The 57,671-nt window shown below is 70.8% G+C and carries 45 protein-coding genes (2 of these 45 running past the window's edge); 25 read left to right on the plus strand and 20 right to left on the minus strand.

Annotated features, from left to right (window positions below; all coding sequences use genetic code 11):
* The 7 genes from MTES_RS09880 to MTES_RS09910 all read left to right on the plus strand — a co-directional run.
* On the plus strand, window positions 1-1,835 hold the 3' portion of the coding sequence (locus tag MTES_RS09880) for an alpha-galactosidase (RefSeq protein WP_013585110.1). The gene continues 355 nt to the left of window position 1, outside the view; 1,835 of the gene's 2,190 nt are visible here — the last part of the coding sequence; its start codon lies beyond the left edge, outside the window; its stop codon occupies window positions 1,833-1,835.
* On the plus strand, window positions 1,832-2,776 hold the full coding sequence (locus MTES_RS09885; protein WP_013585111.1) for a carbohydrate ABC transporter permease: 945 nt from the start codon (window positions 1,832-1,834) through the stop codon (window positions 2,774-2,776). Before MTES_RS09880 ends, MTES_RS09885 begins: the two co-directional genes overlap by 4 nt.
* Window positions 2,777-2,785: 9 nt before the next feature.
* Complete coding sequence (locus tag MTES_RS09890) at window positions 2,786-3,748, plus strand: carbohydrate ABC transporter permease (protein WP_013585112.1); 963 nt, start codon at window positions 2,786-2,788, stop codon at window positions 3,746-3,748.
* A gap of 84 nt (window positions 3,749-3,832) precedes the next feature.
* The gene (locus tag MTES_RS09895) at window positions 3,833-5,194 is read left to right on the plus strand and encodes an ABC transporter substrate-binding protein (protein WP_013585113.1); all 1,362 of its coding nucleotides are present in this window, start codon (window positions 3,833-3,835) and stop codon (window positions 5,192-5,194) included.
* A 93-nt stretch (window positions 5,195-5,287) separates the two neighbouring features.
* Entirely contained in the window at window positions 5,288-8,176 is a 2,889-nt protein-coding gene (locus MTES_RS09900; RefSeq protein WP_013585114.1) for a hypothetical protein, read from the plus strand.
* Window positions 8,177-8,231: 55 nt separating this feature from the next.
* Window positions 8,232-8,858: a hypothetical protein gene (locus tag MTES_RS09905; RefSeq protein WP_013585115.1), complete on the plus strand. Its 627-nt coding sequence runs from the start codon at window positions 8,232-8,234 to the stop codon at window positions 8,856-8,858.
* Between the two features lie 57 nt (window positions 8,859-8,915).
* Window positions 8,916-10,217, plus strand: a complete 1,302-nt coding sequence (locus MTES_RS09910) for a hypothetical protein (protein WP_013585116.1) — start codon at window positions 8,916-8,918, stop codon at window positions 10,215-10,217.
* A 62-nt stretch (window positions 10,218-10,279) separates the two neighbouring features.
* Here MTES_RS09910 and MTES_RS09915 read toward each other — a convergent pair whose 3' ends face one another.
* The 12 genes from MTES_RS09915 to MTES_RS09970 form a co-directional block, all read right to left on the minus strand.
* Window positions 10,280-11,233, minus strand: a complete 954-nt coding sequence (locus MTES_RS09915) for a hypothetical protein (RefSeq protein ID WP_013585117.1) — start codon at window positions 11,231-11,233, stop codon at window positions 10,280-10,282.
* Window positions 11,234-11,282: 49 nt separating this feature from the next.
* On the minus strand, window positions 11,283-11,786 hold the full coding sequence (locus tag MTES_RS09920) for a GNAT family N-acetyltransferase (protein ID WP_013585118.1): 504 nt from the start codon (window positions 11,784-11,786) through the stop codon (window positions 11,283-11,285).
* Complete coding sequence (locus MTES_RS09925) at window positions 11,779-12,060, minus strand: DUF1778 domain-containing protein (RefSeq protein ID WP_043362610.1); 282 nt, start codon at window positions 12,058-12,060, stop codon at window positions 11,779-11,781. The genes MTES_RS09920 and MTES_RS09925 overlap by 8 nt, the downstream gene beginning before the upstream one ends.
* Before the next feature lie 87 nt (window positions 12,061-12,147).
* A complete protein-coding gene (locus MTES_RS09930) occupies window positions 12,148-13,932 on the minus strand; it encodes a DUF5605 domain-containing protein (protein WP_013585120.1) in 1,785 nt (594 codons plus the stop codon).
* Between the two features lie 84 nt (window positions 13,933-14,016).
* Window positions 14,017-16,860, minus strand: coding sequence for an alpha-L-rhamnosidase (locus MTES_RS09935; RefSeq protein ID WP_013585121.1), 2,844 nt, complete (start codon window positions 16,858-16,860; stop codon window positions 14,017-14,019).
* Window positions 16,857-18,380: a glycoside hydrolase family 43 protein gene (locus MTES_RS09940; RefSeq protein ID WP_013585122.1), complete on the minus strand. Its 1,524-nt coding sequence runs from the start codon at window positions 18,378-18,380 to the stop codon at window positions 16,857-16,859. The genes MTES_RS09935 and MTES_RS09940 overlap by 4 nt, the downstream gene beginning before the upstream one ends.
* An 82-nt stretch (window positions 18,381-18,462) precedes the next feature.
* On the minus strand, window positions 18,463-19,593 hold the full coding sequence (locus MTES_RS09945) for a serine hydrolase domain-containing protein (RefSeq protein WP_013585123.1): 1,131 nt from the start codon (window positions 19,591-19,593) through the stop codon (window positions 18,463-18,465).
* A complete protein-coding gene (locus tag MTES_RS09950; RefSeq protein ID WP_419865645.1) occupies window positions 19,590-21,872 on the minus strand; it encodes a glycoside hydrolase family 3 protein in 2,283 nt (760 codons plus the stop codon). Before MTES_RS09950 ends, MTES_RS09945 begins: the two co-directional genes overlap by 4 nt.
* 155 nt (window positions 21,873-22,027) lie before the next feature.
* Window positions 22,028-22,858, minus strand: coding sequence for an ATP-binding cassette domain-containing protein (locus tag MTES_RS09955; protein WP_013585125.1), 831 nt, complete (start codon window positions 22,856-22,858; stop codon window positions 22,028-22,030).
* On the minus strand, window positions 22,855-24,720 hold the full coding sequence (locus MTES_RS09960) for a dipeptide/oligopeptide/nickel ABC transporter permease/ATP-binding protein (RefSeq protein ID WP_013585126.1): 1,866 nt from the start codon (window positions 24,718-24,720) through the stop codon (window positions 22,855-22,857). The genes MTES_RS09955 and MTES_RS09960 overlap by 4 nt, the downstream gene beginning before the upstream one ends.
* Window positions 24,717-25,658, minus strand: a complete 942-nt coding sequence (locus MTES_RS09965) for an ABC transporter permease (RefSeq protein WP_013585127.1) — start codon at window positions 25,656-25,658, stop codon at window positions 24,717-24,719. Before MTES_RS09965 ends, MTES_RS09960 begins: the two co-directional genes overlap by 4 nt.
* A gap of 63 nt (window positions 25,659-25,721) precedes the next feature.
* Entirely contained in the window at window positions 25,722-27,245 is a 1,524-nt protein-coding gene (locus tag MTES_RS09970; protein WP_013585128.1) for an ABC transporter substrate-binding protein, read from the minus strand.
* A 188-nt stretch (window positions 27,246-27,433) separates the two neighbouring features.
* Here MTES_RS09970 and MTES_RS09975 point away from each other — a divergent pair, with 188 nt between their 5' ends.
* From MTES_RS09975 to MTES_RS09985, 3 genes are all read left to right on the plus strand, one after another.
* On the plus strand, window positions 27,434-28,099 hold the full coding sequence (locus MTES_RS09975) for a TetR/AcrR family transcriptional regulator (protein WP_013585129.1): 666 nt from the start codon (window positions 27,434-27,436) through the stop codon (window positions 28,097-28,099).
* The gene (locus tag MTES_RS09980; RefSeq protein ID WP_013585130.1) at window positions 28,096-30,525 is read left to right on the plus strand and encodes a glycoside hydrolase family 2 TIM barrel-domain containing protein; all 2,430 of its coding nucleotides are present in this window, start codon (window positions 28,096-28,098) and stop codon (window positions 30,523-30,525) included. Before MTES_RS09975 ends, MTES_RS09980 begins: the two co-directional genes overlap by 4 nt.
* Window positions 30,526-30,856: 331 nt before the next feature.
* On the plus strand, window positions 30,857-31,222 hold the full coding sequence (locus MTES_RS09985) for a hypothetical protein (RefSeq protein ID WP_013585131.1): 366 nt from the start codon (window positions 30,857-30,859) through the stop codon (window positions 31,220-31,222).
* Between the two features lie 30 nt (window positions 31,223-31,252).
* Here MTES_RS09985 and MTES_RS09990 read toward each other — a convergent pair whose 3' ends face one another.
* The 3 genes from MTES_RS09990 to MTES_RS10000 are packed head-to-tail and all read right to left on the minus strand — an operon-like array spanning window position 31,253 to window position 34,715.
* The gene (locus MTES_RS09990; RefSeq protein ID WP_013585132.1) at window positions 31,253-32,830 is read right to left on the minus strand and encodes a DHA2 family efflux MFS transporter permease subunit; all 1,578 of its coding nucleotides are present in this window, start codon (window positions 32,828-32,830) and stop codon (window positions 31,253-31,255) included.
* Window positions 32,831-32,883: 53 nt separating this feature from the next.
* Complete coding sequence (locus MTES_RS09995; protein WP_013585133.1) at window positions 32,884-34,260, minus strand: MFS transporter; 1,377 nt, start codon at window positions 34,258-34,260, stop codon at window positions 32,884-32,886.
* Window positions 34,257-34,715, minus strand: coding sequence for a MarR family winged helix-turn-helix transcriptional regulator (locus MTES_RS10000; RefSeq protein ID WP_013585134.1), 459 nt, complete (start codon window positions 34,713-34,715; stop codon window positions 34,257-34,259). The genes MTES_RS09995 and MTES_RS10000 overlap by 4 nt, the downstream gene beginning before the upstream one ends.
* Window positions 34,716-34,791: 76 nt before the next feature.
* Between MTES_RS10000 and MTES_RS10005 the strand changes: the two genes are divergently transcribed.
* The 6 genes from MTES_RS10005 to MTES_RS10030 all read left to right on the plus strand — a co-directional run bounded on the left by MTES_RS10005 (window position 34,792) and on the right by MTES_RS10030 (window position 42,590).
* Window positions 34,792-35,637, plus strand: a complete 846-nt coding sequence (locus MTES_RS10005; protein ID WP_013585135.1) for an alpha/beta fold hydrolase — start codon at window positions 34,792-34,794, stop codon at window positions 35,635-35,637.
* Window positions 35,638-36,121: 484 nt separating this feature from the next.
* A complete protein-coding gene (locus MTES_RS10010; RefSeq protein WP_013585136.1) occupies window positions 36,122-36,970 on the plus strand; it encodes a carbohydrate ABC transporter permease in 849 nt (282 codons plus the stop codon).
* Window positions 36,967-37,899, plus strand: a complete 933-nt coding sequence (locus MTES_RS10015; protein ID WP_013585137.1) for a carbohydrate ABC transporter permease — start codon at window positions 36,967-36,969, stop codon at window positions 37,897-37,899. Before MTES_RS10010 ends, MTES_RS10015 begins: the two co-directional genes overlap by 4 nt.
* 61 nt (window positions 37,900-37,960) lie before the next feature.
* Complete coding sequence (locus MTES_RS10020) at window positions 37,961-39,280, plus strand: sugar ABC transporter substrate-binding protein (RefSeq protein ID WP_013585138.1); 1,320 nt, start codon at window positions 37,961-37,963, stop codon at window positions 39,278-39,280.
* Between the two features lie 99 nt (window positions 39,281-39,379).
* A complete protein-coding gene (locus tag MTES_RS10025) occupies window positions 39,380-41,632 on the plus strand; it encodes an FAD-dependent oxidoreductase (protein ID WP_013585139.1) in 2,253 nt (750 codons plus the stop codon).
* A 64-nt stretch (window positions 41,633-41,696) separates the two neighbouring features.
* Window positions 41,697-42,590, plus strand: coding sequence for a LacI family DNA-binding transcriptional regulator (locus MTES_RS10030; RefSeq protein ID WP_013585140.1), 894 nt, complete (start codon window positions 41,697-41,699; stop codon window positions 42,588-42,590).
* A 44-nt stretch (window positions 42,591-42,634) separates the two neighbouring features.
* Here MTES_RS10030 and MTES_RS10035 read toward each other — a convergent pair whose 3' ends face one another.
* Window positions 42,635-43,435, minus strand: a complete 801-nt coding sequence (locus MTES_RS10035) for a DeoR/GlpR family DNA-binding transcription regulator (RefSeq protein ID WP_013585141.1) — start codon at window positions 43,433-43,435, stop codon at window positions 42,635-42,637.
* 47 nt (window positions 43,436-43,482) lie between these two features.
* On the opposite strand from MTES_RS10035, the gene MTES_RS10040 reads away from it, so the two are divergent.
* Together MTES_RS10040 and MTES_RS10045 are read left to right on the plus strand one after the other, a co-directional pair.
* The gene (locus MTES_RS10040) at window positions 43,483-44,454 is read left to right on the plus strand and encodes an acetylxylan esterase (RefSeq protein ID WP_013585142.1); all 972 of its coding nucleotides are present in this window, start codon (window positions 43,483-43,485) and stop codon (window positions 44,452-44,454) included.
* 8 nt (window positions 44,455-44,462) lie between these two features.
* On the plus strand, window positions 44,463-45,440 hold the full coding sequence (locus tag MTES_RS10045; protein ID WP_013585143.1) for an acetylxylan esterase: 978 nt from the start codon (window positions 44,463-44,465) through the stop codon (window positions 45,438-45,440).
* Window positions 45,441-45,534: 94 nt separating this feature from the next.
* On the opposite strand, the gene MTES_RS10050 is transcribed toward MTES_RS10045, so the two are convergent.
* The 3 genes from MTES_RS10050 to MTES_RS10060 all read right to left on the minus strand — a co-directional run bounded on the left by MTES_RS10050 (window position 45,535) and on the right by MTES_RS10060 (window position 48,852).
* The gene (locus MTES_RS10050; RefSeq protein WP_013585144.1) at window positions 45,535-46,539 is read right to left on the minus strand and encodes a sugar phosphate isomerase/epimerase family protein; all 1,005 of its coding nucleotides are present in this window, start codon (window positions 46,537-46,539) and stop codon (window positions 45,535-45,537) included.
* A complete protein-coding gene (locus MTES_RS10055) occupies window positions 46,536-47,717 on the minus strand; it encodes a Gfo/Idh/MocA family protein (protein WP_050901855.1) in 1,182 nt (393 codons plus the stop codon). The genes MTES_RS10050 and MTES_RS10055 overlap by 4 nt, the downstream gene beginning before the upstream one ends.
* Window positions 47,718-47,802: 85 nt before the next feature.
* Window positions 47,803-48,852 carry a substrate-binding domain-containing protein gene (locus MTES_RS10060; RefSeq protein WP_013585146.1) on the minus strand — a complete coding sequence of 350 codons (1,050 nt, stop codon included), beginning with the start codon at window positions 48,850-48,852 and terminating at the stop codon, window positions 47,803-47,805.
* Window positions 48,853-49,162: 310 nt separating this feature from the next.
* Here MTES_RS10060 and MTES_RS10065 point away from each other — a divergent pair, with 310 nt between their 5' ends.
* The 3 genes from MTES_RS10065 (at window position 49,163) to MTES_RS10075 (ending at window position 53,001) form a co-directional block, all read left to right on the plus strand.
* A complete protein-coding gene (locus tag MTES_RS10065; protein WP_013585147.1) occupies window positions 49,163-50,638 on the plus strand; it encodes a sugar ABC transporter ATP-binding protein in 1,476 nt (491 codons plus the stop codon).
* A 50-nt stretch (window positions 50,639-50,688) separates the two neighbouring features.
* Window positions 50,689-51,687, plus strand: a complete 999-nt coding sequence (locus MTES_RS10070; RefSeq protein WP_050901856.1) for an ABC transporter permease — start codon at window positions 50,689-50,691, stop codon at window positions 51,685-51,687.
* Between the two features lie 132 nt (window positions 51,688-51,819).
* On the plus strand, window positions 51,820-53,001 hold the full coding sequence (locus MTES_RS10075) for an ROK family transcriptional regulator (RefSeq protein WP_013585149.1): 1,182 nt from the start codon (window positions 51,820-51,822) through the stop codon (window positions 52,999-53,001).
* Between the two features lie 321 nt (window positions 53,002-53,322).
* On the opposite strand, the gene MTES_RS10080 is transcribed toward MTES_RS10075, so the two are convergent.
* The gene (locus MTES_RS10080; RefSeq protein ID WP_013585150.1) at window positions 53,323-54,231 is read right to left on the minus strand and encodes a LysR family transcriptional regulator; all 909 of its coding nucleotides are present in this window, start codon (window positions 54,229-54,231) and stop codon (window positions 53,323-53,325) included.
* 71 nt (window positions 54,232-54,302) lie between these two features.
* Between MTES_RS10080 and MTES_RS10085 the strand changes: the two genes are divergently transcribed.
* The 4 genes from MTES_RS10085 to MTES_RS10100 all read left to right on the plus strand — a co-directional run.
* Window positions 54,303-55,247, plus strand: coding sequence for a DMT family transporter (locus MTES_RS10085; protein WP_013585151.1), 945 nt, complete (start codon window positions 54,303-54,305; stop codon window positions 55,245-55,247).
* Window positions 55,248-55,256: 9 nt separating this feature from the next.
* Window positions 55,257-56,306 (plus strand): lipoate--protein ligase family protein, encoded by a 1,050-nt coding sequence (locus MTES_RS10090; RefSeq protein WP_013585152.1) that lies wholly within the window; start codon window positions 55,257-55,259, stop codon window positions 56,304-56,306.
* Complete coding sequence (locus MTES_RS10095; RefSeq protein ID WP_013585153.1) at window positions 56,303-57,277, plus strand: DNA-methyltransferase; 975 nt, start codon at window positions 56,303-56,305, stop codon at window positions 57,275-57,277. The genes MTES_RS10090 and MTES_RS10095 overlap by 4 nt, the downstream gene beginning before the upstream one ends.
* 100 nt (window positions 57,278-57,377) lie before the next feature.
* Window positions 57,378-57,671, plus strand: the 5' portion of a protein-coding gene (locus tag MTES_RS10100; RefSeq protein ID WP_013585154.1) for an LLM class F420-dependent oxidoreductase. It continues 804 nt past the right edge of the window; 294 of the gene's 1,098 nt are visible here — the first part of the coding sequence; the start codon lies at window positions 57,378-57,380; the stop codon falls past the right edge of the window.

Consider the following 57,671-nt stretch of genomic DNA (forward strand, 5'->3'; position numbering starts at 1 on the left):
ACGGGCAGGGCGGGTCCGTCGCGGTCCGCGCGATCGATGTCGACGCCGACCTCACCCTCGACCTGTCGATAGCCCTCCTTCCGAGCGGGCTCGCCCGCCTCTCCGCGGCGCTCACCAACACCGGCGAGAGCACCTACACGCTCGACGGACTGCAGCTGGCCCTGCCCGTGCCGACCCGGGCGGACGTCCTGTTCGACCTGGCCGGGCGCTGGGGCAAGGAGAAGGTCCCCCAGTGGCGCGAGTTCACGGTGGGCACGCACCTGCGCGAGGGGCGTCACGGACGCACCGGAGCGGATGCGGCGACGATCCTGACCGCGGGAACGGCCGATCTCGACTTCGGTCAGGGCGAGGCGTGGGGCCTGCACGTCGCCTTCAGCGGAAACCACCGCACGCTCGCCGAACGGGCGTTCTCCGGCGAGCGCCTTCTGCTCGGCGGAGAACTCCTCCTCCCCGGCGAGATCCAGCTCGGCCCCGGGGAGGGCTACGCGACGCCCGACGTCTTCGCCGCGTACGGCGCCGGCCTGGACGACGTGGCCGCGCGGTTCCACTCGTACCTCCGCGCCCGGCCCGGCCACCCCCGCACCGTGCGCCCCGTCGTGATGAACGTCTGGGAGGCCGTCTACTTCGACCACGACCTGACCCGGCTCCTCGAACTCGCGGATGCCGCGCAGCGCGTCGGTGTCGAGCGGTTCGTCCTGGACGACGGGTGGTTCGGATCCCGCCGCGACGACACCTCGGGCCTGGGGGACTGGATCATCGCCGAGGACGTCTGGGGAGGGGGGCGATTCCGTGCCCTCGTCGACGGCGTGAAGCAGCGGGGGATGCAGTTCGGCCTGTGGTTCGAGCCCGAGATGGTGAACGTGGCGTCGGAACTCGCGGCATCCCATCCCGAATGGCTGCTGCAGGTACCCGGTCGCCTGCCCATCGAGTTCCGCCACCAGCAGGTGCTCGACCTGTCGCACCCGGGCGCGTTCGCGCACGTCGAGCGGCAGATCGTCTCCCTTGTGCGGGAGTACGGCATCGACTACATCAAGTGGGACCACAACCGGGACCTGATGGATGCCGGCTCCACGCGCACCGGGCGGGCGGGCGTGCACGAGCAGACTCTCGCGACGTACCGACTCCTCGACGCGATCCGCGCGGCCTGTCCGGGGCTGGAGATCGAGTCCTGCTCCTCGGGCGGTGCCCGCGTCGACCTGGAGATCCTGAACCACACCGACCGCGTGTGGGCGTCCGACTGCATCGATGCGCGTGAGCGCCAGCAGATCCAGCGCTGGACGGCCCAGCTGCTGCCCCCGGAGCTCGTGGGAAGCCATGTCGGTGCCGAACGAGCGCACACCACCCGGCGCCAGTTCGACCTGGACTTCCGGGCGGCCACGGCGCTGTTCGGACACTTCGGAATCGAGTGGGATCTCACCGCCGCCTCTCCCGAGGATCTCGCCCGTCTCGCGGAGTGGGTCGACTACTACAAAGCCGTGCGGTCGCTGATCCACACCGGCACGATCATCCGGCGCACGCTGGAGAGCGGCGACCTGTGGCTGCACGGCAGCGTCAGCCCGGATCGGGGACGAGCCCTGTACGCCCTGACCCTCCGGGAACGGCACGTGACGTGGCCGGCCGGACGCGTGCAGTTGCCCGGTCTGAACCCCCTCGCGCAGTACCGGGTCACGGTCGCCGGCCCCGGTGCCGACGCCCCCTACGACCCCCGGGTCCATCCTTCCTGGTACCGCACCGGCACCGTCCTCGCGGGATCCGCGCTCAGCGAGGTGGGACTGCACATCCCCGCCCTCGACCCCGACACCACCGTTCTCCTCGACGTGGAGGCTCTCGCGTGAACACCCGCACCCGCTCCCTCGACACCCGCTCCCTCGACACCCGGGCGATCGTCGCCCCCCGGACCGCCCGCCGCCGCCGAGGGGATGCCAAGGTCGCGCTGTTCTTCATCGCGCCCGCCGCCCTCGGGTTCATCGCGTTCTACCTCGTGCCGTCGCTGCGCGGGATCTGGTTCAGCTTCACCGACCAGAACCTCATCGGAGCGGGCAAATTCATCGGTCTCGACAACTACACGCGCATGTTCGGCGATCCGCTGTTCTGGAACTCATTGTGGGTGACCCTCGAGTACGTCGTCATCAACATCGGCGTGCAGACGGTCCTCGCCGTCGGGATCGCGGTGCTCATGCATCGACTGACCCGATCCGCGGTGATCCGGGGCATCATCCTGCTGCCGTACCTCGTCGCCAACGTCGTCGTCGCCCTCGTGTGGTTCTGGATGATGGACTACTCGACCGGCATCATCAACGTCTTCCTCGACTTCATCGGGGGCGACCGGATGGCCTTCTTCGGCAACGAGAACCTCGCCATCCCCACGATCGCCCTCATCAACGTGTGGCGGTACGTCGGCTACACCGCGCTCCTGGTCTTCGCCGGGCTGCAGACCATCCCCGCCCAGCTCTATGAAGCGGCCGCGCTGGACGGCGCATCCGAGGTGCGCATGTTCCGCTCGATCACCCTGCCGCTGCTGCGTCCGGTGCTCGCGCTGGTGCTCGTGATCACGGTCGTGGGGTCGTTCCAGATCTTCGACACCGTGGCCGTGACGACCGAAGGCGGTCCGATCAACTCGACGCGCGTCATCTACTACTACATCTACCAACAGGCCTTCGAGCGGTTCGACCTCGGCTACGCCTCCGCGATGTCCGTCTTCCTCCTGGTGGTGCTCGCGGTCGTCGCGTACTTCCAGCTGAAGATCATGCGCTCCAACTCGTCCGACCTGGCTTAGGAGATCCCGATGACCGCTACTGCCACGCCGCCTCGGACCCGCCCGTCGGTGTCCCCGTCGTCCCGCCGAGAGGATCACGCCCCCGTTCGTCGCCCCCGCCGGATCAACGTCGGTCGACTCGTCGCGTGGGCCGCGCTGATCGTGCTGCTCTTCGTCACGCTCTTCCCCTTCTATTGGATGCTGCGCACCGCCCTGTCGACCAACACCGCCCTTTACACGAACGCGGGAAGCCTGCTGCCGGTCGAGTTCAGCTGGGGAGGGTTCGCCCGCGTGCTCGGTCTGTCATCGCCCGAGCAGGCTGCTGCCGAGGGCGGGACGACGGGGTCGATCAATTTCTGGCTGTACCTGCGGAACACCGTCATCGTCGCAACCGTCATCACCGTCGGGCAGGTGCTGTTCTCGTCGATGGCGGCCTACGCCTTCGCCCGTCTGGAGTGGAAGGGGCGCGATGCTGTCTTCTTCCTCTTCCTGACCGCGCTGATGATCCCGCCGATCTTCGTGCAGCTGCCGAACTTCATCCTCATCCGCGACCTCGGGCTGCTGAACACCCTGGCCGGCATCATCCTGCCGTTCTTCTTCATGACCCCGTTCGCCATCTTCTTCATGCGGCAGTTCTTCCTCGGCATCAGCCGTGAGGTCGAGGAGTCCGCCAAGATCGACGGCGCCGGACACCTGCGCATCTTCTTCCGCATCGTGCTGCCGATGTCGTCGACGCCCGTGTTCACGCTCGCGCTGCTGACGTACATCACCGCGTGGGGCGAGTACTTCTGGCCCCTGCTCGTCGGTCGCGCCGACGACTCCCGGGTGCTCACCGTCGCCCTCGGCATCTTCCGGTCGCAGACACCGCAGACCGGACCGGACTGGGCCGGGTTGATGGCGGGAACCCTCATCGCGGCGCTCCCGATCTTCGTCCTGTTCATCCTTTTCGGCCGGAAGCTCGTCGACAACCTCGGCTACTCCGGCATCAAGTAGGCCCCCCGGCCCCGAACTCCCGCCCGGCGCCCCGAACCGCCGGGCGGGAACCGCAACGCACCTCCCATCACGAAAGGCACTCCCATGCGCACCACCTCACGCGCGCGCCGCACCGTCGCGGTCGCCGCCCTCGCCGCAGCGGTTCCCGTCCTCCTCGCCGGCTGCTCGTCCGCGGGCACGGGCGACGGCTCGAACAGCCAGTCGATCACTTATTGGCTCTGGGACAGCAATCAGCAGCCGGCCTACCAGCAGTGCGCCGACGACTTCCAGAAGTCCTCCGGCATCTCGGTCAAGATCGAGCAGTACGGATGGGCCGACTACTGGCAGGGCCTCACCACCGGGTTCGCCTCCGGCACCGCCCCGGACGTCTTCGCCGACCACCTCTCCTATTACCCGGAGTTCGTCTCGCAGGGCCAGCTTCTCGACATCTCCGACCGCGTCGAGAAGGACGGCCTCGACCTGGGGATCTACCAGGACGGCCTCGCCGAGCTGTGGACCACGCAGGAGGGCGGCCGCTACGGCCTGCCGAAGGACTTCGACACGGTCGCCACGTTCTACAACGAGAAGATGGTGTCCGACGCCGGGTACACCGCGGACCAGCTCGCCGACCTCGCCTGGAACACGAAGGACGGCGGGTCCTTCGAGAAGCTCGTCGCACACCTCACGGTGGACCAGAACGGCGTCCGCGGCGACGAGGCGGGCTTCGACAAGTCGAAGGTCGCGGTCTACGGCCTGGCCCTCAGTGGCAACGGGCTGAACGCCAGCGGGCAGCAGACGTGGTCGCCCTACGCCCTGGGCAACGACTGGTACTACGGCGACAAGACGCCGTGGACGAGCTCCTGGAACTTCGGCGACAAGGCCTTCTCCGACACGCTCTCCTGGTACAAGGGCCTCATCGACAAGGGCTACATGCCGAGCGTCGACATCGCGCTGTCGGAGCAGGACCCGCTGAACGGATACCTCGCCGGTCGCTACGCCCTCGTCACCGACGGCAGCTGGATGAACGGGTCCTACCTCGGCCAGAGCGGCGTCCCCACCAAGGTCGCCCCGACTCCCGTCGGTCCGAGCGGAGAGCGTGCGAGCCTGTTCAACGGCCTCTCCGACGGCATCTGGGCCGGCAGCAAGAACCAGGATGCTGCCTGGGAATGGGTGAAGTACCTCGGCTCGGCCGCCTGCCAGGACGTCATCGGTGAAGCCGCCGTCGTCTTCCCCGCGGTCAAGACCTCGACCGAGAAGGCCGAGGCCGCCTTCACCGCCAAGGGCTGGGACGTCACCGGGTTCACCGAGCAGGTGACCGACGGTACGACCAAGCTCCTTCCGATCGCCGACCACTGGTCGGACGTCAACGACACGATGAAGGCCGCGATCGAGTCGTACCTGAAGGGCGCCTCCGACGCGAGCGCACTGAAGGCCGCCAACGACCAGATCAACGCCCTCTTCAAGTAACCACTCCGGGGCGCCCCGCACTCGGCATCCGCGGGGCGCCCCGCCACCCGCTCGCCCGCTGTACCTCACCCCACCACGTACGAAGGAGTACTCGTGACCAGTTCCCGCGCGCGCACGCGCGTCACCCGCACGACGGCCTGCACCGCATTGTCCGCGCTGCTGCTGTCGGGTCTCGGCCTCGGTGTCGCCGCCCCGGCCCACGCCGCGACCGTCGACGTCATCGGCGTCGATTTCAGTAAGACCGACGGCGCTGTCCAGGGCGGCGCCTCCGGCATGCTCTACGGCCTGTCCGACGACGGCGTCCCCACGGATGCCATCATCGCCGGTGCCCGCCCCACCAACCTCACGCAGAAGGCCCCCCACGGTGCCCAGCACCCCAACGGCGACCCGCTGGAGGTCGAGGGCGCGTTCTTCGAGAACGGGGGCAAGTACATCATGACGAACATCCAGGATTACTACCCCGACTGGGCGTACAACGGTGGCAAGCGTCCCTCCGACTTCAACACATACCTCGACATCGTCCGCAAGGTCGTCAAGAGCATCGTCGACGAGTCGGACCACCCGGAGAAGTACGTCTTCACTCCGTTCAACGAACCCGACGGCGGCAACTGGTACGCCGACTGGGGCTCGATGAAGGACACCTACCTGCAGGACTGGAAGGCCGTCTACCAGGTCATCAAAGAGGTCTACCCGGATGCCAAGATCGCCGGCAACGGGGACACCCGGTGGCAGCAGACGCGTACCCGGGACTTCATGACGTATGCCAAGGCGAACAACGTCCTGCCGGACATCTTCACGTGGCACGAGCTCGGTCGCGGGAGCCTCCAGGACTTCCGCTCGCACCTGGCGGAGTACCGCAAGATCGAGAGCGACCTGGGCATCAGTCAGCGGCCGGTCAACATCACCGAGTACGCCATGCGGCGCGACATGTCGGTGCCCGGCAACCTCGTGCAGTGGCTGGCGATGTTCGAGGACGAGAAGGTCGACGCCGAGACCGCCTACTGGACCTACGCGGGCAATCTCAACGACAACATGGCCAAGAACAACAGTGCCAACGGCGCCTGGTGGCTCCTGAAGTGGTACGGCGATCTCACCGGGCAGACCGTCGCCGTCACGCCGCCGTCGCTGAACGCCCCCGACACCCTGCAGGGCCTCGGAGCGATCGACACGACGAAGAAGCAGGCGACCGTGCTCTTCGGCGGAACCAACAACGCGACCCGCCTCGACCTGTCGGGTCTGGACCCGGCCGTGTTCGGCAACACCGTCGACGTGCAGGTACGCGAGGCGGAGTGGTCGGGCCAGGAGGGTGAAGCCCAGGCTCCGCCCGTCGTGGTCACCAAGCGCGTCGCCGTCGGCGGCACGATCCAGATCGACGTCCCCAGCAGCAATCGCCTCGACGCCTATCAGGCGATCATCACCCCGGCCCTGCCGACGCAGCCGGTCGCGGACGCGACCTGGTCGACGAGCATCGAGGCCGAGAACACCGTCCTGCGCGACGTCACGGCCTACAACCAGGACCCGGCCGCGGACTGGACGTTCTCGGCATCCGGTGGGCGCGATGTGGGCTCGACCAACAAGACGACCTCGTCGCTGACCTGGACCGTCGACGTTCCCACGACCGGCACGTACCGCTTCGGCGCGATCGCCGGCGTCAACGGGACCAAGGTCGGCCCCGGCAAGCACGCCCTGTTCGTCGACGGTCAGAACGCCGCGACGATCGAGTACGAGGCGGGCTTCGACTGGAGTTACCGCGGACGCGGGGAGACCACCGTGCAGCTCACGCAGGGTCGGCACGAGCTGTCCGTGCGCATGAGCGCCGACGGGTCGACGCTCCTCCCGGGATCGGACATCTCCCTCGACCGGTTCGACCTCACCCGCATCGACGGGCCGGAGACGACCACGTACCCCGCGATCCTCTCGCGCACCAGCGGAACCCTCGACTACGCGAAGGGAGCCGTGACTCTGTCGGGCGACAACACGGCGACGTTCTTCCCCTCCGCGCGCGAGACCGGGTACTACGACGTGGCGATCCGCTACACCACCACCGGCGCCGCGGGTCTCGGCGTCACGCTGAACACGCGCAGCATCAGCGGGCTGGGAGCCGACAAGGCCGGCACGTGGACCTCGACGGCCCGCGTGCACCTCGCCGAGGGCATCTCGGATCTGCGGATCAGCTCCGCGCAGGGTGCCGCTGTGCAGTCGGTCACCGTCACGCGAGCCACGGACGGCGATGCGGCGACGGTGCGCGTCGAGGGCGAGGACAGCGCGAAGATCTCGCTGCACGGCACCGCCCGTCTGGAGACGCCCGGGCAGCCCACGAACGTCTCGGGCAAGCAGCTCGGGTGGCTCGGGGGCGGAGCGGACAACTACGCCACGCTCACCCGTCCGACGGGTCTCGGAGCGGGAGCGTACGACCTGACGGTGCGGTACTCCAACGCGGAGAAGAACACCGGTCACGCCTACAACACCGACGTGATCACGCGGTTCCTCGACGTGACGGAGGACGGGGGAACCACCACGCGCGGTGCCTTCCGCAACAACTACACCTGGAAGGGGTTCTGGACCCACACCGTCCCGTTGGATCTGACGACGGCGAACGGTTCGCTCCGTTTGGGCAACAGCACGGGAAATGCGCCCAACATCGACTGGCTCGCGCTGTCGCCGCTGGTCTCGAAGACCACCAACACGGCCGATGTGCTTCTCAAGGCGGACGCCGCGGCATCCACTCGGAAGCTCGCCGGCAAGGTCTACGTCACGGTCGACGTCACCAACACGTCGTCCGTCGCCGTCGACGTGCTGATCGAGACCAGCTACGGGAAGAAGACCTTCTCGGCCGTGCAACCCGGCAAGAAGGTCAGCGTCTCGCTCAACACCACCAAGTCCTCGATCCCCGCGGGGCGAGCGACCATCACGCTGAGCGGCACCGTCAACGGCGTCGCCGCGACGCAACAGCTCACGGCTGCGTACAACGCGCAGAACTGACACCTCGGTGGGGGCGGGCGACCGCCCCCACCGACCCCACCCGAAGGGAAGAATCATGCGAACCCACCTCGTGCTGGGCGCGACCGCGCTGACGGCGGCACTCCTGATCAGCGGCGGATCGGCCGTCGCGGTCGCCGCGCAGCCCGGCACCGACACCGACATCGGCGTCGATGTCGACATCTCGTCTCTCACGTCCCCGGGAGCGCTCACGATGACCGTCGCTCCCGGTCGCGCGACGCTGACCGAGAACGGCTCCACGGACACCGTGCGGCGATTCACCGGATCGCTTCCGCAGGTCACCGTCACCGACACCCGCACCCCCGATCAACTGGCCTCCGGAGGATCGTGGTACGTCCTCGGCAGTTCGAGCGCCTTCACCGCCGAGGGGGGCGCCACCATCAGCGCGGACCACATCGGATGGAGTCCGCGGCTCGTCTCGGGCGACGAAGGTGCGGTGTCCGTCGGCGGAGACGTCGGCACCGCCCTGGATCCGAACACCGGCACCGACGCCGCGACGAACCGCGGACTGGTCGACAAGGAACTGCTCTCGCTCGGAGACCCGCAGTCCGTTCCCGACGGAGGGGTGAGTTCGACGGCGACGGCGGATCTCACCCTGAAGGTGGAGCCCACGGTCAAGGCGGGCACATACTCCGCGGTCATCACCCTGTCCCTCTTCCAGTGATCACCCGATGCGGCGTGCGAGGTGCCCGCCTCGCGCGCCGCATCGCGAAGGGATCCCATGCGCGCGTTCCTCGGGCGGATTCTTCTGGCAGCGGCGGTAGCGGTCTGCGCGCTGCTGGCGCCCCCACCTCCCGCTCACGCCGCCGACTCCGTCAGTTGGTCGGTCGAGCCCGTCACCGCAGCCGGTGATGCGACGGGGCATCCGTGGGTGGAGTTGACACTGGACCCCGGAGCACGTCGGGAGCAGTATTTGCGCGTCACCAACCGCGGTGCTGAGGCGGTCGTGTTCTCCCTGTCGGCCGCGGACGGCTACTTCACCGATACGGGACGGTTCACGATGCTGCCGGCGGGACAGCGCTCAGCAGATGCGGGCACGTGGATCACCCTTCCGGCATCCGTCTCCGTCGACCCGGGTGCCAGCGTCGTCGTCCCCTTCACGGTGGACGTACCGGCGAACGCCACCCCCGGAGACCACCTCGCCGGTGTCGCCGCGGGCATCTTCTCGGAACAGGACACGGTGGGCGTCGAGTCTCGGATCGGGTTCAGAGTCCTGACGCGCGTGACCGGAGACGTGGTCCCCGCCGTGAGCACCACGGCGACCGCCGACTACCACCCGCCCTGGAACCCCTTCCTTCCCGGCCGGCTCGAGGTTCACCTCGCCACCCGGAACACGGGCAATACGCGCCTTTCCGCCGAGAACGAGGTCGCGGTGACCGGACCGCTCGGGCTCGCGGCCCGCACGAGCCGTTCCGATCCCCTCCCCGAGTTGGCGCCGGGCGACGAAAGGCAGGCGACGGTCACCGTCGACGACGTGTGGCCGCTCTTCGCGATGACCGCCGTCGTCGCCACGACGGCCGCCGACGCCGGAGGGAACAGCGAGGGGGTGACCGCGGCGACTCGCGTGACTGTGCCGGCGATGCCCTGGAGTCAGCTCCTCGTCGGGGGCTGCGCCGTGGCGCTCGTCGTGCTCGCTGTGTGGGATCGGCGTCGGCGACGTCGACGCTGGGCGAGCTTGGTGGAGAAGGCCCGCGAGCAAGGGCGTCGGGATGCCGTATCGGGTGTGTGGAGCGTCGCCGTCGCCGTACTGCTCGCGGCGGGCGTCATGGGGATATCGCCTCCGCCGGTGCATGCGTCGGAACCCGTCGGCGTCACCGTCGATATCTCGCCGCAGCCCGAGCCGATGCCGCCGTCGATGAGTCCCGGCGGGGGAGCTGCGCTCGCGCAGACGGGCACTTCTCTTCCCGCGTCGCTTGCGGTCGGGGGGACCGTGATCGTCGCCGCGGGGACGATGTTCTGGACGATCTCTCGACGACGAGACGCCCGGCGCGCCTCGTCATCACGCGCAGAGTCGGCATCCTGATCCGTGGCGACGGAGCCTCGAGGGTCGCCCGGCGGTGAACCACCCGGGACCCGCCCGTGAACTTAGTCGATGCGCCCCGCCGCCCACTCCCGCACCAGCGTGACGAGTGCGCCCACCTGCTTCTCGTCGAGGAAGGTCGGCACGTCGTGCGGTCTGCCGGGGCCGACGGCGAGCTGGTGCGCCTTGTCGGGGGAGACGCGCACCGCGGACGGGTCGATGTCGGCGCGAGGCGTGGAGATCGCGTCCTCTCCGAGGTCGCGGGAGCGAAGGTTCCGGTCGGTGAGCACGAGCCCGTAGGGGCCGAAGAGCGTGGCGTCGCTGAAGGACGCGAGCACCCGCTCGCCCGGGTCGAGGGAGACCTTCCTGAACAGCTTGGCGAAGTGCTTGGCGTGCTTCGCGTCGTCCTCGTACTTCACGATGCCGGCGAGGTCCAGCTCGGCGACCCGCTCGCGGAGGTTCGTGGTCGGAGCCGGCTCGACCGGAAGCGTCTCGCCTCGGCTCTCGAGGATGTGGACGGTCGACGCGATCGCCTCCGCGAGGAGCTGTTCGATCGCGTCGGGGCGCGCGTCGCCGAGGAGCGCCGCGGTGCCGTCCCAGTCGTACTCCTCGGTCGCGGTCGAGGCGAGCGACGCCGTGCGGGCCTCGTACAGCGGGTATTGCCGCTCCGTGCCCTTCGTGAAGACGAGGTCGACGGTGTCCTTCGCGACGAGCCGATGGCTGGTGAGGAGGAAGCCCTGTGCCTCCCGTTTGCGCGTGAGGCGATCCTGTACGTGGTAGCCCACCCACAGCACCGGCAGCTCATCGGGAGCCGCGGGGTTCGGCAGCATCAGCTGCTCCACCGCCATCCACAGGACCTCGTCGGCGTCCTCCCACTCGGGGTGAGGTCGGCCCGGAACGAAGACGAGGGGACTCACGTCTTCGGCGTGGTCGGCGAGGCCCGCGGCCATCGTGACGAGCTCGGCGAAGAGCTCCCTGCGCTCCGGGGAGTGCCCGTTCAGGTAGGCGTCGAGGCTCATGGTGAGGAAGCGTAGCGGAGCGCCTCGCACGCGCGACCGGGGGAGCGTCTCAGCGGATGGTCGCCCGCGCGTCCTTCGTCAGCAGGTAGAGGGTCTGGCTCCGGTCAGGGAACCGGGTGAAGCCGAACTTCTCGTAGAACGGGACGACGTCCTCGTTCAAAGCGTGGACCAGGATCGCGCGGACGCCGATGGTCTCGGCGGCATCGAGTGCTCGCAGCGTCGCGTGCTGCAGGAGAGAGAACCCGAGCCCCATGCCGTGAAAATCTCGATGGACGGCGAGCCGACCGAGGAGCACCACGGGGATGATCGAGGGCATCTTGTCGGCCAACATCGGCGGGCCGTCGCCGCGTTCCAGCGAGCTCGATGACAAACAGTAATAGCCCGCCACGCGGTGCTCGTCGCGGGTGACGGAAACACTGGTGCGGGAGGCGCCCGCCTTCTCGTTGCTGCGGGCACGTCCTCGGAGCCAGCTGTCGAGCGACTCCTCTCCCGAGTGGAACGCGGACAGCTTGTCTCCCGCGGCGATGGGTCGTGGGGTCAGGAACTCAGTCACCGTCGGTGAAAACCGATGTGCGCGTCAGAAGGTCACGGAGCCCGTCGAGGGAGCGCGCGGGGCGATCCATCGCCGACTGGAAGGCATCGAAGGCGTGCGCATCGACTCGGAGTCGGCGATCCTGCTGGATGACTTCCTCCGCGCGTGCCGTGAGGGTGGCGGCGGAGAAGTCGGTGACGGTGCGACCCGTGATCGCTGCGGCGGCTTCGATGGCATCCTTCTGGGCGGCTGTCACGCGGAGTTCGATGCGGGCGTCTTTCAAGGGTCTGTTCACTCCGTCATTGTACGGCAGATCCCCGTACACGTGCAGGGTGCTGTCTCGCGCCGCCCTTCGTCGTCTCTGCTCGCGGAGCGAAGAGCCTCACACGCGCGACAGCCGCACCGCCACGAACTGCCGCCCCGGCAGCTCTACGCGAGCGGTCCCGGAATGGATGCCGTCGGCCCGGTCGATCGTCATGTTCCACGTGTCGATCACGTCGATGGCCCAGTCGCCCTCGCCGAGCATGACGTTGCGGAATCGGGGGCGGTTGAAGCCGAAGTAGGCGACGCGGACCGTGCCGTCGCTCGACTGCGCCCACGGCACGTCCCAGTCGGAGGGAGCGGGGTCGAGCACGCCGCCGGGGACCTCGGCGAGCACGCTCTCGAGGAAGCCGATACGTGCGGGGGAGGTGCCGTGGAGCACGCCGCCCTTCGCCCACCAGAGGACCTCGCGGTCGGAGCCGGCGGCATCCGGGACCTCCACCTCGCCCACCGGGGCCGGGAGGTAGGTCTCGCCGTGGCCGACGTAGCCGCCGCGGACGGCGCCCTCCCAGAAGCGGCGCGTCATCTCTTCGCCGGTGATGTTGCCCCAGCCCTGGTCGATGTCGCCCTCGTACGCGCACTCGTCGATCACGACGGGCTTGCCCCAGCGCTCGCGCCACTCGTCGGTGTTCTCGGCGGTGCGGTACACGTCGACGCGCTGGATGCTGACGTGCGTGATCCACGGGCGCGAGTAGTCGTAGAACGGACGGCAGTTGTGGATCGAGTTGAGGTGGTCGGCGTGATCCTCGTCGCCGACGATCGCCGCGAGGCGTTCCCAGTCGTCCTCGTCCTTCGCCCAGACGAGGTCGTACTCGTTCGCCATCGACCACCACACGTTCGAGAACGCGGCGAGGCGGCGCACGACGTACCGGATGTACCGGTCGTCGACCGCGGGTCCGAGGTCGGCGAAGCCCCAGCGGTCGTAGGCGTGGAACAGGATGAGGTCGGCTTCGATGCCGTGCTCGCCGAGCTGCGCGATGCGCTTCTCGAGACGGCGGAAGTGCGCGGGATCGAAGCGCTCGAGGTCGAATCCGTCGGCGAGCGAACCGGGGAAGACGAAGTCGTCGGGCTCGTTCGCGTTGAAGAGGTACGACTTCGGGAACAGGCACATGCGGATCTTGCGGAACGGTCCGTCGGTGAGCGTCTCGAGCGTCTGCTCCTGCAGGGCGTCGGGCTGGTGGGTCCAGGCGTACGCCGTCGTGCCGAGCGGGCGGTGGCGCGTGCCGTCGGCGTGCGCGAAGTGGAAGCCGTCGACGCGCACCGGCCCGTGCGCGCCGTCGCGGGCCGCGCCCACCTGCGCCTCGCCGCGCAGGCCGTCGAGCGACCGCGCGGTCGCGGTGGTCGTGAACGCCCAGCGCCCCTCCTGGTCGGCGAGCACGCGGACGACCCACTCGCCGTTGCCGTCGTAGAAGCCGCCGACTCGGACGGTCGAGCCGTCGGGACGGGTGAAGTCCGCGTGCAGATCCACCTCGACGAAGGGATTGCCGTGCGCGGGGCCGTCGATGCGCACCTCGAGCACGCCCCACCGGCTCGTGTCGGCCACGGGGCGCACCGACGCCGAGGCGCGGTCGACGTCGTCGCCCTCGTAGGCGGGGTTCGGTGCGATCGCGGGGGCGTACGCGGGCCGCTCGGCCACCTCGCCGATCTCGGCGAGCTCGGCCCACAGCTGCGCGCGCGCCTCGGGCGATTCGAGCGACGGGACGAGGGCGATGAGCGACCCCAGCCGACCGCCGCGGAACTGCGCCGCCATCGGCGACGCCGCGAAGCCCGGCATGAGGCGCTCGAGCACCGCCCGGGCACCGGGGTGGTCGAGGGCTTCGCCGAAGGTGGAGCGGCGGTCGAACATGGGGTCTCCTCGGGGCTCAGGGGTGTCGGGGCCGGGTCGCGGGTGCGGGGCCTCGCGGGTGACGGACGGGGCGGATGCCGGGTCTCAGGCGGTCGCGTCGCGCACGGCGCGGTCGACCCGCGCGAGCACGTCCGGCGGGGTGAACATCAGGGCGGATGCCAAGGGGCGACCGGCGCCCCACACGGTGCCGGAGCGGACGCCCTCGACCCGCTCGGGAGCCGTCTCTTCGAGGGCATCGAGCAGCGCGGCGTACGCGCGCGGGTCGTCGATGACGTCGGCGAGCATCGCCTCGAGGCCGGGCAGGGGCGGCCGCACGGGGACGGCCGGGAGCGTGACGCGCCACTCGTGCGTACCCGACCCGACCTCGGCGGGGGCTTCGGAACCGTCGGCGAGGGTTCCCGGGAGGGCGACCTCGGCCGTGGTGTTCGGCGGCACGATCGCGCGGACGCGCACGACGTCGCTGCCGGGCTCCCGCTCCCACGACACCTCGGCCGGACCGTAGGCGGTGAGGTGGCGGGCCGAGGCGTGCTCGAAGGCGGCGAGCGGGCGCGGGGCGACCCGCAGACGGCGATAGCCGGGGGCGGCGGGAGCGAGCCCGGCGACGGTGCGGTGCAGCCAGTCCGCCACGGCGCCGAGGGCGTAGTGGTTGAACGAGGTCATCTCGCCGGGGTTCACCGATCCGTCGGGGAGCAGGCTGTCCCACCGCTCCCAGACCGTCGTCGCGCCCTGCGTGACGGGGTACAGCCACGAGGGGCACTGCGTCTGCAGCAGCAGGCGCTCGGCCGCGTCGTGGTGGCCGCCGTCGCTGAGGGCGTCCGCGATGATCGGCGTGCCGACGAACCCCGTCGAGATGCGGTAGCCGCTCTCGCGGACGAGCGCCGCGAGCCGGTCGGCGAGAGCGGCGCGAGTCGGGGCATCCTGCACGAGGTCGAACGCGAGGGCCAGCGCATACGCGGTGGGGGCGTCGCTCATCATGCGGCCGGCGGGGGTGACGTACTCGCTCACGAAGGCGCGGCGGCTGCGCTCGGCGAGAGCGTGGTAGGTCTCGGCATCCGCGGTGTTCTCCAGCAGCGCCGCCGCCTCGGCCACCTGGCGCAGCGAGCGGGCGAAGTACGCCGTCGCGACGATGTCGCCGTCGACCTTCGCCTTGCCGGGCTGGTCGGGCGGCGCGCTCGGGTCGAGCCAGTCGCCGAGCTGCATCCGCCCGGCCCAAAGGCCCGAGTCCCCGGCATCCGCTCGCACCGCCTCGACCCATGCGCGCATGCTGGGGTACTGCGCGGCGAGCACGCCGATATCGCCGAAACGCTCGTGCAGGACGGTCGGGGTGACCGCGGCGGCATCGCCCCACGCCGCGACGGGACCCCCGCCCGCGAACGAGGGAAGGGCCGCCGGGATCACGAGCGGGACGATGCCGCCCGCGCGCTCCTGCTCGAGAGCGAGGTCGCGCAGCCATGAGGTGAGGAAGCCGTCGCAGTCGTAGAGGAACGACGCCGTCGGGGCGAACACCTGCAGGTCGCCGGTCCACCCCAGACGCTCGTCGCGCTGCGGGCAGTCGGTGGGAAGGGCGAGGAAGTTCCCGCGCATCCCCCACACGACGTTCTCGTGCAGACGGTTCACGAGCGCGTGCGACGAGGTGAACCAGCCGGTGCGCTCCATGTCGCTGTGCAGCACCACGGCCTCGACCTGCGCGTCGGTCACGTCGATCCCGGTGATCTGCGCGTAGCGGAAGCCGTAGAACGAGAAGCGGCTCTCGAGCACGTCGTCGCCACCGGACAGGACGAAGGATGCCTCGGCCTTGGCGTTGCGCAAGGGGCGGAGCGCGAGCTCCCCCTCGTCGAGCACCTCGGCGTGGCGGATCGTGACGGTGGTGCCGGCCTCGCCGCGCACCCGCAGGCGGAGGCGGCCGACGAGGTTCTGGCCGAAGTCGAGCACCTCGCCGCCGGAGGGCGTCGCGAGACGCGCGACGACGGGGAGACTCTCGTGCCGGCGGACCGGCTCGGCGATGCGCGCCTCGGGGAGGGGGACGTTCTCGTGGCCGGGGCGGGCGACGACGCCCACCCGCGCGGGCGCCCAGCGGCGGTCGGTGCCGGAGGTCGTGGCATCCGGGGTCGACCAGGGCGCGCGGAGGCGGAGATCCTGGTGCTCGCCCGCGTAGATGCCGCTCGTGACGATCTCGGCGTCGCCCGTCGCGGTCCAGGCCGACCCCGTCGGCGCGACCGTCTCGACCGTGCCGTCGGCGAAGGTCACGCGCAGCTGCGCGAGGAAAGCGGGCTGGTCGCCGTAGATGCGGTCGGTGAAGGTGAAGAAGCCGTAGCGCTCGGTGTACCAGGCGCCGGCGAGGGTCGCCCCCACGACATTGTCGCCCTCGACGAGCAGGTCGGTGACGTCGACGGTCTCGTGCACGAGCCGGTCGCGCGTCGCGCTCCAGCCCGGGGCCAGGACGTCGTCCGAGACCGCGCGGCCGTTGATCTCGGGCTCCGCGCTGCCGAGGGCGGTCCACAGGAGGAGGGCGCGGCGGACGGGACGATCGAGGCGGAAGGCCGTCTGCACGAGCGCGGGCTGGGCCTCTCGTTCCGGGTCGGCGAGGCCGATCGGCTCGGCGACCCACTCGTCGGGGGCGAGGAAGCCGGCCTCGACGGCGAGGGGCGCGCTCCAGGCGGTGACGGCTCCGTCGACACCGGTCACCCGCACCCGCACCTCCCGGCGCTCGCCGGGTTCGAGCGGCGCGAACGGCCAGGCGACGAGCGCGGACTCCGCTCCCTCGAGGGGGACGCTGGTCGCCCCGTCGGTGATCTCGGCGGACGCCTGGCGCCAGGACGGGGTCGACGTCTCGACCCGCCAGGTGAGGCGGGGCGTGGGCGTGGCGACGAAGGGTGAATCGGTGCGCAGCTCGGCTTTCACCGCGGCGACACGGGTGTCGGTGGTCATGCGTCGTCTCCCTCGGCGACCCAGGCGGTCGCGTCGATCCTGCCTTCTCGGGCGTACACCCCGATCACGCGTCCGGTGAAGGACTCCGTGACCTCGGACGAGAGGAAACGTCCGTCGACCTCGGCCAGCGCGAGGCGCTGACCGTCGACCGTCGCGCCCAGATGCAGGGCGTGAATCGCGGGCGCGAAGCTCACCGCGGAGCTCCCGGGCCCGCAGTCGATGTGCAGCGTCAGCGTGGTCGCGGTCAGCGGTGTGCGCCACTCCTGCACGACGTCGCCGAGGACGGCGCGGGCGACGATCTCGCCCGCGCCCGCCTCGACCTCGACGTGGAAACGCTCGTCGTAGCGGACGGCCAGACCGCCGACGCCGGCGGACACATCGACCGTGACCGACGTGCGCTGGGCGAGGTGCACCTGACGTCGGCCCACGAAGACCGGGCGGGGGTCTCCGAGCGTCGAGCCGTCGGCATCCAGGCGCATCCAGCCCGGCCGCGAGGTCAGATCGGCGTGGTCGGTGGGCAGGGAACGCACCGCGATCCACTCGCCGTCCAGGGGCGTCTCGGGCGAGAAGGCGACCTCCACGCGCGTGCCGGGACGCGGATTGAGCGGGACGGGTTCGATCGTGGGCCAGCCGTCGGCCTGCCAGGCGACGCGCGTGACGAAGGTTTCGCGTCCGAGCGCCGAGAAGGCGCGGGTCATGCCGCGCGGCCGGACGCCGAGCAGCACGCACACCCACTCGCCGTCGGGGCCTGTGACGAGGTCACCGTGGCCGGTGTTCTGCACGGGCCGGGTGGTCGATCGCGCGGAAACGAGAGGGTTGCCCGGCGCCGCCTCGAACGGGCCCTCGGGGGAATCGGCACGGGCGAGCGAGACGCCGTGACCGCGCTCGGTGCCGCCCTCGGCGATGAGGAGGTACCAGCGCCCGTCGATCTCGTACAGGTGCGGGGCCTCGGGGAACATCCCGCCCACGCCCGACCACAGCGAGCGCGGCTCTTCGAGCGCGCGGTGCGTCTCGAGGTCGACGCGGGCCTGCTGGATGCCGGTGTGCGTGCCCGCGTCCGGACCGCCGAGGATGAGCCCCGAGTAGGTGATGTACGCCGTGCCCGCGGCATCCCAGGCGATGTCCGGGTCGATGCCGTCGAGCGAGCGCGAACCGTCGGGGACCGTGAGGAGGTCGCCGTCGCTCCACGGCCCGGCGGGATCCGTCGCGGTGAAGTGCAGCATGCCGCGCCCCATCGCGTCGGTCACCACGACGTGGAAGATCCCGTCGCGGTGACGCAGGGTCGGTGCCCACGCGCCGCCCGCCGTCGGGACGTCCTCGACGGCGAGCTGGCCGGGCCGGGTGGCGACGTGACCGATGAGCTCCCACTCGACGAAGTCGGTGGAGCGGTGGATCGGGATGCCGGGGAGGTACTCGAACGTGGAGGTCGCCAGGTACCACGTGTCGCCGACGCGGACCGCCGAGGGGTCGGGATGGAAGCCCGCGATGAGCGGGTTGGGGAGGGGGGCGGTGGTCGTCATGGTCCTCGAGGGGGTCGGGTCCGCCGCCGCCCGGCGGGTGTCGCGGGCGACGGCGGGAGAAGGGACGGGCGGCTCGGTCGGCTCAGTCGGCGAACAGGCGGCCGAGCTCCGCGGCGAGGGCGATCGCGCGCGGGTCGCCTCCGCCCGGCCAGGCTCCGCGGGCGATGGTCCAGGCGAAGGCGATGCCCGTCTCGGGGTCGACGCACGCGAGCCCGCCCGCGGCACCGTCGTGCCCGAAGGCATTCACTCCGCCGAAGGGCATGGCCGCGGTCGGCTTCTGGAACACGATCGCGTGGGCACGGTCGTGCTGACCGAGCACCTCGTCGTAGCCGTGCACCTGCTGCTGCCCGATCTGCGCGACGGTGTCGGCCGAGAGGAAGGGAGCAGCGCCCTCGACCCCGGTGACGGCCGCGGCGAGAAGGCGGGCGATGCCGCGGGCGCTGCCCGTGCCCGAGGTCGCCGGGTGGCCGTAGCGCCAGCTGCGCGGGTCGTTGGCGAAATCGGGGGTCGGCGGGGCGCTGCCGAACACCCGCACGCCGAGCGCGGTCGGTCGCCGGTCACCGACGCCCGCGGCGGGCGGGGTCATCGGCCGGAGGTCGACCCGGCGGTGCTCCTCGCCCGCGGGGAGCCCGAGGAAGAAGTCGATGTCGTGCGGGGCGCGGATCTCCTCCTCGTAGAACGCGTGCATGGTCCGGCCGGTCACCCGGTGGATCAGCTCGGCACCCAGGTTGCCGATCGTCACCCCGTGGTACCCGAAGGCGCTTCCCGGATGCCAGAGGGGTCGGGTCGCGGCCAGGCGCGCGGCCGCGATGGGCTGGTCGAGGGCCTCGAAGCGGTCGAGCGGCGGATCGGTCTGCGCGAGCCCCGCCTGGTGAGACAGCAGCTGGCGCACGGTGACGCGCTGCTTGCCGGCCGCGGCGAACTCGGGCCAGTGATCGGCGACGAGGTCGTCGAGGTCGAGCAGACCGCGCTCGACGAGGAGGCCGATGGTGACACCGATGGTGTTCTTGGTCACCGAGAACGGCACCAGCACCGAGTCCCCGCCGAGGTGGTGCCCGCCCCAGACGTCGAGCACGGGCACGCCGCGGTGGAACGCGGCCGCCTGGAAGGACAGCTCGGGGTCGCCCGCGAGAGCGGCGTCCAGGCGGGCGACCGCGTCGGCGATCCGATCGTCGGCGTGACCGTTCAGGTGCTCCGTGGCGAGGGGGTTCACGCCGACACCGACCAGGTCGTGCTCAGCGGCGTCTCGACGACCGACGCCCCCGCCGAGAGCGTGTAGTCACCGGGCTCGGTGACCCACGCGCCGTCCCAGTGCGCGAGGCGCCGGGCGGGAACCGAGACCCGTGCCTCGACGCTCTCGCCGGGAGCGGCGTCGACGGTGGCGAAACCGACGAGCCAGCGCGCGGGGCGCTCGACCGCCGAGTCGGCGCGCTCGGCGTAGACCTGCACGACCTGGCGGCCGTCGCGCTCGCCGGTGTTGGTCACGCGGACCACGAGGTCGTCTCCGTCGCGCTCCGTGGCATCCCACGACCAGGTCGTATAGCCCAGGCCGTGACCGAACGGGAACGCGGGGGCGGTGTCGGCGCGCAGCCATGCGCGGTAGCCGACGTGGATGCCCTCCTCGTAGCGCAGCACGCCGTCGGTGGGGGTGACGTCGAGCACCGGCACGTCGGCCATGCTCGCGGGCCACGTGGTGGGCAGGCGGCCGCCAGGCTCGGCGGCACCGGTGAGGACCGCCGCGAGGGCGGTGCCGAACTCCTGACCGCCGAAGTACCCCTGCACGACGGCGGCGACCTCATCCGCCCAGGGCAGCACGACGGGGGAGCCCGCGTTGACGATCACGATCGTGCGGGGGTTGGCCCGGACGACCGCGCGCACGAGGTCGTCCTGACGACCCGGCAGGTCGAGCGAGGTGCGGTCGTAGCCCTCCGACTCGACCTTCGAGTTCGTGCCCACCACGACGACGGCCACCTCGGCCGCCTCGGCGGCGGCGACGGCGCGGGCGATGAGCTCGTCGGGATCGGTCCGCTCGGGGGCGATGCCGAGGGTCGCGCTCATCGCGCCGGAGAGCGCCCCGGAGCCGTCGCGCGAGAACTCCGCACGCACCGCGATCTCGCGCCCGGCCTCGACCTCGACGGTGGCCGTGACGGACGGGGGATTGAGGAAGGCGGCCCCCAGGTCGGTGCCCTCGAGGACGGGGGTGTCGTCGAGCACGAGCTCATCGTCGACGAAGATCTTCGCGGGGTTGCCGCCGGCGAAGCCCAGCTCGATCGCGCCCGACTGCTCGGGCGTGTAGACGGTCTCGAAGATGACCGTGCGGCTCGCCTCGATCGGGGCGTCGCCGCCGAACCACACCAGCGCCGACGCACGACGGTCCTCGGCGAACAGCTCGGTGCCCGCGGCATCCAGGAACCGCACGCGCAGACCGGGCTCGCCCGTGGCGGGGTTGCGCATCTGGGAGAGCGGCAGCTCGGCCACGCCCTCCTGCGTGACGGCGCCGAGCTCGTACGTGACCCGCTCCTCGCCGAACGCGTCGCGCAGGCCCGCGAGGGGAGAGACGACGTGCGCGGGGATGACCGTCGCGCTGCCGCCGCCCTGCGTCCGCGCGTCGCGCGCGTTCTGTCCGATGACGGCGACGGATGCCACGGCCCCGTCGTCGAGGGGGAGGATGCCGTCGTTGCTCAGGAGCACCGTGCCGGCGATCGCCGACTCGCGCGCGAACTCCGTGGCATCCACCGTGGCAGGCTCGATCGCGGTGCTGCCCTCGAGGGCGCCGACGCGCTCGGCGAGCAGCAGCAGACGCAGCACCTTGCGGTCGAGGTCGGCCTCCTGCACGCGGCCGTCGCGGACGGCCTCGACGAGGTCGGCCCAGGCCGGGGCGGGTCCGGGCATCGCGAGGTCCTGCGCCGCGGCCACGGCGTCGAGCGAGCGGACGGCGGTCCAGTCGCTGATGACCACGCCGTCGAAGCCCCACTCGGAGTTCAGCGGCGTCTCGAGGAGGTCGTTCTCGGTCATCGTCACGCCGTCGACGGAGTTGTACGAGCTCATGATCGACCACGCGCCGGCGTCGACCGTGCGCTCGAACGGAGCGAGGTACAGCTCGCGGAGCGCGCGCTCGTCGACCTGCACGTCGACGGTGAAGCGGTCGGTCTCGGAGTCGTTCGCGACGAAGTGCTTGGGGGTCGCGGCGACGCCGTTGTCCTGCAGGCCGCGCACGTACGCGGCGCCCAGCTCGGCGGTGAGTTCGGGGTCCTCGCTCAGGCACTCGAAGTGGCGGCCGCCGAGCGGCGAGCGGTGCAGGTTGATGGTCGGTCCGAGCACGACGTCGACACCCTTGCGACGAGCCTCGGATGCCGCGGCCGCACCGTACCGGTACGCGAGATCCACATCCCACGAGGCGGCCAGCGCCGACCCCGACGGCATGTTGAGCGAGGGCTCGCGCTCGTCCCAGCGGGGGCCGCGGACGCCCGCGGGACCGTCCGACAGGGTCATCGCGCGCAGCCCGATCTCGGGCAGGGGGACGGTGGTCCAGAAGTCGGCGCCCTGCACGAGGGCCGCCTTCTGCTCGAGGGTCAGCGCCGAAAGCAGCGGGACGAGGTGGTCGGTGGCAGACGAAGCAGTCACGGTGGTCTTTCCGGTGGGGAGGGTCAGGATGCCGACAGCAGGGCGCGTCGCGCGGCGCGTCGCTCTTCCTGGCGGTCGGGGTCGGGCACGGGCGCGGCCATGAAGAGACGCTGCGTGTACGGGTGCTCGGGCGTGGAGGTGACGCGGTCGGCGTCGCCGGTCTCGACGATCTCGCCCTTGTACATCACGGCCACGCGGTGGCTGATGTGACGGACGACGGCGAGGTCGTGCGTGACGAAGAGGTACGCCACTCCCGTGCGGTTCTGGATCTCGATGAACAGGTCCAGCACGCGGGCCTGCGTCGACAGGTCGAGCGCCGACACGGGCTCGTCGCACACGATGAGCCGCGGCTGCAGCGCGAGCGCGCGGGCGATGGCCACGCGCTGACGCTGTCCGCCCGAGAACTCGCGCGGCAGGCGGTTGCGGGCGTCGGCGGGGAGCCCGACCTGGTCGAGCAGGTCGCGCACGCGCTTCTTGGCATCGGATGCCGAGACCCCGGCCACCGTGAGCGGCTCGATGAGGATCTGCTCGACGGTCATCGAGGGGTTGAGCGACGAGTACGGGTCCTGGAAGACGACCTGGATCTCGGAGCTCAGCGCGCGGCGCGCGGAGCGGCCGAGGTGCGAGATGTCGCGACCGTCGTAGGTGATCTTCCCGCCGGTCACCGGGGCGAGGCCGAGGGCGGCGCGGCCGAGCGTGGTCTTGCCCGACCCCGACTCGCCGACCAGGCCCACGGTCTCGCCGGGGAGGATGTCGAGCGAGACGCCCTTGAGGGCCTGGAACGGCTTCGCGCGGAAGCCCTTGCCGGGGTACTCGACGACGAGGTCGTCGATGGTCAGCAGCGGGGTGCTCATGCCACCACTCCGTTCTCGGCGCCGAGCGGCGGCCGCGCGGGACCCTCGTCGAGGATCGCGTCCAGCAGCGCCCGCGTGTACGGGTGCTGCGCGTCGTTGAAGATGGCCCGCACGGGACCCTGTTCGACGAAGCGACCGTTCTGCATCACGGTCACCCGGTCGCAGAGGTCGGCGACGACGCCGAAGTTGTGCGTGACGAGCAGCATCGCCATGTGTCGCTCCTGCTGCAGGTCGCGCAGCAGTTCGAGCACCTCGGCCTGCACCGTGACGTCGAGAGCCGTGGTGGGCTCGTCGGCGATGATCAGCTCGGGGTCGGTCGAGATGGCCCCGGCGATGAGCACGCGCTGCGCCATGCCGCCCGAGACCTCGAAGGGGTAGGCGTCGAACGTGCGCTTCGGCTCGGGGATGCCCACGCGGGCGAGCAGGTCGAGCGAACGCTCCCGCGCGTCCTTGGCCGAGAGGTGCAGGTGCTTGCGCAGCGGCTCCACCAGCTGGCTGCCGATCGTGAACGCGGGGTCGAGGTTGCTCATCGGCTCCTGGGGGATGTACCCGATGCGCTTGCCGCGCACGCCCGCGTACGTGCGCTCCGAGGCGTCGGCCAGGTCGATGCCGTCGAACGAGATGGTGCCGCCGGTGACCGAGCCGCCGCGGGGCAGGAGCCCCAGGACGCCGAACGCGGTCTGGGTCTTGCCGGAGCCCGACTCGCCGATGAGGCCGTGCACCTCGCCCTTGCGGATGTCGAGCGAGACGCCGTGCACGACCTCGATGTGCGAGCCGTCGGCCTGGTCGTACCCGACCCGCAGGTCGCGGACACGCAGCACCGGTTCGGTGGACTTGCTGCGCGCGTCCTCGCGGTGCACGATCACGTCGCCGTCGGCGACCTCGGGGATCTCGTCGGGGTCGGTGAGGTCACCGCCGCCGAGCGCCACGGAGGTGGTCGCGGTGGCGATCGAGCCGGTCGCGGTCAGCACCGCGCGGCGGCGGCGGCGACGCACGGTGACCGTGCGCTCGAGCTCGTCGCGCAGCACGTTGGCCAGCAGCGTCAGGGCGATGCAGGTCAGGGCGATCGCGAGCGAGGGCCAGACCAGCAGGACCGGGTTCTTGTAGATGTTCTTGAACCCGTCGGTGAGCATCGAGCCCCAGGTGGGGACGTTGACGTCGCCGAGGCCGAGGAACTCCAGGCCCGACTGGATCGCGATGGCGATGCCGGCGATGATCGCGGACTGGATGATGATGGGCGCCCGCACGACCGAGAAGACGTGGCGTCCGATGATGCGGAGGTCGCTCAGACCCGACACACGCGCAGCGTCCACGTACAGCTCGCTGCGCACCGCGGTGACCGAGGCGTAGACGAGGCGGAAGTACGCGGGGGCGAGCAGGATGCCGAAGATCACCATCGACAGCCAGACCGAGGGACCGAGCACGGCGCGCGCCGCGAGCAGCACGACAATGCCGGGGAGGGCCATGTTCAGCTCGGTGACCCACGTGGCGGCGGTGTTGAACCAGCCCTGGTAGTAGCCCGCGATCAGGCCGCTGACCACACCGAGCACGACGGCGACGACGAGCGCGATCAGGGCGGCGGCGATGCTCGTCTGAGTGGCGGCGAGCAGGCGCGAGAGCACATCGCGACCGCTGCCGTCGGTGCCCAGGATGTGGGCGCCCGAGGGGCTCGCGAGGATCGCGCGGATGTCGGCGAAGTTCGGGTCCTGCGGGGCGATGAGGGGGCCGATGATCGCCAGCAGCGCGATGAGCGCGAGGAAGCCGAGCGAGACGAGGCCGAGGGGACGCCGCAGCAGGCGGCGGAACAGCGCCACGCGGACCGGGGCGACCGGAACGGCGGGGGGAACGGCGATGGCGGTCATGACAGTCGCACCTTCGGGTTGAGAGCGGCCTGAGCCAGGTCGATGAGGAGGTTGACCACCACGACGATGATCGCGAAGGCGATCACGAGGCCCATGACGACGGGGATGTCGCCTTGCGTGGTGGCGCGGACGCTGAGCTGACCCATGCCGGGGATGGCGAAGATCTGCTCGACGATGACCGCGCCGCCGAGGAGCCCGACGAACTGCACGGCGAGCACCGCGAGGGCGGGGCCGCCGGCGTTGCGCAGCACGTGGCGGTAGATGACGGAGTTCTCGCTGAGGCCGCGGGCCCGGAGGGTGCGGACGTAGTCGCGCGAGGTGGCGTCGATCACGGAGCCGCGCACCTGCTGCGCGACGGTGGCGATCGCGCCGATCGAGAGCGCCACGATCGGGAGGACCACGGATGCCACCCACCCGCTGAACGAGGTGGTGAGGGGCGTGTACCCGGTGGCCTTGAACCAGCCGAGGTTCACCGCGAAGACGAGCACGAGCAGCAGCGCGATGAGGAAGCCCGGGACGGCGAAGCCGACGAGCGAGAGGAACTGGACTCCGGCGTCGATCACTCCGCCGCGGCGGGCGGCGAGGACGCCGAGGAGGATCGAGAGGATCGCCGAGACGAGGGTCGCGCCGACGACGATCGAGAGGGTGACGGATAGGCGGCCGCTGACGCTCACCGAGACGAGTTCGCCGTTGAACCAGCTGCGGCCGAGGTTGCCCGTGACGGCGGAGGAGAGCCAGTCGCCGTACTGCGCGAGCAGGGGGCGGTTCAGGCCCAGCTCGGCGGTCTTCTTGGCGACGGTCTCCGCGGTGGCGTTCTCACCGAGGATGCGGCGGGCGATGTCGCCGCCGGCGGCGTAGAGGAGGGTGAACGCGAGGAAGGAGATGACGGCGATGAGCACGACTCCGGAGAGGAGCCGGCGCACGATGAATGCGAGCATGTGTGGTCCCTGGGGCCCGGGTCGGTCCGCCCGCGCCGGGGCGCGGACGGACCGACGGACGGATCAGTTCTTCGGCGAGAAGTCGAAGATCGACGGGTAGGCGTTGGTGGGCCAGAACTCCAGGTTCGTGTTCGCGTCGGTCGCGAACGTGCCCTGGACGCGGAAGAACGGGGCGAACCACGCCTGGTCGACCAAGTAGGTGTTCAGCTCCTTGACCGCGGTGTCCGACTCGGCCTGCGATCCGGTCTGGATCGTCGAGATGAGCGCGTCGACCTTCGGGTCCTCGTACTTGAAGGGGTTGAAGGTCGCGTCCGGAGCGATCATGAAGTTGATCAGCTGCCAGTCGGGGTTCTGCTCCAGAGCCATCCACGTCGCCGGGTACTTCGGGGCGAGCATGTCGGTGATGAAGTTGCCGGTGCCGGGGTCGGTGTAGTTGACCGTGATGCCGATGTCCGACAGCTGCTGGGCGACGAGGTCGAATGTCTGCTGGAACGCGGGCGTCGACATCATGTTCAGCGTGAAGCCGTTCGGGTAGCCCGCGTCGGCGAGGAGCTTCTTCGCGGCAGCGGGGTCGTACGGGTACGTGCTGTCGAGCGACTCGTCGTACGCGACCGAGGTCTTCGGGAAGACCTGCTCGGTCACGGTGCCGTAGCCGGTCTGCAGCGACTGCAGCAGCGCCTCGCGGTCGAAGGCCATGTTGATGGCCTGACGGACCTTGACGTCGGCGAGCTGGGGCGCCATGGTGCCGGCGCGGTCGAGCAGGAGCAGACCCTGGAAGTCGAGCTCGTTGGACTCGATCGTCCAGCCGGCGCCCTCCACCTCGCTGATGGTGTTGTTGTCGGCGATCTTCGCGCCGTTGGCCTCACCCGCGCGGATCGCGTTGAGCGTCGCGGTCGGGTCCTCGAGGACGTTGATGGTGAGGTTCTGGTACTTGACCGCGTCCTTGTTCCAGTAGTCCGGGTTCGCGGTGTAGTTGTACGTGGTGCCCGTGACCGACGAGGCGGTGTCGAGGATGTAGGGGCCCGAGCCGATCGGGTTCGTCGCGACGTCGGCGTTGCCGAACGAGGACGGCGCCTCGATGAGGCCGGGGGCGATCGAGAGCAGGTTGACGAGCGACGGGTCGGGAGCGGTCTGGGTGATCGTCACCGTGGTGGCGTCGACGGCGGCGAACTCCTTGCCCGCGAGCGTGGCGGCCTGCGGCGAGGTGCCGTCGCGGAAGCGCTCGAGGCTCGCGACGACGGCGGACGCGTCGAGCGGCGTCCCGTCGGTGAAGGTCACGCCGTCCTTCAGGGTCAGCGTGAGCACCGTCTTGTCGTCGTTGTACTCCCACGCGGTGGCCAGCCAGGGCTGGATCTCGCCCTTCGAGTCCTTCTGCAGGAGCGTGTCGAACACCGCCTGGAAGAACGGGCTCCGGTTGCCGTACTCGGCGCCGGCGCCGATGTCGTAGCTCGTGGGCGAAGCGATCGCGGTCAGCGTGAGTCGATCAGCGCTGCCGGAGCCCTCGCTCCCCGACCCTCCGCCGGAGCATCCCGTCAGCACCAGTGCTGCCGCGACGGCGAGGGCTGCTGTGGCCTTCCATCGGAACATCTGTGTTCCCTTCATCGTGGCGATACCCCAATGGATCGCCCTGCGCCGAGACGGTAACAGCAATTCCGAGTGCTCGCTAGATTTTCGAGTCAAAAAACTAGCGGTCGCTAGGAATTCGTTATAAAACGGTTCACGGAAGGTCGCTCGCTCAGCCAATGGGGTCCTGTGCGAGCGGATACGGTGGCTCAATGACCGAGACGACGCGCCCTGCGCGCAAGCCACGTGGGGAGTACGCCAAAAGCGAGGCGACCCGCCAGGCGATTCTCGATGCCGCGCTGGAGGTGTTCGCCGAGTCCGGCTTCCGGGCGGGGTCTCTCCGCGAGATCGCGCAGCGTGTCGGCATGAGCGAAGCGGGTCTCCTCCACCACTTCCCGCGCAAGAGCGCCCTCCTGCTCGCGGTCCTCGATCACCGCGACGAAGCGGCGCGGGCCGTGGTCGACTTCGACCTCACCGACGGTGCCGCCACCCTGCACGGACTCGTCGAGCTCGCCGCCCTCAACGCGTCGATGCCGGGCGTGGTCGAGCTCTTCTGCACCCTCTCCGCCGAAGCGACCTCTCCCACGCACCCGGCACACGAGTACTTCCAGAACCGGTACACCTACGTCCGCTCCCGGCTCACGGATGCCTTCGAGCGTCTCCAGACGGCCGGGCGCCTGTTCGACGGGGTCATTCCCGCCCGCGCGGCCGTCGCGACGACCGCGCTCATGGACGGCCTGCAGGTGCAGTGGCTCCTCGATCCTGCCTCGACCGACATGGCCCACGACCTCGCGGCGCACTTCCGTCTGCTGGTCCGCGGGTTCGACCTGCAGTCCCTCGAGAACGTCCTCGACCTGCAGGCGGGGGAGCCCCGATGATCCGCGAGCCCTTCCTCGACGGGTGGACGGTCGGTCCGAAGCGCGGTGCCTTCGAAGCACAGGATGCCGCGACCCTGGCACACGTCACCCTTCCGCACGACGCCCTCCGCGACCTGCCGCGCTCGCCCGACAGCCCGCAGGGGGTGACGTCCGGCTACTACCCGGGTGGGGTCTTCGAGTACGTCCGCGAGTTCGACGTCCCGGAGTCGTGGCGCGACAAGACCGTCCTGTTCGAGTTCGAGGGCGTCTACCGCGACGCCGTCGTCTTCGTGAACGGAGAGCGCGCGGCCCACGAGGGCAGCGGATACGCGGCCTTCACGGTCGAGGCCGACGCGTTCCTCCGCTTCGGCGAGACCAACCGTCTGAGTGTCGAGGCGCGGGTGCACAAGGACTCCCGCTGGTACACCGGGGCCGGCATCCATCGTCCCGTCCACCTCGTCGTGGCCGATCCCGTGCACCTGCCGCTCGACGGCGTGCGCGTGACGACCCCCGACATCGACGCCGAGCGGGCGATCGTCGCCGTCTCGGCGCGCGTGCGCAACACCACGCGGCACACGCGGACGACACGCGTGTCGTGGGAGGTGCGCGACCCCGCGGGGCGGTCCGTCGCGACGGGGTCCTCGCCCGTCACCGTCCTGCCCGGAGAGGTCGCGGTCGCCCGCGCCCGTCTGATCGTCGAGCGCCCGCAGCTCTGGAGCATCGACACCCCCGCGCTCCACGAGCTGCACACCGCGCTCGCCGACGAGGGCGGCGCGGCGCCTGTCGACACCGATCGCACGGCCTTCGGCATCCGGTCCCTGCAGCTCGATCCCGTGCACGGGCTCCGCATCAACGGCGAGAGCGTGACGCTGCGGGGCGCCTGCGTGCACCACGACAACGGCCCGCTCGGCGCCGTCTCGATCGCGGCCGCAGAGGACCGCCGCGTGCGCCTGATGAAAGAGGCGGGGTTCACCGCGATCCGCAGCTCGCACAACCCGGCCGGCCGCGCGCTGCTCGACGCGTGCGACCGCCACGGCATGGTCGTGATGGACGAGCTCGGCGACGTGTGGACGCGCGCCAAGACGGCGTTCGACCACTCCGTCCGGTTCGCCGACGACTGGCGCGCCGACGTCGAAGCCCTCGTGGCCAAGGACGTCAACCATCCGAGCGTGATCCTGTACTCGATCGGCAACGAGATCCTCGAGGTCGCGAGTCCCCACGGAGCGGCGTGGAGCCGACGCCTCGCCGAGGCCGTGCGCGCTCTCGACGACACCCGCTTCGTCACGAACGGCATCAACGGGATCATCGCGAACCTCGACCGGATCGCCGACGCGCGCGCCGAGCTCGCGGCATCCGATCCGAACACCCTGATGGCGGGGCTTGGGGCCCAGATGGCGGCGATGAACGCCTCGGAGCTCGTCACCCGCACGATCGAGGAGTCCGCCGCGGTGCTCGACGTCGTCGGTTTCAATTACGCCGACTCACGGTACGCCCTCGACGCGGAGCTGTTCCCGAACCGCGTGATCGTGGGGTCCGAGACCTTCCCCGAGCGGATCGGCGCGCTCTGGCCGCTCGTCGCGTCGCTCCCGCACGTGATCGGCGACTTCACCTGGACCGGCTGGGACTACCTCGGCGAAGCCGGCATCGGCCGGGTCGATTACGTCGACGCCGCCTCGGACGCCCCGACCGACACGGCCGGCCCGTACCCGTATCTGTTCGCGGAGTCCGGAGACCTGGATGCCACGGGCCACCGGCGCACGGTCTCGTTCTTCCGCGAGATCGTCTACGGCCTGCGCACCGAACCGTTCCTCGCCGTGCACCGGCCGCAGTATTACGGCCGCCCGACGGCGGTGACCCCGTGGTCCTGGGACGACACGGTGGCGAGCTGGTCGTGGGACGTCCCCGCGGGCTCGCCGGTCGTGGTCGACGTCTACGCGGATGCCGACGAGGTCGAGCTGCAGCGCGACGGCGAGACGGTCGGTGTCTCCCCGGTCGGCGAGGCGCGCGAGTTCACCGCGCGCTTCGACACGGTCTACGTGCCCGGGGAGCTGACGGCGATCGCGCGACGCGGCGGCGTCGAGGTGGGTCGCACGACGCTGCGCTCGGCCGCGGGCGAGCCGGCGCTCGTCGCGCGGGCAGAAGCCGCCACCATCGGCGCCGGTCTCGACGACCTGGCGTTCGTGCGGATCGCCCTCGAGGATCCGTCGGACGTCGTGCCGTGCGACCGCGATGTCGTGGTGAGCGTCAGCGTTTCCGGTCCGGGCGTGCTCGCGGGTCTCGGGACGGGACGGGCGCGCACCGAGGAGCCGCTGTCGGCGGCCTCCGTGACCACCTACGACGGTCGCGCTCTCGCGATCGTGCGCCCGACCGGGGCGGGGGAGATCACGGTGCGGGTGACGGCTCCCGGATACCCCGAGGCGCGGGTGTTGGTGCGCGCGGGCTCTTAGGCGTCGGCGGAGATTGCGGCGCGCAACAATGCTTGTCGCAGATATTGTGCTACATTTTCTCGAACCGACAGAACGGGGGATGTGTGGCGCCGATCTGGGAGAGCTCGAGCTTCAAGCACGACATCGATGCTGAACGCTACGTACACGGCATCGGTTCCAGAGAGGGCTCGGAACGGGGGAGTCGTGAGACTCTTCATCGGTCCCGAGCATGCGCAGACAGAACGAGAAGTCGAGATCCTCGTTGAGGAATTCAGCGACGGTCGAGAAGCTCGGATCTTCCATGCAATGCACCTGGGATCGAAGTTCCGTAGCTATCGAGAGGAGAATCCTGATGGCTGAGAAGAAAACCCCACAGACCAATGAGGAGCTGGCTTACCGGCTGGCGGAGGACCCTGCGCACACGCTCCGCGCGCCGGGCGATGTGCGGACAGGCGAGAGCGCGGCGGCGTACGGCCGCGAGTTCTTGCTGCGGGAGTTCGGTGACGAACAAGCCATCCAGGCGGCGATGCGAAAGCCTGGACGACCCCGCAAAGCGACGGTCAAGGTGGCTGCACGAAAGGGCCCGTCGCCGACCGTGCGCGCTCGAGTGACAGATGCCGACTTCGACATGCTGGCACGGATCGAGGCCAAGACGGGCAAGACCGAGAGTGAACTCGTCCGCGAGGGCGTCGCGCTCGTCATCGCGCGTTACGCGTAGAGGCCAGGCTGTCCGCGGCGAGGTGGCGCCTCACCGCTCCTCCCTCCGCCTCCCCAGCGCCAACGTCGACACGAGCCCCAGCGTCAGGAAGCCCGCGGCCGTCAACGCCGCGGCTCGCGTCCCGTCGCTGAAGGCCGCGCGCGCGTCCGCGGCGATGTCCTGGGTCGCGGGGGACTGGCCGAGTCCCGCGATCGCGGCTCCCGCGCTGTCGACGACCTGCGAGACGACCTGGTCGCGCTGGGCGGCGGGGAGGCCGCGGTCGTCGAGCGAGCTCGCGAGCACGCCCGCGGTGGTCGAGAACAGCACTGTGCCGAGGATCGCGACGCCGAGGGCGGCACCGAGCTGCCGCGAGGTCGACTGCGTTCCCGATGCCTGGCCGCTCGCGGCGGGCGGGACGTCGGCGAGGACCACGCCGGTGAGCTGCGCGGTGGCGAGGCCCACCCCGAGGCCGTAGACGAACAAGAAGGGGATGAGGGGTCCCCAGGTGGCATCCGGTCCGATCGTCAGGGCCACTCCGGCGACGCCCACGATCTCGGCGAGGAGGCCGCCGCGCACCACCCACACCGGGGCGACCCGCCCGCTGAGGGCTCCGGCGACGCCGCTCGCGACGAAGGAGCCGATCGCGAGGGCGAGGAGCAGGAGCCCCGTCTGCAGCGCGTCGAACCCGACGACGAACTGCAGCCACAGCGGCAGCGCGAGGATGATCCCGAACTCGCCGAGCGACACGACCGCGGCCGCGATGTTGCCGTTGCGGAACGACCCGATGCGGAACAGGTCGAACGCCAGCAGGGTCGAGAGGCCGCGCCGCTGACGCCGGAGGCCCCACGCGATGAATCCGGCGAGGGCGACGACCGCGACCGCGAAGGCGATCGGAACGGGGGAGAGCGAGAACGGCCACGTCCACGAGCCGATCGTGGGGACGGTGTCGACCGTCCACCAGCCGTACGTGCGGCCCTCGATCAACGCGAACACGAGAGGCGCCATGGTCAGGACCGAGAGCAGCGCGCCGACGCCGTCGATCGCCGCGCGCTGATCGCTGCGCGACTCGGCGACGGTCAGCAGCACGCCGATCACGATGATCACGCCGAGCGGGATGTTGATGCCGAAGGCCCACCGCCACGAGAACTCCGTCGTGAGCCACCCGCCGAGGAGGGGCCCGACGGCCGCCATGCCTCCGATCGTCGATCCCCACACGGCGAACGCGATGCCGCGCTCTCGACCGCGGAAGGTCGCGTTGATGAGCGAGAGCGTGGTCGGCAGGATCATCGACCCGCCGATGCCCTGCGCGAGCCGCGCCGCGATGAGGGCTCCGCCGGTGGGGGCGAGGGATGCCGCGATCGAGGCGACCGCGAAGACGACCACGCCGATGAGCATCAGGCGTCGTCGGCCGAACCGGTCGGCGAGACTGCCGAAGACGAGCAGGAACGAGGCGAAGACGAGGGTGTAGGCCTCCTGCACCCACTGCACCTCGGTCGACGAGATCCCCAGGTCTTCGACGATCGAAGGGACGGCCACGTTGACGATCGTCGAGTCGACGATGATCAGCGAGACGGCGATGCTGATGAAGACGAGCCCCGCCCAGCGGCGCCGGTCCATGCGTTCGGTCATGTAGCTAGCTTATCTAGCTACATGTGGCGAGGGCCATCCCTTGACGGGGAGGTTCAGGGGTGATGCGAGGCCGGGCGAGGCGTCCCGGGCCGGGGCGCGCGCTCCCCGCCGGCGAGGGGGATCGGCGTCGTGCCCGCGATCTCGTCGCTGAAGTCCTCGGGCTCGGGCGAGACGACCTTCAGCGGGCGCGTCTCATCCACCGTCAGCCGGAAACGCTTGCTCTCGTGCCGGTGCACGCGGCCCGACGACAGCGTCCACGCGACCCCGATCCCGCACGCGAGGAACGCGACGACGGCGGCGAGGCCGATCGCGACGCGCGGGCCGAACTCGCTCGCGACCCAGCCCACGATGGGCGCGCCGACGGGAGTGCCGCCGAGCAGGATCGCCATGTACAGCGCGAGCACGCGCCCGCGCAGGGCGGGGTCGGTCGTGGTCTGGACGTAGCCGTTCGCGGTGGTCAGCGTCGTCACCACGCAGAAGCCCGTGAGCACGAGCGTGGCGGCGTACGCGCCGTAGCTCGGTGCGAAGACGGACAGAGTGGATGCCACGGCGAACCCGCCCGACCCCAGGATCACGACGCGCATCCGTGCGCGCTCGCGGCGTGCGGCCAGGAGGGCGCCGGCGAGCGAGCCGATCGCGACGAACGAGCTGAGCAGCCCGAAGCCGTCGGCGCCGCGCCCGAACTCGAGCGCCATCGTGGAGGCGAAGATCGGGAAGTTCATGCCGAACGCGCCGAGCAGGAACACCATCGAGAAGATCACGACCAGGTCGGGGCGCTTCGCCACGTACCGGAACCCGTCCGCGAGTCGTGCGGGGCCGCCGCGGCGATGGTGCACGACGAGCTCGTGCGGGCGCATGATCAGCAGGGCTGCGAGCATGGCGAGGAACGTCACGGCGTTGACGAGGAACACCCAGCCGGTGCCGACGACCACGATCATGACGCCCGCGACGGCCGGGCCGATGAGCCGCGCCGTGTTGAACGACGCGGCATTCAGCGCGACGGCGTTCGAGGCGTTCTCCTTCTCGACGAGGTCGGACACGAAGGTCTGGCGCGCCGGATTGTCGAAGGCGGTGACCACGCCGAGCGCGAGTGCGAAGCCGTACATGAGCGGGAGGGTCATCACGCCGGTGAGGATCAGGATGCCGAGGGTGAGTGCGAGCGCGAGCAACGCCGACTGCGTGCACATGATGAGCTTGCGCCGGTCGAAGCGGTCGGCGACCCACCCCGTGACGCTCACCAGCAGGAGCGGCGGTGCGAACTGCAGGGCCATCGTGACGCCCATCGCGGCGGCGTCGTTGTCGGTCAGCTGCGTCAGCACGACCCAGTTCTGCGCGGTCGCCTGCATCCACGCGCCGACGTTCGACACGAGGGCGCCGATGAACCAGACGCGGTAGTTGAACACCGAGAACGATCGGAACATCGCGCTCATCTCTCCGCCACCTTCCGCATGATCTCGGCCGCGGAGGCGAGCGTCTGTCGCTCGCCCGGGCTGAGGCCCTCGAGGGCTTCTTCGAGCCAGGCGTCGCGGCGTCGCACCGTCTCGTCGACGACGGTGCGCCCGGCATCCGTCAACGCGATCGTGACCTTGCGTCGGTCGTCTTCGTGCGGGGTGCGCGTGAGGTACCCCGCCTCCTCGAGGAGAGAGACGGTGCGGTTCATCGAGGGCGCCGTGACGCGCTCGCGATCGGCGAGCTGGCCGAGGGTGTGCTCGCCGTGGATGGTGAGCGCCGCGAGCACCGCGAACTGGCCGTCGCTCATGGAGTCGACCGCGCGCTGGGCCCGCAGTCGTCGCGCCAGTCGGAACGTGGCCATGCGGAGGGTGGATGCCGTCGAGGTGAAGACGGGGCTCTGGTCGGGCGTGTCGGTGCTCTCGGTCTTCGTCATCATCTCAGTCGTTAGCATAGCTTATTAGTCTTGCTAACGGAACCGCGGTCACCCGGCTCGCCCTAAGATCGGGCGCATGCCTGAGTTCGATGACGCCTACGGCATCACGATCGTCTACGACGTCTACGAGGCGGCCGAGCCCCGCGGCGTCGTGCAACTCCTCCACGGCGTCGGGGAGCACGCGGGGCGGTATGCGGCGCTCATCGAGGCGCTCGTTGCCGACGGCTACACCGTCTACGCCGACGACCACCGTGGGCACGGCCGCACCGGCCTTCGCCAGTGGAGCGGCGATCACAGCAAGCTCGGGCGTCTCGGTCCCGGCGGCCTCGGCGCCGCGCGCGACGCGGTCTGGACGCTGACGCAGATCATCCGAGAGCGCCACCCCGACCTCCCGCTCATTCTCCTCGGGCACTCCTGGGGCTCGTTCCTCGCGCAGATGCTGCTGGATCGGCATCCGGATGCCTTCGACGCGGTCATCCTGAGCGGCTCGGCCCTGCGCTGGCCCGGGGCGTTGAACGCCGGCGACTTGAACGCCCCGTGGAAGAAGCTCGGCGGCTCGGGCATGCAGTGGCTCTCGAGTGACGAGCAGGTCGGTCGCGACTTCGCGGCCGACCCGCTGACCACGTCGGTGCCGCTGGCGAAGCTGTTCGGGCCGCTCGAGGCGGCGAAGCTGTTCGGTCGCCCGCGCCGGAATATCGAGCGCGATGTGCCGATGCTGCTGATGGTGGGGCGCGAAGACACCGTGGGCGGGCCGCGGAGCGTGCACCTGCTGGCCGACGCGTACCGCTCGCGGTCCGGGCTGACCGACGTCACGACGCTCGTGTATCCCGGCGCACGGCACGAGATCTTCGCCGAGGTGCAGCAGGCCGAGGTGCGCGCCGACCTCCTGGCCTGGCTCGACGCTCGCTTCCCCCGGGCGTAGGTCGCGCGCCCCCGGTCCCCTCGCGCGGTGGAGGTCCCTGAGCTTGTCGAAGGGTCCGGTGGCTTCGACGGGCTCAGCCACCTTGCTTCGGAGGTTCCTGAGCTTGTCGAAGGGCCGGTGGCTTCGACGGGCTCAGCCACCTCGCGCCCGGGTCGCGCGGCGGAGGTCCCTGAGCTTGTCGAAGGGCCGGTCGAGTTCGTGCGCGTGCGTGAACATATCCGAACATGAACAAACGCTAATCAACACGCCGTGACCTAAGCGTTATCTCCTCGAATTGACCCGCGCGGCGGAAACCGCGAAGCTGAGGCGGTCCGATTCGGAGAAATCCGCATCCCCCGGGCCTTTCGGTCCCTCAATGCCGAGGAAAGTGCACACGGACGTGACCACGACATTCACACAAAAGCAAACAACACCGAACAATACGGATCCGACGTCATCCCCGCGTCGAACCGCCGGCTCTCGTCCCGAACGGCTGAGCAGCGGCATGTTCGCCCTGCTCCTCGTCGTGCCCGGCATGGCCCTCATGGCCGTCGTCGTCGCGTACCCGCTCATCTCGGCTCTCGTGACGGCGTTCTTCCGTCAGAGCCTCGTGACCCCGGGCCGCGAGTTCGTGGGCTTCCAGAACATCGTCGACGTGCTCGAGAGCGACTTCCTCCGCCTGCTCATGCAGACGCTCGTCTTCACGCTCGGCACCACGATCGCGCCCTTCGTGATCGGCTTCGCGCTCGCGCTCGCCCTGAACACCCAGATCCGCGGGTCGAAGATCATGCGCGGTCTCATGCTCATCCCGTGGCTCGTCCCGGGCGTCGTCGTCTCGTTCCTGTGGATGTGGATCTTCAACGCCAACTACGGCGTCATGAACGCGATCCTCGAGCCTCTCGGCGTCGCTCCGCAGGCGTGGCTCGCCCAGCCCGGCACCGCGATGTTCGCGGTCATCGTCGCCAAGACGTGGCAGTCCTTCCCCTGGATGATGGTCATGCTCCTCGCCGGCCTGCAGACGGTTCCGCGCGAACTGCACGAGGCCGCCGAGATGGACGGCGCCGGCACGGTCCGCCGGTTCTTCTCGATCACCGTGCCGCAGATCGGCGGCATCATCGGGCTCGTCCTGCTGCTGGAGTTCATCTGGAACTTCCAGCACTTCGACATCATCTACGTCCTCACCGGCGGCGGTCCCGCCGGCTCCACCGAGACGTTCGCCACCGCGGTGTACGAGACCGCCTTCCACGGCTTCGACCTCGGTCACGCCGGTGCCCTCGGCCTGTTGTGGATGGTCCTGCTCATGGCGCTCGTCGTCGTCTACGTCCGATTCTCCGAGAGGGGCGAGAAGCGATGACCAGCACCGCACTGCCCACCGTCACCCCGACCCCCGACGCGCCTCCCGTGGTGCCCCAGACTCCGCGTCGTCGCCGTCGCCAGCTGGCATCCGGTCTCCGCTCCGATCGGCCCGGCGTCCGCCTCGCCGCCTGGGGCGCGGTGATCGTCTGCGGAGGGTTCGCCCTCCTGCCGGTGTACTGGCTGCTCGCGACGTCGCTCACCCCGCGTGACCAGGTCTTCTCGTACCCGCCCAAGATCTTCCCGACCGAGGTCACGTTCGACGCCTACGCGGGGCTCGTCTCGAACCCGCAGCTGTTCACGTACCTGCAGAACAGCATCATCGTGTCGGTCATCACGGCCGTGCTCTCGGTGATCGTCTCGGCCTACATGGGGTACTCGTTCTCGAAGTTCCGCTACCGCGGACGGCGCCAGCTGATGTACTTCGTGCTCGCGTCGCAGATGTTCCCGCAGGCCCTGCTGCTCGTCACGCTCTACAGCGTGTTCAGCGCCTACGGACTGCTGAACACCTACACCGCCCTCGTGCTGTCGTTCACGACCTTCACGCTTCCGCTGTGCGTCTGGATGCTGAAGGGGTTCTTCGACACGATCCCCGACGAGCTCATCGAGGCCGCGCGCGTCGACGGGGCCTCGCGCCTGCGCACGATCCACTCGATCGTCCTGCCGCTGGCCGCTCCCGGACTCGTCGCCGCGGGGCTGTTCGCCTTCGTCCGCGGCTGGAACGACTTCATCTTCGCCCTCACGCTCGCCGGACCCGACAAGCAGACGCTCCCGCCGGGACTCGTCAACACCTACGTCGGGGAAGCCGCCACGGCGTGGCCCGAACTCATGGCGGCCTCGCTCGTCGTGTCGTTGCCCGTGGCGATCGCCTTCATGCTGCTCCAGCGCTACCTCGTCAGCGGCATGACCGCCGGCGCGGTCAAGGGCTGACCGGCTCCCCGATTCACTCTTCGCCCGCACCTTCCAGCTCGCACCGTCAAGGAGGACACCCATGTCAGCTTCGTCCCTGCCCAACCCCCTCATCAGCCGCCGTCGCGCCCTGCAGCTCTTCGGCATCGGCGTCGGCGCCGCGGCCCTCGCGGGCTGCGTGCCCAGCGGAACCGCCGGCCCCGCGGCCGGTGCCGCGGGTCTGAACGGCGGCGACCCCACCGACTTCTCGTTCGCGTCGTGGTCGCTCACCGAAGAGTCCGCCAAGCCCGCCCTCGAGGGGACGCTCACGAGCTACGAGAAGGCGAAGGGCGTCGCGATCAAGCGCACCGCCTTCCCGTACAACGAGTACATCAACCAGCTCATGCTGCAGGTGACCGGCGGGCAGTTCACGGGTGCCGCGCACGTGGACGTCGCGTGGCTCGGGAGCCTCGCGGCCACCGGCAAGCTCCAGGACCTGTCGTCGTTGGCATCCGGTCGCGGATACACCTCCTCGGCCCTGCAGGCCGCGACCTTCGACGGAACGCAGTACGCCCTGCCGTGGACGATCGGCGCGATCGGTCTCATCACCAACTCCGAGACGCTCGGCAAGGTCGGTGTCGCCCCCGACGCGTTCCCGACCACGGTCGACGAGTTCGAGAAGACGCTCGTCAAGCTCAAGGGTCTCGGCGGCGGTCTCATCCCCTACGCCGCCTCGACGAAGGCCGCGCAGCTGAAGGACATCCTGATCTGGATGCAGACCTTCGGCAGCCCGCTCGTCGACGGCGACACGGTCACGATCGGCGACGACGCGAGCGTCGAGGCCGTCACCTGGTACAAGGGCCTGTACGACCAGGGCCTCATCGCCGCCGACGTCGACCGCTTCGACGCGCGGAGCCTCTTCGCCCAGGGCCGCGCGGCCATGTACGACGACGCCCCGGTGGGCCGTGGCGCGGTGACGAAGGAGTCGCCCGACGCGAACCTCGCGGCCAAGCTCGCCCCGGTCTCGCGGCCGGTGCTGAAGGCCGGCGACACTCCGCGCGCGCTCGTGTGGGGCGGCGCGATCGCCGTGGTCAACGGCGCGGGCGCCCCGACGGCCGGGGACTTCGCGCAGTACGCCACGAGCGACCTCGACGCGATCCTCGCCGACTACAAGCTGCGGGGGCTCCCGCCGGCAACCACCGAGGCCCTGGCCTCGAGCGAGGTGTCGTCCGACACCTTCGGTGCGGCGTTCAGCGAGCGCATCACCGCGACCGCGAGCTCGAACCCGCTCTGGAAGTTCACCGCCTACTCGCAGATCGAGTCCGCGATCGCCGATCGGGTGCAGGCCGTCCTGGTCGGTTCGGCCTCGCCGAAGGACGCCATGAAGCAGGCGGGCGAAGCCGCCCAGAAGCTCGTCGGCTGACGCGGCGCGCGGTCGGCTACGCCGTGAGCCGACCGCGCCCCGCTCGCCCCCGCACATCGGGACGGACCCCCGGACGTCCGCAGGAAGGACCCACGCGACATGCGTACACACACAGCCGACTTCGACCTCGTCGTGGTCGGCGGGGGACTCGCCGGAGTCTCCGCCGCCATCGCCGCCGCGCGCCTCGGTCGCCGCGTCGCCCTCGTCAACAACCGCCCGGTGCTCGGCGGTAACTCCTCCTCGGAGGTCCGCGTCTGGGTCTGCGGGGCGACCGCCCACGGCAACCAGCGGTGGGCCCGAGAGAACGGCATCATCGGCGAGCTCTACCTCGAGAACCAGTACCGCAACCCCGACGGCAACCCCGTGCACTGGGACGACGTCGTGCTCGACGCCGTCCGCGCCGAGCCGAACATCACGCTGCTGCTCAACACCGACGTGCGCGATGTCGTGGCCACCGGGCCCGAGGGTGCTCGCCGCATCGAGTCGGTGACGGGCTGGACCATGGGGGCCGAGACCGAGACGGTGTTCCGGGCGCCGCTGTTCCTCGACGGCACCGGTGACGGGCTCATCGGACACCTCGCCGGCGCGCGCGCCCGTCTGGGGAAAGAAGCACGCGAGGAGTTCGACGAGGACTGGGCCCCGGAAGAAGCCGAGCGCACCTTCCTCGGCTCGACGCTCCTCTTCTACACGAAGGACGTCGGCCACCCCGTCCGCTTCGTCGCCCCCGACTCCGCCAAGGCCATCCGCGACACCCCGATCCCCTCGTCGCGCATCATCCGCAGCGGAGACAGCGGGGCGCACTACTGGTGGATCGAGTGGGGCGGTGAGCTCGACATCGTCCACGACAACGAGCGCATCCGCGACGAGCTGCGCTCGGTGATCCTCGGCATCTGGGATCACATCAAGAACTCGGGCGAGTTCGACGCCGAGAACCTCGACCTCGAGTGGATCGGCAACGTGCCCGGCAAGCGCGAGTACCGCCGGCTCATCGGGGACTACACGCTGCACCAGCGCGACGTCCTCGAGCAGACGCGCTTCGACGACGGCGTCGCCTTCGGCGGCTGGTCGATCGACCTTCACCCGACCGAGGGGATGTACTCCACCGGCGCCGGCGCGGTGCAGCGCTTCTCGAACGGTGTCTTCGAGATCCCGTACCGCTCCCTCTACTCCGCCGATGTCGACAACCTGCTCATGGCCGGCCGCGACATCTCGGCGACCCATATCGCCTTCGGCGCCGCCCGCGTGATGGCCACGTGCGCCGCGATGGGGGAGGCGGCGGGCACCGCGGCCGCGCTCGCGCTGACCCACGGCACCTCGCCGCGCGGGGTCTACGAGAACCACCGCGTCGAGCTGCGGCAACTGCTGCTGCGACAGGACGCCCCGCTCATCGGCGTGGCCGACGCGGATCCCGCCGACCTCGCGCTCGCCGCGCGCGTCTCGGCGTCCGGCGCGCGCGACGGCCTCGGGCCGCACGCGACCGCGCCGAGCGAGCCGTATCCCCTCGCGCACGACGTCGGCATCGTCGTCCCCGTGCACCCGCGCCTCGACGGGATCGAGCTCCTCGTCGCGAGCGAGAGCGACACCGAGCTCGAGGTCGAGGTGTTCTCGACCGGCCTCGCGCAGAACGTCGTCCCCGAGCACCTCGAGCACCGGGTCTCGGTCCCCGTCTCGGCGGGGGACGCCCGCTGGGTCACCGCCCCCGTGCGCTGGGAGCCCGAGAGTCCCGCGAACGCCGTGATCGTGGTCCGCGCCCAGCCCGGCGTGACGCTGTTCACGACGGATGACCTGCCCCCCGGCATCCTGACCCTGGTCCACACCTCGGATGCCGACGACCAGAACGTGCACGTCAGCCTCGACGAGCTGCTGGTGCAGTGGCCGACGAAGCCGTTGCGCGGCCGTTCGATCGTGTTCCGCGCGACCGCGCCGTCCGAGGCCCTCGCCCCCGATCGCGCGGTGGGTGGGTACCAGCGGCCCTTCGGCGGTCCGAACGCCTGGGCCTCGCGACCCCTCGCGGAGGAGCCCGCGTGGCTCCGCCTCGACTGGGACGAGCCCGTGCGCCCGCGCGAGATCGTCCTCGTTTTCGACGACGATCCCGACGTCGAGCTGAACACGCTGCACCACCACCGCGACCCGCACCTGGTGATGCCCTCGCTCGTCCGCGACTACCGGGTCGAGGTGCAGACAGTCGACGGCGCCTGGCACACGGTGGCCGAGGTGACCGACAACCGTCGGCGCCGCCGGGTCCACCCCGTCGCGCCCGAGCTCGGCGCGGTGACCGCGGCTCGCGTGACGATCACCGCGACCAACGGATCCCCCGAGGCGCGGGTCGTCGCCTTCCGCGTCCAGGAGTGAGATGGCCCGCGATACCGTATCCCCCAGAGTCGATCGGCCGACCAGGCGTGCGAGGAGTTCCCCGATGACCGATTCCCCCTCGACGGCGCGGCGGGTCTCTCCCCTGACCCGGCGGGAGCGCACCGGGATCGTCGCCCTCGCCGTCCCCAACCTCGAGGAGCCCTACTTCGCCGAGCTGACGACGTTGCTGGCGCGCGGGGCGGAGGCGCGGGGGCTGTCGATCCTCATCCAGCAGACCGAGGGCGACCACCAGCGCGAGATCGACATCGCCAACGGCGTGGGGCTGCCCGCGACCGACGGTCTCATCCACATCCCGCGTTCGCTCACCGTGGGCGACCTCACCCGTCGCACCTCGCCGGGACCGCTCGTGCTCCTCGGCGAGCACATCGCCGTGAGCCCGTTCACGCATGTCTCGATCGACAACCGGCGCACGGCAGACCTCGCGACCTCGCACCTGGCATCCGTCGGGTGCCGTCGGGTCGCCTTCATCGGTCCGCGCCTTTCCCGACCCTCGGATGCCGCGGACCAGCGCTTCACCGGGTACCGCGACGCGGTCGCCCGCCTCGGTATCGCCGACGACGCCGGACTGATCGTCGCGGTCGACGCCTTCACCCCCGAAGAGGGAGTCGCAGCCCTCCGTCGGTTGCACGCGGCGGGGACCCCCTTCGACGGGGTCGTGTGCTCGAACGACTCCGTCGCGTTCGGCGTGCTCGCCGCGCTCCACGAGGTGGGGCTCTCGGTTCCGGAGGATGTCGCGGTGATCGGCATCGACAACGTGCACGCCGCGACCTACTCGGTGCCGGCGCTCACCTCGGTCGCCCCCGACGACCAGGGCATCGTCGAGGCGGCTTTCACCGAGCTCGATCGCCAGATGGCCGCGCCCCCGGGAGCCGACGTCCCCGTGCGGCACATCGTGGTGGATGCCACGGTGATCGCGCGCGCGAGCACGGCCCGGTGACGCGCGGGTTCCTCGCCGCACCGCTTCGGGCGGCGCGGCGCTCCTCAGTCGTCGGCGGACGCGAGCGGCGCCACCCACAGCTCGGCGACGTGGGCGCGGAGCACCTCTTCGTCGTCGGCCGCGATGCCGGCGTCGGTGACCACGAGGTCGACCTCGTTCAGGTCGACGATGGTCGTGAGCCCCACCGCGCCCCACTTCGAATGGTCGGCGAGCACGACGGCGCGAGCGCCCGCGGCGACGAGCGCGCGATTCGTCTCGGCCTCGAGCAGGTTCGAGGTGGTCAGACCCGCCGTCAGCTCCATGCCGCGAACTCCGAGGAAGACGACGTCGCAGTGCAGGTGCTCGAGGGATGCCACGGCCACCGGCCCGACGAGAGCGTCGGTCGGCGTGCGGACTCCGCCGGTCAGGACGACGGTCTGCGTGTAGGGCTCGTCGGCGCGGTCCGGACGCGCGAAGACGTCGGCGACGGGGAGCGAGTTGGTGACGATCGTGAGGTCGGCGACACCGCGCAGCTCGCGCGCGAGCGCCCACGTCGACGAGCCGCCGCTGAGCCCCACCGACATGCCCGGTTCGACGAGGGTCGCGGCGCGGCGCGCGATCGCGGTCTTCTCCGCGCCGTTGCGGCGCGACTGCGCGGTCAGGTCGCGAGCGGGAGCGTCGCCGGGACGCGGGTGACGGGCGCCCCCGCGCACCTTGTCGACGTGACCGTCGGCGGCGAGGACGTCGAGGTCGCGGCGGATCGTCATCTCGCTCACGCCGAGGGCGGCGGCGAGGTCCGGCACGGCCGCGGCTCCGTGACGGCGCACCTCCGCCAGCAGGCGGGATCGGCGTTCGGCGGCGAGCACGATCGCTCCTCTCGGTCGGGCCTCCAGTCTTCCACGGCGGCCCGCTCGTGACGGGCGCGACGATCGAGCCGGGCGACGGCGACTACGGCTTCGACCTCGCGGCGCTCCGGGCCGTGCCGCCGGTGCCGCCCCCATCCGGCTTCGCGCAGCGGTGGCGGTCCTGGTACGACGAGGCGCTCGCGGTCGACCCCGACCCGCGCGTGCGTCCGCTCGGCCGCCGCGAGGGGCGCGATCTGTTCGCGGTGGAGCACGTCGTCTCGGGCGGGCTGCGCCTCGGCGGCTGGTTCGCCACGGCCGAGGACGGGCACCGGACCCGCGTCGGGATCGTGCACAGCCACGGCTACGGCGGCCGCGAGGACCCCGAATTCGACCGCGTCCCCGCCGATGCGGCGGTCTTCTTCGCTCTCGCCCGGGGTCAGGGCCGCCTGAACACCGGGATCGGTGCGCCCACACCCGCCGAGGGACATGTGCTGCACGGCATCCGGTCCGTCGACGACTACGTCCTCGGCCGCTGCGCGGTCGATCTGTGGCACGCCGGAACCGCGATACGCGCGCTCGCCGGGGACGTGCCCCTGTACCTCGTGGGCGAGAGCTTCGGGGGCGGGATCGGTGCGCTCGCGCTGCCCTGGGACGAGCGGCTCGTCGGGGCGACGCTGATCGTGCCGAGCTTCGGCCAGTACGACCTGCGGCTGCGGATGCCGTGCGAGGGGAGCGGGGAACGGGTGCGGCAGTACGTCGCGGCGCACCCCTCCGCGCGCGAGGTGCTGCGCTTCTTCGACGCCTCGACCGCGGCCGGCTTCGCGCGCGTGCCGGTGCGGGTGGAGGCGGCGCTGCGCGATCGGCACGTGCCCCCGCCCGGGCAGTTCGCCGTCGCGAACGCGATCGACGCGGCCCCCGAGGCCGAGCTCGAGCTCGCCGTCCTCCCGTACGGGCATCGCGAGTACGACGGCCTCGCCGAGGTGCGCGCCGCCGCGTTCGCCGCCACCCGCGATCACATCTCCCGTTCCATCACCCGCTGAGGAGCCCCATGCCGCAGTTTGACCTTCCGCTCGACCAGCTCGAGACGTTCCGTCCTCCGCGCGACGAGCCCGCCGACTTCGATCGGTTCTGGGCCGACACGCTCGTCGAGGCGCGCGCCGCCGGGTGGGAACCGCGGTTCCGCCCCGTCCCGGCCGCCGAGAGCGGGGTCGGCGGCGTCGAGGTCGACGACGTGGAGTTCGCGGGCTTCGGCGGCCACCCCGTGCGGGGATGGCTGCTCCGACCTCGCGGGCCGGGCGGTCCGCTTCCCTGCGTCGTGCAGTACATCGGGTACAACTCGGGCCGCGGTCTCGCGCACCAGCACACGCTGCTGCCGAGCGCGGGCCTTGCCGTCCTCGTGATGGACACACGCGGACAGACCAGCGGCGCCCTCCCCGGGGCGACTCCCGACCCGGTGGGGAGCGCCCCGCACCCCTCCGGGCGGTTGACCGACGGCCTCGACGACCCCGCGCACGCGTACTACCGCCGCGTGTTCTGCGACGCGGTCCGCGCCGTCGACGCCGTCCGCGCGCACCCCGCGATCGACCCGGACCGCATCGCCGTGTGGGGCGGGAGCCAGGGCGGCGGCATCGCGCTCGCGGCGGCCGCGCTCACCGAGGGGCTCGTCGCGGCGGCGGTCGACTTCCCATTCCTCAGCGCGATCCGCCGCGCGGTCGCCCTCACCGACGCGGCCCCGTACAGCGAGCTCGTCACCTACCTGCAGACGCGGCGCGGCGACGAAGACGCGGTCTTCCGCGCGCTGTCGTACATCGACGGGGTGAACTTCGCCGCCCGCTCGAGCGTGCCCGCGCTCTTCTCGGTGGGACTTCGGGATGCCGTGTGCCCGCCGTCCACGGTGTTCGCCGCCTACAACCACTACGCGGGAGAGAAGAGCATCCGCGTCTATCCGTACAACGGCCACGAGGGTGGCGGACCGCACCACCAGCTCGTGGTGCTCGGGGAGCTCACGCGCCGCCTCGCGCCGTAGGTCCCCCGCCCTGTCGAAGGGACCGGTCTCCCCACGAAGAAGGGCCGGACGCCCCCGCATCCGGCCCCCGCCCCGCTCCCGTGTGCCCCCCGGGTCAGTGCCGGCTGAAGGCCGCGTCGAACGCCGCCCCCGACGGCTCGTAGGTCGACAGTCTCCGCACGAAGGCAAGCGCCTCGGGCGCGCCGACGAGGCGGTCCATGCCGGCGTCCTCCCACTCGACCGACAGTGGGCCGTCGTAGCCGATCGCGTTCAGCATCCGGAACGCGTCCTCCCACGGCACGTCGCCGTGGCCGGTCGAGATGAAGTCCCATCCGCGGCGCGGATCCGCCCAGGGGAGGTGCGAGGCCAGGCGGCCGTTGCGGCCGTTCGTGAGGCGCTTCTTCGTGTCCTTGCAGTGCACGTGGATGATCCGGTCCCGGAAGTCCCACAGGAACGCGACCGGATCGATGTCCTGCCACACCATGTGCGAGGGGTCCCAGTTCAGCCCGAACGCCTCGCGGTGCCCGATGGCCTCGAGGGCCTGCATCGCCGTCCAGTAGTCGTAGGCGATCTCCGAGGGGTGCACCTCATGCGCGAAGCGCACGCCCACCTCGTCGAAGACGTCGAGGATGGGGTTCCACCGGTCCGCGAAGTCGCGGTAGCCGGCATCCACCATCTCCTCCGTGGCGGGCGGGAACATGGCGACGTACTTCCAGATGCTCGATCCCGTGAACCCCGTGACGATCTTGACGCCGAGCTTCGCGGCCAGGCGCGCGGTGTTCTTCATCTCCTCGGCGGCCCGCTGACGGACGCCCTCGGGGTCGCCGTCGCCCCACACCCGGTCCGAGACGATGTCGCGGTGCCGCTGGTCGATGGGGTCGTCGCAGACGGCCTGGCCCTTCAGGTGGTTGGCGATGGCCCGCACCGTGAGCCCGTTTCGCTCGAGGACGTCGAGCTTGCCCTGCACGTAGGCGTCGTCGTCCCACCGCCACGGGTCGAGGTGATCGCCCCAGCAGGCGATCTCGAGGCCGTCGTAGCCCCACTCTCCGGCGAGGCGCGCGACCTCCTCGAAGGGCAGGTCGGCCCACTGGCCGGTGAACAGCGTGATCGGTCGCGTCATCGCGAGGTCCTTTCGTCGCGGGATGTCTCAGTGTCGGTGTCGACGTCGACCCACACGCTGTCCGCGTCGGAGCTGCGGGCGACGGCGTCGAGCACGCGCTGCACGTGCAGGCCGTCCGCGAACGACGGCCGCGGGTCGGCGCCTTCGGCGATCGCCTCCACGAAATCCTTCGCCTGGTGCGAGAAGCCGTGCTCGTAGCCGAGCATGTGTCCGGTGGGCCACCAGGCGCCGGCGTAGGGGTGTCCGGGTTCGGTGACGAGGATGCGACGGAAGCCCTGCTCGGTCTCGGGAGCGGTGGCGTCGTAGACCTCGAGCTCGTTCATCCGCTCGAGATCGAACGCGAGGGCCCCGAGGGAGCCCGAGACCTCGATACGGAGGGCGTTCTTGCGGCCCGTGCGGAAGCGGGTCGCTTCGAACGAGGCGAGGGCTCCCGACTCGAGCCGTCCGGTGAACAGGGCGACGTCATCGACCGTGACCGGGCCGCGCTCGGTCCCGGCCGACCCCGAGAGGCCGGACGAGGATGCCAGGACCGGTCGCTCCGCGACGATCGTCTCGAGCACGCCCGACACCCGCGCGAGGCGCTGCCCGGTGATGAACTCGGTGAGGTCGACCGCGTGCGCACCGATGTCTCCGAGCGACCCGGAGCCGGCGCGGTCCCGGTCGAGGCGCCAGGTGAGCGGCGCCTCGGCGTCGCTCAGCCAGTCCTGCAGGTACTCGGCGCGCACCTGGCGGATCTCCCCGAGGCGGCCCGAGCGCACGAGGTCACGGGCGAAGGTCGCGGCCGGGACCCGACGGTACGTGAATCCGACCATCGACCGGATGCCACGGGTCCGAGCCTCTTCCGCCGCCGCGGTCATGCGCTCCGCTTCGTCGACGGCGTTGGCGAGGGGCTTCTCGCAGAGGACGTGCTTGCCGGCCGCGAGCGCGGCGAGGGCGATCTCGGCGTGCGAGTCGCCGGGGGTGACGATGTCGACGACGTCGATGTCGTCGCGCGTGATGGCCTCGCGCCAGTCGGTGGAGGTGTCGGCCCAGCCCCAGGTCTCCGCGGCGGCGCGGGTGCGGTCGGCGTCGCGACCGACGAGCACGCTCATCTCGGGGGAGAGGGGGAGGTCGAAGAAGCGGGGCGCGACGCGCCAGCCCTGGGAGTGGGCGGCGCCCATGAAGCCGGCGCCGATCATGGCGATGCGGAGAGGGGCGGTCACGGGGTCGCCTTTCTGTCGGGGAGGGGAGGGGGCGCCCACCGCGGTGGACGCCCCCGGGTGCTCAGGACTCGAACGCCAGGTCGATGTACGAGGAGACGTTGTCCTTCGTCACGACCGGTGCATCCAGAACGATACGGTTCGGGACGCTCGGGGTGATGAGGTCGCCCGCGGTCTTCTTCTGCGCGATCAGGCGGGCCAGCGCGATGCCGTCCGCAGCCTGGGTCGAGGGGTAGATCACCGTCGCCTGCAGCGGGGTGTCTCCGGCCTGGATCGCCTCCATGGCGTTCTTGCTGCCCGCGCCGCCGACCATGAAGAACTCGTCGCGTCCCGCGGCCGTGATCGCGGCGAGCACGCCGATGCCCTGGTCGTCGTCGTGGTTCCAGATGGCGTCGATCTTCGGGTTGGCCGAGAGCAGCTGGGAGGTGGATGCCTCGCCGCCCTGGACCGTGAAGTCGGCGGCGACGCGCGGGCCGACCTCGAGACCGCAGTCCGACAGCGCGTCCTTGAAGCCGGCCGAGCGGTCCTGCGTGAGCGGGAGCGAGTCGATGCCGGCGATCTCGGCGACGACCGCGTCGCTCTGTCCGCTCAGCTGCTCGCAGATGTACGTACCGGCGCTGACGCCCATGCCGTAGTTGTCGCCGAGCACGGTCGTGCGGGCGGCGAAGGGGCTCGAGAACTCGCGGTCGACGTTGATGACCGGGATGCCGGCCTCCATGGCGCGCGTGGCGACCTCGGTGAGCGCCGCCCCGTCGCTGGGGAGGAGCACGATGGCATCCACCTTGTTGTTGATGAAGGTCTCCACCGCGGCGATCTGCGCGTTGACGTCGTTGGTGCCCTCGGCGACCTGGAGGTCGACGTCGGGGAAGCTCTCCGCGGCGGCGAGCGCACCGGAGTTGATGGCACCGAGCCAGCCGTGGTCGGCGGCGGGGCCGGAGAAGCCGATGGTGACCGTATCGCCCGTCGCGGCGTTCTCCTCGGTCGTGGTGCCCTGGTCGACGATGTTCTCGGCCTCGCTGCTCGAGCCGGTGCAGCCGGTGAGCAGACCGAGGGCGGCGAGGGCGGCCACGCCGGTCAGGACGAGTCGCGAGCGAGAGGCTGTGCGTGCGTGCATGTTCTTCCTCCTTGAATGTGATGCAGCGGGTGTCGGCGCGGCCCGGGGCATTCCTGCGAGGAGGGTCGGCGTTGACGCGGCTCACGCTAACAGAAGCGTCAGAAACACCATCAGCTTTTGCAGGTTTATCGGCATAAGTGCACTACTGGCTTCTGTACTGGGTTTTTCTGCGGATGCCAGTGCTCCCGCGGGCCGTCCTCCTCGCGCCTCAGGACGGCGTGCGGCGAGGGTCGCGGTCAAAAATCACGCATGTTAGGTTCGCCGCGTGATCAAAGATGACCATGTTCCGTCATTACTCGACGTCCGAGGAGTGACGAAGGCCTTCTCCGGCGTCCAGGCCCTGCGCGGGGTCGATCTCGACCTCCGTGCGGGCGAGGTGCACTGCGTCCTCGGCCAGAACGGCGCCGGTAAGTCGACGTTGATCAAGACGCTCGCGGGCGTGCACCGTCCCGACGCCGGCGAGATCGTCTGGCTCGGGGAGACCGTCGAGATCGCCGATCCCGACGCCGCCATCGAACTCGGGATCGCGACGATGTACCAGGAGCTCGATGTCGTCGACGGGCTGACGATCGCGGAGAACATCTTCCTCGGGCACGAGCTCTCGCGCGGAGGGTTCACGCAGCGCGGCGAGGCGGCGCGCCGGACGACCGAGCTGCTGCGCCGCCTGGGGCACGCGAACCTGCCCCCGCACACCGAGGTCGGCACCCTGAGCGCCGCGAACAAGCAGATCGTCAGCATGGCGCGCGCCCTGTCGCACGACATCAAGCTCATCATCATGGACGAGCCCTCGGCGGTGCTCGACACCGAAGAGGTGAAGAACCTGTTCGCCGTGGTCCGCGAGCTCACGGCGGCGGGCATCGCCGTGGTCTACATCACGCACCGTCTCGAGGAGATCCGCGAGATCGGCGACCGCATCACGGTCCTGAAGGACGGACGGACGACCGCTGTCGGACTCCCGGTCGCCGACACCCCGACCGCCGAGCTCATCCGCCTGATGACCGGACGCGACATCGCCAACGTCTTCCCGGAACGGATGCCGGTCGAGCCCGACGCCCCCGTCGTCCTCGACGTGCAGGGCCTCGGGCTGGCCGGCGTCTTCGCGGACGTGTCGTTCACCGTCCGCGCGGGGGAGGTGGTCGGGCTCGCGGGGCTCGTCGGCTCGGGCCGCTCGGAGATCCTCGAGACGGTCTACGGCGCGCGCAAGGCGAGCGAGGGGACGGTGCGCGTGCGCGACCGGACCCTCCCGCGCGGATCGGTGCACGCGGCCGTCCGCGCCGGCGTCGGGCTCTCTCCCGAGGAACGCAAGAGCCAGGGACTCGTGCTCGACGAGCCGATCTTCGTCAACATCGCCCTCGCGTCGATGACGCGCTTCGCCAAGGGCGGCTTCCTCGACGACCGCGCCGCGCGCCGCGTGGCGCGCGAGCAGATCGACGCGTTCGAGCTGCGGCCCGCCGACCCGGATCGTCCCGCGCGCACGCTGTCGGGCGGCAATCAGCAGAAGATCCTCCTCGCGCGCTGGCTCGTGCACGGCACGACCGTGCTGCTGCTCGACGAACCCACGCGCGGCGTCGACGTCGGCGCGCGCGCCGAGATCTACGCCCTCATCCGCGACCTCGCCGCCGCGGGCAACGCGGTGGTCATCGTCTCGAGCGAGATCGAAGAAGTCCTCGGTCTCGCCGACACCGTCCTCGTCGTCGCCGACGGCCGCATCCTGCGCACCCTTCCCGCGCACCAGATCGACGAGCACGGTGTGCTCGACCTCGTCATGAAAGGAACAGCCGCGTGAGCGAGCCGACCACCCCGACCCGTGCCCGCACGGCTCCCGCCGAGGCCGGCATCCCGCCGGCCTCCCCCTCCGCGGCGTCCCCGCTGCGGGCGTTCTTCGCCGGCTCCGCCGGCCGCAACATCGGCCTCGTCATCGCGTTGCTGGTGATGTTCGTCGTGGGGGCGATCACCGCCCCGGGAACCTTCCTCACCCTCGACAACGTCTTCGTCATCCTCCGCCAGGCCTCGATCGTGGGGGTGATCGCCGTCGCGATGACCCTCGTGATCATCGCGGGCGGCATCGACCTCTCGGTCGGCTCGGTCACCGGTCTCGCGTCGGTCGTCGGCACGCTCGCGGTGGTGCAGGACCTCGCGGACTCGATGCACTGGATCGTCTTCGTGCTCCTCGCCCTCGCGGTGGGCGCGGTCGCGGGTCTCATCAACGGCGTGGTGATCGCCTACGGCAACGTGGTGGCGTTCATGGCCACGCTCGCGATGCTCGTCGGAGCGCGCGGTCTGGCCGAGATCCTCGCCGAGCGGCGCACCCTCGTCGTCCAGGACCGCGGCTTCATCACCTTCATGAACGCCAACATCCTGGGCGTGAACATGCTCATCTGGATCTTCCTCATCGTCGCGGTTCTCGGTTGGGTGCTGCTGAACCGCACGACCTTCGGTCGTCGCACCGTTGCGATCGGCGGCAACCGCGAGGCCGCGCGTCTCGCCGGCATCGACGTCCGGCGGCACGTCATGTGGCTCTACGTGCTGGTGGGGCTGGCATCCGGTATCGCGGGGGTCATGTTCCTCGGCCGCACGACGGCCGGCAGCTCCACGAACGGTCAGTTGCTCGAGCTCGACGTGATCGCGGCGGTCGTCGTCGGCGGAACGCTCCTCGTGGGTGGGCGGGGAACGATCACGGGCACGGTGTTCGGCGTGCTGATCTTCGCGACGCTGACCAACGTCTTCGTCCAGAACAACCTGTCGTCGTCGGTCCAGGCCGTGGCGAAGGGCGTGATCATCGTCGTCGCGGTGCTGCTGCAGCAGCGATTCTCCCGACAGCCCGGGCGACGATGAGGTGGGGGCGGCTGGTGCGCACCGCGTCGGTCGCCCCGTTCCGGGTCGGGTGCGCGCCGGGTGCGAGACTCTTCGTTTCCCGGCGTGACGGCTCGACCCATCCAGCGGTGATGTACTGAGGGCGTGAAGAGGATGACCACCGAGTCCCCGCAGGTCGCGAGCGGCGTCAGCGAGCTGTTCCAGCTGCTGCGCGACGGCGTGCCGCGCACGCGGGCGGAGCTGGCGAAGTCCACCGGGCTCGCGCGCTCGACCGTCGCCGTCCGCGTCGACGAGCTCATGCGGATGGGCCTCATCACCCCGGTCGCCGACGCGGTGTCGACCGGGGGCCGGCCGCCGTCGCAGTTCGCGATCAACCCGGCGGCGAAGGTCGTGGTCGCGGTCGACATCGGAGCCTCGCACGCGACGGTCGCGATCGCCGACCTCTCGGGCACGATCCTGCTCGAGAAGAGCGGGGCGCTCGACATCGCGCTCGGCCCCGAACCGGTGCTGAGCTGGGTCGTCGACGGAGCGCACGAGCTGCTCGAGAGCGCGGGGCGCTCGCCGCGCGACGTCGCCGCGATGGGCATCGGCGTGCCGGGTCCGGTCGAGCACTCCACCGGTCTCCCGGTCAATCCGCCGATCATGCCCGGCTGGGATCGGTTCGACATCCCCGGGTGGATCGCCGGGCACCTCCCCGTGCCGGTCCTGGTCGACAACGACGTCAATGTCATGGCGCTCGGTGAGCGCAGCGTCGCCTGGCCGGGCGTCGACCACTTCCTCTTCGTCAAGGTCGCGACCGGAATCGGCGCCGGTCTCATCGCGGGCGGCCAGCTCCAGCGCGGAGCGCAGGGCACCGCCGGCGACATCGGTCACGTGCAATTGGCCCGCGCCTCGGCGGTGGCCTGCCGCTGCGGAAACCGGGGATGCCTCGAAGCCCTGGCATCCGGTCCCGCTATCGCCCGCGTGCTTCGGGAGGAGGGGATCGACGCGCAGAGCGGCGACGACGTCGTCGACCTCGTCAAGCGCGGGAACGTCGACGCGATCCAGGCCGTGCGTCAGGCGGGTCGCGACATCGGCGACGTGCTGACGACGTGCGTGAGCTTCATCAACCCCTCCGTGATCGCGATCGGCGGCTCGATGGCCCGGGTGGGGGAGCACCTCATCGCGGGAGTGCGCGAGGTCGTGTACACCCGCTCCACGCCGCTCGCGACGGAGCACCTGTCGATCGTGCCGTCCGTCGCGGCCGAGAAGGCGGGCGTGATCGGGGCGAGCATGCTCGCCGTCGAGCACGTGCTGTCGCCGGAGTCGCTGACGACGGGCTTCCTCCCCGCCTGAACGGCGGCTTCAGCCACCTGGGCGGGAGGTCCCTGAGCTTGTCGAAGGGCCGCCCTGGCCCGCAGGGGTTCCGGTGGCTTCGACAAGCTCAGCCACCCGAGCGGGAGGTTCCTGACCCGCGCAGGGTCCGGTGCGCAGCCCGCCGGGCGGGAGGCCCCTGAGCTTGTCGAAGGGCCGCCCTGACCCGCCGGGGTTTCCGGTGGCTTCGACAAGCTCAGCCACCCGCGCGGGAGGTTCCTGACTCGCGCAGGGTCCGGTGCGCAGCCCGCCGGGCGGGAGGCCCCTCAGCTTGTCGAAGGGCCGCCCCGACCCGCTGCCGACTCAGCCCGCAGCCTCCGCCGCCCGGCCCGCCACCGCGCGCAGCGCGCGCAACACCCGCCGCACGGCCGCGTACGCCAGGGCGTCGGGCCTGGCCAGAGCGTCGACGTGCCGCACGAGCGCGAGGTCGGCGAGGGGCTTCAGCACGAGCCCGTCCCCGGCGAGCGGGCGCGCGGTCGTGCGCGGGAGCACGGCGATCGCCGCCCCCGCCCGCACCACCTCGGCGGTCACCGAGAACTCGTTGATGCGGTGGGCGATGTCGAGGGGCCGCCCGAGGTGCGCGGCGAGGTGGTCGAGCACACCGGCCAGCGGAAACCCGGAATGAACCGACACCCACCGCTCGTCCGCGAGGTCTTCCGCCGCGATCCGCTCCCGCATGGCGAGCGGATGCGCCGCGGGCAGAGCGATGTCGAGCGGCTCGGTCAGCAGCGGCGTCGCCACCACGCGGTCCGCGGGCCAGGGTGCGTCGTGCGAGAGCCGGTGCGCGATCACGAGGTCGTGGTCGGCGGTGAGCCCCGGAAAATCGCTGTGGGCCACGTCGGCATCCGCGAGACGGAGGGGAGGGGTGCCGTCGAGCTCGCGCAGCAGCGGGCCGAACAGCGCGAGCCCCGCACTGTGGAACGCCGACACCCGCACCGGGCGGTCGTCGCTGTCGAGGAACGCCCCGACGGCTTCCCGTGCCGCGGTCAGCGCCTCGTCGACACGCGTACCCGCCGCCGCGAGCGCCTCGCCCGCCGCGGTCAGCGTCAGCACCCGCCCGCGCCGCACGGTGAGCGGCACGGGGACACGGGCCTGCAGGTGCGCGAGCTGCTGCGACACCGCGGAGGGCGAGATGTGCAGGGCCGCGGCGACGGCGGCGACGCTCCCGCGGTCGCCGAGCTCTCGCAGCAGGCGGAGGTGCGCGGCATCCATAAGTCCGAACTTACGGGATGCTGAAGCGATCGGTCATTGCTCTTCCGCGTCGAGGCGGCGACGGTGGACGTATGACCCGCCGCCCACCCGAGATCGTCGTCGACGTGCTCCTCATCGCCGTGGCGGCGGTGTGGGGCGCGAGCTTCCTCTCCGCGAAGGAGCTGACCGGCGAGGTGGGCGTCGCCCCCGCCGTGGCTCTGCGCTTCCTCGTCGCCGCGTCCGCCCTCGGGGTGATCTGCCTGATCCGGAGGGAACGGATGCCACGCGGCCGAGGCCTCGCGATCGCCGCGCTCCTCGGCTGTTCGCAGGCGGCGGTGATCGGGCTGGAGACCTGGGGCGTGCACCTGACGTCGGCGACGAACGCGGGGCTGCTGATCAGCCTCGCCCTCGTCTTCACCCCGGTGCTGGAGAGCGTCGCCTCGCGCTCGTGGTTGCCACGGTCGTACTTCGTGGCCGCGGTCGCGGCCGTCGTCGGGGTCGCGCTCCTGGTGTCGGGCGGCGGCTTCCGCCTGCCGACTGCGGGTGACGCCCTGGTCATCGCGGCCGCGGTCGTGCGCGCGGTGCACGTGACCGCGAGCGGTCACCTCACGCGCGGGCGCCGCGACAGCACCCTGGCGGTCGTGTGCGTGCAGCTCGTCGTGTGCGCGCTGACGTCGACGGCGGTGGCCGGTGCCGACCTCCCCCTCGCGGTCGGTCGGCTCACGGCATCCGGGTGGCTCGACGTCCTGTTCCTCGGCCTGATGTGTTCGGTGTTCGCGTTCGTCGTGCAGTTGTGGGCGGTGCGGAGGACCTCCGCGACGCGCGCGAGCATCCTCATGGGCACCGAGCCCGTCTGGGCTCTCGCCGTCGGCGTGGTGATCGGCGGCGAGGCGCTGGGTCTGCCCGGTCTGGCCGGGGGAGCGCTCATCATCGCGGCGTCGTACGCGGGTCAGGCGATCGAGCGCCGCCACCGGCGCGCGCTCGCCGCGCGTGCGACGAGCGGTGAGCCCGTCCTCGCGGTCGCGCCCCCGCCGTAGGCTGGAAGCATGCACGGCGAGTACAAGGTCCCCGGGGGAAAGCTGGTCGTCGTCGACCTCGAGGAGCGCGAGGGGCGGATCCACGGGTTCCACCTCGCGGGAGACTTCTTCCTCGAGCCCGACGACGCCCTCGACGACATCGACGCGGCCGTCAACGGTCTGCCCGTCGAATCCGACGTCCCCACGATCGCGGCGGCCATCCGCGCGGCCCTCCCCGAGGGGGCGCAGCTGCTCGGCTTCACGCCCGAGTCGGTCGCGACCGCCATCCGCCGCGCGCTCGTCACGGCTCCCGGCTGGGCCGACTTCGAGTGGGAGGTCGTCCACGACCGCCCCGTCTCTCCCCGCATGAACCTCGCCCTCGACGAGGTGCTCACCACCCGTGTCGGGGCGGGCCTGCGCAAGCCCACCCTGCGGCTGTGGGAGTGGAACGAGAACGCCGTCGTGATCGGCTCGTTCCAGTCGTTCCGCAACGAGGTCGACCCCGAGGGCGCCCAGAAGCACGGCTTCGACGTCGTGCGTCGCATCTCGGGCGGAGGCGCGATGCTCATGGCCGCGAACTCGATCGTGACCTACTCGCTGTACGTCCCGGCATCCCTCGTCGCCGGCATGACCTTCGCCGACTCGTACGCGTTCCTCGACGACTGGGTGCTGCAGGCGCTGCGCTCGCTCGGCATCGACGCGGTGTACCAGCCGCTCAACGACATCGCCGGTCCCCACGGCAAGATCGGCGGGGCCGCCCAGAAGCGCCTCGCCAACGGCGGGGTGCTCCACCACGCGACCCTCAGCTACGACATGGACGGCCAGGTGCTCACCGAGGTGCTGCGCATCGGCCGCGAGAAGCTCAGCGACAAGGGCACCGTCTCGGCGGCCAAGCGCGTCGACCCGCTCCGTAGCCAGACGGGGCTGCCGCGCGATCAGGTCATCGACCGCTTCATCCAGACGTTCACGACCCTGTACGGCGCGACCGAGGGGCACATCTCCGACGAGGAGTACGCCGAGGCCGAGGCGCTCGTCGAGACGAAGTTCGCCACCGACGCGTGGCTGCAGCGCGTCCCGTGAGCGCCGAGGTCGTCCAAGACGCCCCCGAACCCGGCCGCGTCGAGATCCACCACGCCGACAATCTCACCGTCACTCCGGCTTACGCCGACGGCTCCTTCGCGCTCGTCTACCTCGACCCGCCGTTCAACACCGGCCGCACGCGCTCGAAGGCGGTCGAGTCGGCGACGTGGACGCCGGCTGCTGATGACGCGGAAGGCGCCTCGACCCCGGATGCCTCCTCGCCCGATGCTCCGCCTGAGGACGTGGCATCCGATCCCAACATGCTGACGTTCCCCGAGGAGGAGCCGCCCCCGCCGCCCGTCGTGCAGCGCGGCTTCCACGGACGCGAGTACGCGCGCCTGCGCGGTGACCTGCGCACGTACGACGACCGCTTCGACGACTACTGGGGCTTCCTCGAGCCGCGGCTCATCGAGGCGTGGCGCCTCCTCGCCGACGACGGCACGCTCTACCTCCACCTCGACTACCGCGAGGTGCACTACGCCAAGGTCATGTGCGACGCGCTCTTCGGGCGCGACAAGTTCCTCAACGAGCTCATCTGGGCCTACGACTACGGCGCGAAGACCAAGCGCCGCTGGCCCACGAAGCACGAGACGATCCTCGTGTATGTGAAGAACCCCGCGACCTACTTCTTCGATTCGGATGCCGTCGACCGCGAGCCGTACATGGCCCCGGGCCTCGTGACCGCCGAGAAGGCCGCGCGCGGCAAGATGCCCACCGACGTCTGGTGGCACACGATCGTGCCGACCACGGGCCGCGAGAAGACCGGCTACCCGACGCAGAAGCCCGAGGGCGTGCTGCGGCGCATGGTGCAGGCCTCGAGTCGCCCCGGCGACCGCGTGCTCGACATGTTCGCCGGCAGCGGCACGCTCGGCGCCGTCGCCGCCCCCCTCGGCAGGGACTCGGTGCTGATCGACGACAACGCGGACGCGGTGGCCGTGATGCGTAAGCGTTTGGAGCCGTTCGCGGGCTGACGCCTCGCCGCTCGCGTCTCGCTCGGAGAGTCAGCGATTCGCGCAACCTCCGTTGAGGGGGCTATCGCGGGGCGGAGGTTGTGCGCATCGCGGAGGTTATGTGCGCCTTGGGCGCCCGTGCGCCGTCGCCCCGCCGCCGCCGCCGCCGCGCGTCGCGCCGCCGCGCGGTCCGCCGGCGCCCGATGTCGGTCGCCGCGCCGTAGGTGAGCGCAGTGGAACGTTCGGAATCTTCGTCCCCCAGGGCTGGCGCTTCGACCTCGTCGGCATCGATCCGAGCGAGCACTGGCGCGTCATGAACGCGCTCGCCCAGAGCGCCGACGACGGCCCCTGGACCTCGCTGTGGGTCTACGACCACTTCCACACCACCCCCGTCCCGAGCGCCGAGGCCACCCAC

The sequence above is a fragment of the Microbacterium testaceum StLB037 genome (assembly GCF_000202635.1).
GTDB classification, from domain to species: domain Bacteria; phylum Actinomycetota; class Actinomycetes; order Actinomycetales; family Microbacteriaceae; genus Microbacterium; species Microbacterium testaceum_F.

Bases quoted from the DNA above. Each gene is read 5' to 3' on its own strand.
- MTES_RS10010 (WP_013585136.1), top strand. From the start codon at position 36,122: ATGTTCGCCCTGCTCCTCGTCGTGCCCGGCATGGCCCTCATGGCCGTC.
- MTES_RS10090 (WP_013585152.1), top strand. From the start codon at position 55,257: ATGCACGGCGAGTACAAGGTCCCCGGGGGAAAGCTGGTCGTCGTCGAC.
- MTES_RS09965 (WP_013585127.1), bottom strand. From the start codon at position 25,658: ATGCTCGCATTCATCGTGCGCCGGCTCCTCTCCGGAGTCGTGCTCATC.
- MTES_RS10015 (WP_013585137.1), top strand. From the start codon at position 36,967: ATGACCAGCACCGCACTGCCCACCGTCACCCCGACCCCCGACGCGCCT.
- MTES_RS09990 (WP_013585132.1), bottom strand. From the start codon at position 32,830: ATGACCGAACGCATGGACCGGCGCCGCTGGGCGGGGCTCGTCTTCATC.
- MTES_RS10000 (WP_013585134.1), bottom strand. From the start codon at position 34,715: ATGACGAAGACCGAGAGCACCGACACGCCCGACCAGAGCCCCGTCTTC.
- MTES_RS09915 (WP_013585117.1), bottom strand. From the start codon at position 11,233: ATGAGCCTCGACGCCTACCTGAACGGGCACTCCCCGGAGCGCAGGGAG.
- MTES_RS10030 (WP_013585140.1), top strand. From the start codon at position 41,697: ATGACCGATTCCCCCTCGACGGCGCGGCGGGTCTCTCCCCTGACCCGG.
- MTES_RS09955 (WP_013585125.1), bottom strand. From the start codon at position 22,858: ATGAGCACCCCGCTGCTGACCATCGACGACCTCGTCGTCGAGTACCCC.
- MTES_RS10045 (WP_013585143.1), top strand. From the start codon at position 44,463: ATGCCGCAGTTTGACCTTCCGCTCGACCAGCTCGAGACGTTCCGTCCT.
- MTES_RS09930 (WP_013585120.1), bottom strand. From the start codon at position 13,932: ATGTTCGACCGCCGCTCCACCTTCGGCGAAGCCCTCGACCACCCCGGT.
- MTES_RS09975 (WP_013585129.1), top strand. From the start codon at position 27,434: ATGACCGAGACGACGCGCCCTGCGCGCAAGCCACGTGGGGAGTACGCC.
- MTES_RS10005 (WP_013585135.1), top strand. From the start codon at position 34,792: ATGCCTGAGTTCGATGACGCCTACGGCATCACGATCGTCTACGACGTC.
- MTES_RS09890 (WP_013585112.1), top strand. From the start codon at position 2,786: ATGACCGCTACTGCCACGCCGCCTCGGACCCGCCCGTCGGTGTCCCCG.
- MTES_RS10075 (WP_013585149.1), top strand. From the start codon at position 51,820: ATGACCACCGAGTCCCCGCAGGTCGCGAGCGGCGTCAGCGAGCTGTTC.
- MTES_RS09895 (WP_013585113.1), top strand. From the start codon at position 3,833: ATGCGCACCACCTCACGCGCGCGCCGCACCGTCGCGGTCGCCGCCCTC.
- MTES_RS09940 (WP_013585122.1), bottom strand. From the start codon at position 18,380: ATGACGACCACCGCCCCCCTCCCCAACCCGCTCATCGCGGGCTTCCAT.
- MTES_RS09980 (WP_013585130.1), top strand. From the start codon at position 28,096: ATGATCCGCGAGCCCTTCCTCGACGGGTGGACGGTCGGTCCGAAGCGC.
- MTES_RS09995 (WP_013585133.1), bottom strand. From the start codon at position 34,260: ATGAGCGCGATGTTCCGATCGTTCTCGGTGTTCAACTACCGCGTCTGG.
- MTES_RS09985 (WP_013585131.1), top strand. From the start codon at position 30,857: ATGGCTGAGAAGAAAACCCCACAGACCAATGAGGAGCTGGCTTACCGG.
- MTES_RS10025 (WP_013585139.1), top strand. From the start codon at position 39,380: ATGCGTACACACACAGCCGACTTCGACCTCGTCGTGGTCGGCGGGGGA.
- MTES_RS09950 (WP_419865645.1), bottom strand. From the start codon at position 21,872: ATGACCCTGTCGGACGGTCCCGCGGGCGTCCGCGGCCCCCGCTGGGAC.
- MTES_RS09905 (WP_013585115.1), top strand. From the start codon at position 8,232: ATGCGAACCCACCTCGTGCTGGGCGCGACCGCGCTGACGGCGGCACTC.
- MTES_RS10080 (WP_013585150.1), bottom strand. From the start codon at position 54,231: ATGGATGCCGCGCACCTCCGCCTGCTGCGAGAGCTCGGCGACCGCGGG.
- MTES_RS10020 (WP_013585138.1), top strand. From the start codon at position 37,961: ATGTCAGCTTCGTCCCTGCCCAACCCCCTCATCAGCCGCCGTCGCGCC.
- MTES_RS10050 (WP_013585144.1), bottom strand. From the start codon at position 46,539: ATGACGCGACCGATCACGCTGTTCACCGGCCAGTGGGCCGACCTGCCC.
- MTES_RS10055 (WP_050901855.1), bottom strand. From the start codon at position 47,717: ATGATCGGCGCCGGCTTCATGGGCGCCGCCCACTCCCAGGGCTGGCGC.
- MTES_RS09960 (WP_013585126.1), bottom strand. From the start codon at position 24,720: ATGACCGCCATCGCCGTTCCCCCCGCCGTTCCGGTCGCCCCGGTCCGC.
- MTES_RS10060 (WP_013585146.1), bottom strand. From the start codon at position 48,852: ATGCACGCACGCACAGCCTCTCGCTCGCGACTCGTCCTGACCGGCGTG.
- MTES_RS09970 (WP_013585128.1), bottom strand. From the start codon at position 27,245: ATGTTCCGATGGAAGGCCACAGCAGCCCTCGCCGTCGCGGCAGCACTG.
- MTES_RS09910 (WP_013585116.1), top strand. From the start codon at position 8,916: ATGCGCGCGTTCCTCGGGCGGATTCTTCTGGCAGCGGCGGTAGCGGTC.
- MTES_RS10085 (WP_013585151.1), top strand. From the start codon at position 54,303: ATGACCCGCCGCCCACCCGAGATCGTCGTCGACGTGCTCCTCATCGCC.
- MTES_RS09935 (WP_013585121.1), bottom strand. From the start codon at position 16,860: ATGACCACCGACACCCGTGTCGCCGCGGTGAAAGCCGAGCTGCGCACC.